At 58.7% G+C, this 57,671-nt stretch carries 40 protein-coding genes and 21 pseudogenes; 22 read left to right on the top strand and 39 right to left on the bottom strand.

The features are described from left to right. The first annotated feature begins 226 nt into the window (after positions 1-226). A complete protein-coding gene (locus NKJ77_RS27620) occupies positions 227-928 on the top strand; it encodes a class I SAM-dependent DNA methyltransferase (protein ID WP_352536050.1) in 702 nt (233 codons plus the stop codon). A gap of 244 nt (positions 929-1,172) precedes the next feature. Continuing rightward, the gene (locus NKJ77_RS27615; protein ID WP_352536049.1) at positions 1,173-1,901 is read left to right on the top strand and encodes an SDR family NAD(P)-dependent oxidoreductase; all 729 of its coding nucleotides are present in this window, start codon (positions 1,173-1,175) and stop codon (positions 1,899-1,901) included. Between the two features lie 254 nt (positions 1,902-2,155). On the opposite strand, the pseudogene NKJ77_RS27610 reads toward NKJ77_RS27615, so the two are convergent. The 6 genes and pseudogenes from NKJ77_RS27610 to NKJ77_RS27585 all read right to left on the bottom strand — a co-directional run. Beyond that, positions 2,156-2,921: pseudogene (locus NKJ77_RS27610) on the bottom strand (IS701 family transposase); the annotation flags it as partial. Positions 2,922-2,934: 13 nt separating this feature from the next. Continuing rightward, a pseudogene (locus NKJ77_RS32440) lies at positions 2,935-3,051 on the bottom strand (ATP-binding protein); the annotation flags it as partial. 111 nt (positions 3,052-3,162) lie between these two features. Further along, positions 3,163-3,379, bottom strand: a pseudogene (locus tag NKJ77_RS27600) (OmpW family outer membrane protein); the annotation flags it as partial. A gap of 37 nt (positions 3,380-3,416) precedes the next feature. Continuing rightward, a complete protein-coding gene (locus NKJ77_RS27595) occupies positions 3,417-4,994 on the bottom strand; it encodes an amidase (RefSeq protein WP_352536047.1) in 1,578 nt (525 codons plus the stop codon). Between the two features lie 55 nt (positions 4,995-5,049). Then, a pseudogene (locus tag NKJ77_RS27590) lies at positions 5,050-5,127 on the bottom strand (transposase); the annotation flags it as partial. Next, on the bottom strand, positions 5,124-5,255 hold the full coding sequence (locus NKJ77_RS27585; protein WP_352536067.1) for a hypothetical protein: 132 nt from the start codon (positions 5,253-5,255) through the stop codon (positions 5,124-5,126). The gene NKJ77_RS27585 and the pseudogene NKJ77_RS27590, both read right to left, overlap by 4 nt. Positions 5,256-5,343: 88 nt before the next feature. On the opposite strand from NKJ77_RS27585, the pseudogene NKJ77_RS27580 reads away from it, so the two are divergent. Together NKJ77_RS27580 and NKJ77_RS27575 are read left to right on the top strand one after the other, a co-directional pair. After that, positions 5,344-5,805, top strand: a pseudogene (locus NKJ77_RS27580) (Mu transposase domain-containing protein); the annotation flags it as partial. 15 nt (positions 5,806-5,820) lie between these two features. Continuing rightward, a pseudogene (locus NKJ77_RS27575) lies at positions 5,821-6,094 on the top strand (transposase); the annotation flags it as partial. Here the strand turns inward: NKJ77_RS27575 and NKJ77_RS27570 are convergent. Next, positions 6,094-6,257 (bottom strand): annotated as a pseudogene (locus NKJ77_RS27570) (transposase); the annotation flags it as partial. The pseudogenes NKJ77_RS27575 and NKJ77_RS27570 sit on opposite strands and share 1 nt — an antisense overlap. 156 nt (positions 6,258-6,413) lie before the next feature. On the opposite strand from NKJ77_RS27570, the pseudogene NKJ77_RS27565 reads away from it, so the two are divergent. The 3 pseudogenes from NKJ77_RS27565 to NKJ77_RS27555 form a co-directional block, all read left to right on the top strand. Then, a pseudogene (locus NKJ77_RS27565) lies at positions 6,414-6,522 on the top strand (AAA family ATPase); the annotation flags it as partial. Positions 6,523-6,627: 105 nt separating this feature from the next. Then, positions 6,628-7,648, top strand: a pseudogene (locus tag NKJ77_RS27560) (IS110 family RNA-guided transposase); the annotation flags it as partial. A gap of 304 nt (positions 7,649-7,952) precedes the next feature. Then, positions 7,953-8,147, top strand: a pseudogene (locus NKJ77_RS27555) (IS66 family transposase); the annotation flags it as partial. A 780-nt stretch (positions 8,148-8,927) separates the two neighbouring features. On the opposite strand, the gene NKJ77_RS27550 reads toward NKJ77_RS27555, so the two are convergent. The 16 genes from NKJ77_RS27550 to NKJ77_RS27475 form a co-directional block, all read right to left on the bottom strand. Further along, entirely contained in the window at positions 8,928-11,081 is a 2,154-nt protein-coding gene (locus NKJ77_RS27550) for a dipeptide ABC transporter ATP-binding protein (protein ID WP_352536046.1), read from the bottom strand. A 10-nt stretch (positions 11,082-11,091) separates the two neighbouring features. Next, positions 11,092-12,291, bottom strand: a complete 1,200-nt coding sequence (locus tag NKJ77_RS27545; protein WP_352536045.1) for an ABC transporter permease — start codon at positions 12,289-12,291, stop codon at positions 11,092-11,094. Positions 12,292-12,300: 9 nt separating this feature from the next. After that, complete coding sequence (locus NKJ77_RS27540; RefSeq protein ID WP_352536044.1) at positions 12,301-13,338, bottom strand: ABC transporter permease; 1,038 nt, start codon at positions 13,336-13,338, stop codon at positions 12,301-12,303. A 241-nt stretch (positions 13,339-13,579) separates the two neighbouring features. Continuing rightward, entirely contained in the window at positions 13,580-15,232 is a 1,653-nt protein-coding gene (locus NKJ77_RS27535; RefSeq protein ID WP_352536043.1) for an ABC transporter substrate-binding protein, read from the bottom strand. 105 nt (positions 15,233-15,337) lie between these two features. Beyond that, the gene (locus tag NKJ77_RS27530; RefSeq protein WP_352536042.1) at positions 15,338-15,526 is read right to left on the bottom strand and encodes a hypothetical protein; all 189 of its coding nucleotides are present in this window, start codon (positions 15,524-15,526) and stop codon (positions 15,338-15,340) included. 296 nt (positions 15,527-15,822) lie between these two features. Next, the gene (locus tag NKJ77_RS27525) at positions 15,823-16,944 is read right to left on the bottom strand and encodes a tyramine oxidase subunit B (RefSeq protein ID WP_352536041.1); all 1,122 of its coding nucleotides are present in this window, start codon (positions 16,942-16,944) and stop codon (positions 15,823-15,825) included. 20 nt (positions 16,945-16,964) lie between these two features. Beyond that, positions 16,965-18,239: a phosphopyruvate hydratase gene (gene eno, locus NKJ77_RS27520; protein WP_352536040.1), complete on the bottom strand. Its 1,275-nt coding sequence runs from the start codon at positions 18,237-18,239 to the stop codon at positions 16,965-16,967. Positions 18,240-18,244: 5 nt separating this feature from the next. Further along, entirely contained in the window at positions 18,245-19,651 is a 1,407-nt protein-coding gene (locus NKJ77_RS27515) for a glycerate kinase type-2 family protein (RefSeq protein ID WP_352536039.1), read from the bottom strand. Positions 19,652-19,756: 105 nt separating this feature from the next. Then, complete coding sequence (locus NKJ77_RS27510; protein ID WP_352536038.1) at positions 19,757-20,566, bottom strand: SDR family NAD(P)-dependent oxidoreductase; 810 nt, start codon at positions 20,564-20,566, stop codon at positions 19,757-19,759. Positions 20,567-20,578: 12 nt separating this feature from the next. Beyond that, complete coding sequence (locus tag NKJ77_RS27505; RefSeq protein ID WP_352536037.1) at positions 20,579-21,397, bottom strand: SDR family NAD(P)-dependent oxidoreductase; 819 nt, start codon at positions 21,395-21,397, stop codon at positions 20,579-20,581. Between the two features lie 16 nt (positions 21,398-21,413). Beyond that, on the bottom strand, positions 21,414-23,861 hold the full coding sequence (locus NKJ77_RS27500; RefSeq protein WP_352536036.1) for a GcvT family protein: 2,448 nt from the start codon (positions 23,859-23,861) through the stop codon (positions 21,414-21,416). Between the two features lie 11 nt (positions 23,862-23,872). Then, positions 23,873-24,883, bottom strand: coding sequence for an alcohol dehydrogenase catalytic domain-containing protein (locus tag NKJ77_RS27495; RefSeq protein WP_352536035.1), 1,011 nt, complete (start codon positions 24,881-24,883; stop codon positions 23,873-23,875). Continuing rightward, complete coding sequence (locus NKJ77_RS27490; RefSeq protein ID WP_352536034.1) at positions 24,880-26,400, bottom strand: aldehyde dehydrogenase; 1,521 nt, start codon at positions 26,398-26,400, stop codon at positions 24,880-24,882. Before NKJ77_RS27490 ends, NKJ77_RS27495 begins: the two co-directional genes overlap by 4 nt. A 144-nt stretch (positions 26,401-26,544) precedes the next feature. Next, a complete protein-coding gene (locus tag NKJ77_RS27485; protein ID WP_352536033.1) occupies positions 26,545-27,165 on the bottom strand; it encodes a class II aldolase/adducin family protein in 621 nt (206 codons plus the stop codon). 42 nt (positions 27,166-27,207) lie between these two features. Then, on the bottom strand, positions 27,208-28,092 hold the full coding sequence (locus tag NKJ77_RS27480; protein ID WP_352536032.1) for a dihydrodipicolinate synthase family protein: 885 nt from the start codon (positions 28,090-28,092) through the stop codon (positions 27,208-27,210). Between the two features lie 56 nt (positions 28,093-28,148). Continuing rightward, complete coding sequence (locus NKJ77_RS27475) at positions 28,149-29,396, bottom strand: NAD(P)/FAD-dependent oxidoreductase (RefSeq protein WP_352536031.1); 1,248 nt, start codon at positions 29,394-29,396, stop codon at positions 28,149-28,151. Positions 29,397-29,680: 284 nt separating this feature from the next. Between NKJ77_RS27475 and NKJ77_RS27470 the strand changes: the two genes are divergently transcribed. The 4 genes and pseudogenes from NKJ77_RS27470 to NKJ77_RS27455 all read left to right on the top strand — a co-directional run. Beyond that, on the top strand, positions 29,681-30,544 hold the full coding sequence (locus tag NKJ77_RS27470) for a LysR substrate-binding domain-containing protein (protein ID WP_352536030.1): 864 nt from the start codon (positions 29,681-29,683) through the stop codon (positions 30,542-30,544). 70 nt (positions 30,545-30,614) lie between these two features. Beyond that, complete coding sequence (locus tag NKJ77_RS27465; protein ID WP_352536029.1) at positions 30,615-30,836, top strand: hypothetical protein; 222 nt, start codon at positions 30,615-30,617, stop codon at positions 30,834-30,836. Further along, positions 30,823-31,665: pseudogene (locus NKJ77_RS27460) on the top strand (recombinase family protein); the annotation flags it as partial. The gene NKJ77_RS27465 and the pseudogene NKJ77_RS27460, both read left to right, overlap by 14 nt. A 52-nt stretch (positions 31,666-31,717) precedes the next feature. Beyond that, a pseudogene (locus tag NKJ77_RS27455) lies at positions 31,718-31,920 on the top strand (IS66 family transposase); the annotation flags it as partial. A gap of 9 nt (positions 31,921-31,929) precedes the next feature. On the opposite strand, the gene dddP reads toward NKJ77_RS27455, so the two are convergent. Then, positions 31,930-33,261, bottom strand: coding sequence for a dimethylsulfonioproprionate lyase DddP (dddP, locus tag NKJ77_RS27450; protein WP_352536028.1), 1,332 nt, complete (start codon positions 33,259-33,261; stop codon positions 31,930-31,932). Between the two features lie 261 nt (positions 33,262-33,522). Next, complete coding sequence (locus NKJ77_RS27445) at positions 33,523-35,175, bottom strand: ABC transporter substrate-binding protein (protein WP_352536027.1); 1,653 nt, start codon at positions 35,173-35,175, stop codon at positions 33,523-33,525. 821 nt (positions 35,176-35,996) lie between these two features. On the opposite strand from NKJ77_RS27445, the pseudogene NKJ77_RS27440 reads away from it, so the two are divergent. After that, positions 35,997-36,083: pseudogene (locus NKJ77_RS27440) on the top strand (hypothetical protein); the annotation flags it as partial. A 327-nt stretch (positions 36,084-36,410) separates the two neighbouring features. On the opposite strand, the pseudogene NKJ77_RS27435 reads toward NKJ77_RS27440, so the two are convergent. The 4 genes and pseudogenes from NKJ77_RS27435 to NKJ77_RS27420 form a co-directional block, all read right to left on the bottom strand. Then, positions 36,411-36,491, bottom strand: a pseudogene (locus NKJ77_RS27435) (transposase); the annotation flags it as partial. Positions 36,492-36,603: 112 nt separating this feature from the next. Further along, positions 36,604-37,617 (bottom strand): GlxA family transcriptional regulator, encoded by a 1,014-nt coding sequence (locus NKJ77_RS27430; RefSeq protein WP_352536026.1) that lies wholly within the window; start codon positions 37,615-37,617, stop codon positions 36,604-36,606. 33 nt (positions 37,618-37,650) lie between these two features. Continuing rightward, positions 37,651-38,349 (bottom strand): cobalamin B12-binding domain-containing protein, encoded by a 699-nt coding sequence (locus tag NKJ77_RS27425; protein WP_352536025.1) that lies wholly within the window; start codon positions 38,347-38,349, stop codon positions 37,651-37,653. Between the two features lie 500 nt (positions 38,350-38,849). Beyond that, complete coding sequence (locus tag NKJ77_RS27420; RefSeq protein WP_352536024.1) at positions 38,850-40,388, bottom strand: trimethylamine methyltransferase family protein; 1,539 nt, start codon at positions 40,386-40,388, stop codon at positions 38,850-38,852. A gap of 645 nt (positions 40,389-41,033) precedes the next feature. Between NKJ77_RS27420 and NKJ77_RS27415 the strand changes: the two genes are divergently transcribed. Next, positions 41,034-42,221 carry an IS701 family transposase gene (locus NKJ77_RS27415; RefSeq protein ID WP_352536023.1) on the top strand — a complete coding sequence of 396 codons (1,188 nt, stop codon included), beginning with the start codon at positions 41,034-41,036 and terminating at the stop codon, positions 42,219-42,221. Between the two features lie 194 nt (positions 42,222-42,415). Here the strand turns inward: NKJ77_RS27415 and NKJ77_RS27410 are convergent. After that, positions 42,416-43,359, bottom strand: a protein-coding gene (locus NKJ77_RS27410) for an IS630 family transposase (RefSeq protein ID WP_352536022.1) whose coding sequence is annotated in 2 segments (ribosomal slippage) — positions 42,416-43,023 and positions 43,023-43,359 — 945 coding nt in all. Because the reading frame shifts where the segments join, the coding sequence is not laid out codon by codon here. A 370-nt stretch (positions 43,360-43,729) separates the two neighbouring features. Here NKJ77_RS27410 and NKJ77_RS27405 point away from each other — a divergent pair. Further along, a pseudogene (locus NKJ77_RS27405) lies at positions 43,730-44,013 on the top strand (transposase); the annotation flags it as partial. A 133-nt stretch (positions 44,014-44,146) separates the two neighbouring features. Here NKJ77_RS27405 and NKJ77_RS27400 read toward each other — a convergent pair. The 3 pseudogenes from NKJ77_RS27400 to NKJ77_RS27390 all read right to left on the bottom strand — a co-directional run. Continuing rightward, a pseudogene (locus NKJ77_RS27400) lies at positions 44,147-44,332 on the bottom strand (transposase); the annotation flags it as partial. 337 nt (positions 44,333-44,669) lie between these two features. Continuing rightward, a pseudogene (locus NKJ77_RS32435) lies at positions 44,670-44,865 on the bottom strand (IS630 family transposase); the annotation flags it as partial. A 129-nt stretch (positions 44,866-44,994) separates the two neighbouring features. Further along, positions 44,995-45,458 (bottom strand): annotated as a pseudogene (locus NKJ77_RS27390) (IS91 family transposase); the annotation flags it as partial. Positions 45,459-45,683: 225 nt separating this feature from the next. On the opposite strand from NKJ77_RS27390, the gene NKJ77_RS27385 reads away from it, so the two are divergent. Continuing rightward, positions 45,684-46,217 carry an SET domain-containing protein-lysine N-methyltransferase gene (locus NKJ77_RS27385; RefSeq protein ID WP_352536020.1) on the top strand — a complete coding sequence of 178 codons (534 nt, stop codon included), beginning with the start codon at positions 45,684-45,686 and terminating at the stop codon, positions 46,215-46,217. A 24-nt stretch (positions 46,218-46,241) separates the two neighbouring features. Here NKJ77_RS27385 and NKJ77_RS27380 read toward each other — a convergent pair whose 3' ends face one another. Continuing rightward, positions 46,242-46,550 carry a transposase gene (locus NKJ77_RS27380; RefSeq protein ID WP_502902122.1) on the bottom strand — a complete coding sequence of 103 codons (309 nt, stop codon included), beginning with the start codon at positions 46,548-46,550 and terminating at the stop codon, positions 46,242-46,244. A gap of 913 nt (positions 46,551-47,463) precedes the next feature. Then, positions 47,464-48,114 (bottom strand): hypothetical protein, encoded by a 651-nt coding sequence (locus tag NKJ77_RS27375; protein ID WP_352536019.1) that lies wholly within the window; start codon positions 48,112-48,114, stop codon positions 47,464-47,466. Positions 48,115-48,576: 462 nt separating this feature from the next. On the opposite strand from NKJ77_RS27375, the gene NKJ77_RS27370 reads away from it, so the two are divergent. The 3 genes from NKJ77_RS27370 (at position 48,577) to NKJ77_RS27360 (ending at position 49,489) form a co-directional block, all read left to right on the top strand. Continuing rightward, positions 48,577-48,798, top strand: a complete 222-nt coding sequence (locus NKJ77_RS27370; protein WP_502902123.1) for a tyrosine-type recombinase/integrase — start codon at positions 48,577-48,579, stop codon at positions 48,796-48,798. A 59-nt stretch (positions 48,799-48,857) separates the two neighbouring features. Continuing rightward, complete coding sequence (locus NKJ77_RS27365; protein WP_352536017.1) at positions 48,858-49,046, top strand: hypothetical protein; 189 nt, start codon at positions 48,858-48,860, stop codon at positions 49,044-49,046. Between the two features lie 86 nt (positions 49,047-49,132). Continuing rightward, entirely contained in the window at positions 49,133-49,489 is a 357-nt protein-coding gene (locus NKJ77_RS27360; protein ID WP_352536016.1) for a tyrosine-type recombinase/integrase, read from the top strand. Here the strand turns inward: NKJ77_RS27360 and NKJ77_RS27355 are convergent. Next, entirely contained in the window at positions 49,483-49,659 is a 177-nt protein-coding gene (locus NKJ77_RS27355; RefSeq protein ID WP_352536015.1) for a hypothetical protein, read from the bottom strand. The genes NKJ77_RS27360 and NKJ77_RS27355 overlap by 7 nt on opposite strands. A gap of 104 nt (positions 49,660-49,763) precedes the next feature. On the opposite strand from NKJ77_RS27355, the gene NKJ77_RS27350 reads away from it, so the two are divergent. Beyond that, entirely contained in the window at positions 49,764-49,946 is a 183-nt protein-coding gene (locus NKJ77_RS27350) for a hypothetical protein (protein WP_352536014.1), read from the top strand. 229 nt (positions 49,947-50,175) lie between these two features. Here the strand turns inward: NKJ77_RS27350 and NKJ77_RS27345 are convergent, their stop codons facing one another. Then, the gene (locus NKJ77_RS27345) at positions 50,176-50,328 is read right to left on the bottom strand and encodes a hypothetical protein (protein WP_352536013.1); all 153 of its coding nucleotides are present in this window, start codon (positions 50,326-50,328) and stop codon (positions 50,176-50,178) included. Between the two features lie 270 nt (positions 50,329-50,598). On the opposite strand from NKJ77_RS27345, the pseudogene NKJ77_RS27340 reads away from it, so the two are divergent. Beyond that, positions 50,599-50,844: pseudogene (locus NKJ77_RS27340) on the top strand (transposase); the annotation flags it as partial. Between the two features lie 234 nt (positions 50,845-51,078). Here the strand turns inward: NKJ77_RS27340 and NKJ77_RS27335 are convergent. Together NKJ77_RS27335 and NKJ77_RS27330 are read right to left on the bottom strand one after the other, a co-directional pair. Continuing rightward, a pseudogene (locus NKJ77_RS27335) lies at positions 51,079-51,940 on the bottom strand (aspartyl/asparaginyl beta-hydroxylase domain-containing protein). Between the two features lie 52 nt (positions 51,941-51,992). Beyond that, positions 51,993-54,632 (bottom strand): AMP-binding protein, encoded by a 2,640-nt coding sequence (locus NKJ77_RS27330; protein WP_352536012.1) that lies wholly within the window; start codon positions 54,630-54,632, stop codon positions 51,993-51,995. A 1,295-nt stretch (positions 54,633-55,927) separates the two neighbouring features. On the opposite strand from NKJ77_RS27330, the gene NKJ77_RS27320 reads away from it, so the two are divergent. After that, a complete protein-coding gene (locus tag NKJ77_RS27320; protein WP_352536011.1) occupies positions 55,928-56,545 on the top strand; it encodes a hypothetical protein in 618 nt (205 codons plus the stop codon). A 147-nt stretch (positions 56,546-56,692) separates the two neighbouring features. Beyond that, positions 56,693-57,598: pseudogene (locus NKJ77_RS27315) on the top strand (transposase); the annotation flags it as partial. Positions 57,599-57,671 lie beyond the last annotated feature (73 nt).

The following is a 57,671-nucleotide window of genomic DNA, read 5'->3' as shown; positions in this document are numbered from 1 at the left end:
CGCAAGAACGCCCTCTTTGCTGGCTCTGACGTCGCGCCGCCATCGGCCATTCTGTCAGCCTTGTCGGGTCCGCGACACAAGCTTGTTTAGCCTGCCTGACGCCAAACGCGCAAAACTGTCTTCTTCGCCTCGTCCGGCCAATTGGCACGAGTTTTGATGCCCTCGTTTTCGAGGTGCCGACCGGCGCCGCGGATGACCATCTGCTCCCATAGACGGAGATACTATCATGAGCACCCTCGATCAGGAGACGGCATTGGAGCAAGCACGCGAGCGCATCAAGGATTCCCACTTCCTCGACAGTGACGCCAGTCGCTTGGCCCATTTCTATCGTCGATGGGCTACTTCGTACGATGTGGATGTCGGCCGCCAAGGATACTACGGGCCGATGGTCGTGGCGGAATTAGCGGCAACCATGCAGACGGCCTATTTGGCCGGGGAGCGGGCAGCCATCGCGATTCTGGATGCTGGCTGCGGAACAGGCCTCGTCGGGATGGAAATGGAAAGCCTCGGGTTCCGGTTGATCGACGGGTTCGACCTCTCTGAGGAGATGGCCGAAAAGGCTCGACAAACCCGCGTCTACCGCCGTGTCCAGGCCGATGTCGACCTTAACGGTCCGCTCTCCGAATATTCCAGTGCGAGCTATGACATTACCGTGTGTTGCGGTGTTTTTGCGCCAGGGCATGTACGACCGGATGTATTGCGCAAACTGGCTCGTGTCACGCGCCCGAACGGATTCGTGATCGCAAGTACGCGCAAGAGCTATGCGGAAGCCACATGCTTTGAAGACGAGGTGCGGCGTCTGCAGCATTCGGGCATCCTTGTGCTGGCACAGTGTCTAAACGACGGCAGATATACCGCGGATGAGGATGCGCACTATTGGGCTCTCCGTGTAGTCACCAACGCCAACGCACAAACGGAGCGGCTATGATTACGCTACCGCAAATCTCGCCACCGAAATCGGCAGCCGATGCAACAGAAAGGCCGGAACGCCCGCGCTTTGTGGATCATCCCCCGATTCCTAGCTTCGCGCGAAGCCTGCTTGCTTTGCAGACTGTCTCATGTGGGTTGTCCCACAGATCGGGTGCGCGCTGCCTACCAGACCGATATGGAGCGCGGCTGATTCCCACGCGATCTAACATCACCCTTGTTGAGATGGACGGAAAGGCTGTCGCATGACCCGCTTCGCCGGAAAGATCGCGTTGGTAACGGGCGCCAGCAGCGGTATTGGGGCCGCAATCGCCGACCGGCTTGCCGGCGAGGGAGCCAGAGTATTCGCTGTTCAGCTTGGGGAGGCCCGCGCCGTTGATTCGATAGTCGGAGACCTTTGCGATCCCGAGGTTCCGGCCATCGTCATTGACGATGTCATTCAACAGGCCGGCCGGCTCGATATTCTTGTCAACAACGCCGGACGCATGATTGAAGCGAAGGTGGACGAGACGGGGCTGGACGAGTGGAGACGCACAATGGCGCTCAACCTCGATGCTCCTTTCCTGCTGATCCGTCGCGCGATGCCTCATCTTCGCAGAAGCCGCGGCGCAATTGTCAATATTGGCTCGATAGAGGGATTAGCATCCAATCCCGGGCACGCTGCCTATTGTGCCTCGAAGGCAGGACTGCATGGTCTAACGCGTGCGGTGGCGATCGACGGCGGGCCAGACGGGGTGCGTTGCAATGGCGTGGCTCCTGGATGGATCGATACGGATCTGAATGTCAATTTCGTCGCCGCTTTGCCCGACCAGGCGCGGGCACGGCTGGATGCCATTCATCCGTTGGGTCGAACCGGCCGTGTGGAGGAAGTCGCGGCTATGGTCGCATGGATTGCTTCCTACGAGGCTGAATTCGTCACTGGCCAGATCTTCGTCGTGGATGGTGGCCGCACCGCCAAGCTCAGTCTTCCATAGGGCGCCTTTAAACGGCCCTGGACCGGTGGCGTGGAACACCAGTTATCCCCGGAATCATGAAGGACCAGCCATCTAGTACCACAGTTGCGGATGTCGATGCCGTTTGTAGTGACAGATGGTGGCCGCAGCCTGATGTCGTCGTCGCCATAGCGACCAGGCGATGATGAAGGGCTTTTGTGTCGGTGGGAAGATGAGGATTCGGGCGAGGAGATAGCGGATCTCGGGGACGCTCGGGACGAGCGCAGCCATCCGGATCAGGCGGCGATTGACTCCTTTGGACTCGTTTCGTTCGGTTTGCTCCATGCGCTGCGGCGAAGATCAGCCGATAGCTTGGAGAGGAACGCCAGGGCGGCCATGCACAGGCTCATGTGGCGATGCCATCCGTGCCAGGACCGAGCCTCGCAATGATCAAGTCCGAGATCATCCTTGGCGCGCTCAAAGCACTCCTCGATCGCCCAGCGCAGGCCGGCCACTGCCGCCAATTCGGCCAAGGAGGAACCGGGCGGGGCGAAGACCAGGTAGTAGGCTTTTTTTCCGGATGTCGATCGCTTGCAGCGGACGAGAAGCCAATGCTCGAAGCCGCCTTTTGACGTCCAAGGGCGGCGGATGCGTGCCCAGGCGTAGAGCCGAGGCCCTTTGGCGCCTTCACCTGCCGCATGACAGGCCCAGTCGTCGGGCTCGAACTCGCCGGCCAGTTCCTCGGGCGAGGTTTCCTCAAACAGACGATCCCCTCCACGGCGCATGAAGTGAGCGTCTCGAACCGCCAAGACATAGGGCTGCTCGCGAGCTTCCAGCATCCGGCGAAGGCTGCTGTCCGCCCCGTAGACAGCATCGCCCAGAACGTAAGCGCACGGGACGCCGGCATCGAGCGCCGCCTCGACCATGGCGCGCGCCATCTTTGGCTTGGTCGCAAACTGGGATCGACGCCCTGGCGCATCGCGCCCGATCCTTTGTCCAGCTCTCCGGCAGATAAAGGCGGCGATAGACCAGCGCTTGGCGGTAGCGGCTCGCGTAAGAGACGGGCGAGCGCCAAATCCTCGAACAGGCGCGGCACGCGCACATGGAGCACGGAAAGGTCGAGCCGTGCCGCTTGCCGGCCGAAGGCGCAGGCCGGCCACGACTTGCCGGTTCCGATCTGGCCGGTGACGATCAGGTTCTGATGCGCTTACAGCCATTCACCCTGGGCGAGCGCCATGTTGCCCCGCCGGTCGAACCCGCGCGGCTTTACATGTGGCGGCCGGCCGACAGGTTTTCCTACTGCTGGCAGCAACCAAACCTTACCAATGTCCCCCAGCTCGCCGATCGTCCCTTCACCTGCGATGTTGGCATAGGTGGTGCCAAGGATAAGTTCGGCGGCGATGTTGTCCGTCAAGAAATGCAAGAATGTCGAGTTCCGGCGTCACTGTATCGGAATACGAAATACCGGAGCCGGCCACGTAATTGACGTAGCCAGGACCCTCGGTGATGACCCCCAACGAAGCAGGCGGATCTGCGAGGGGATTAACGTTTTGTCAGTCACGGTCGACTGTCTCCTGCTCGAATCTTTGGCCGCCGTTCCTTCCACGGCCTGGCTTCCTCAAGATCGCGTGCGACGCGAACTAAAGTAGACTCATCTCCAAAGCGGCCGACGATTTGAATGCCGATCGGCAACCCTTGGCTACTTTCGCCCAAGGGCAAGGATACCGCAGGTTGACCAGTGGTATTGAAAATGGGCAGGAAACCGCCCTTGTAGCTACGGCGCACCCACTCTTCCAGGGAGAGCGTTGTATCAGTAAGAGCCCAAGTGCCGCCATGCGGCTGGGGCACGATCGAGTAAGTGGGAGTCAACAGAATGTCGAAGGCATCGATCGCCTTCCCCACCTGCAGCTTCATCTGCCTCCTGGCGTCCTGAAGCTCCCGGGACATCGACATAACACGTTCACCATCGGCCAATACACGCTTTCCACGTTCGTAATATTTTAGATTGATCGGCTCCAAGGTATCCGGGCCAATAGTGCGGCCCATGGCCCGCGCTTCAGCTTCGAGCGAACTCGCGACGCCTAGATCGTGGACGAGAAAATCGATTCTAATGAACTCATCGAAGTCAAACGGCGGCTTGATCTCAGTCACTTGGTGACCCATCTCCTCGAGGAGTGAGGCGGTTGAATCCACCACTTCTAGGATCTCCGGCTCCACAGGGATCCAGCCCCACGTAGTCCTGGCGACCCCCACCCGAAGGGCGCCTGTGTGCTGCGAAAGCTCTTCAAGGTAGGGGCGCGCTGGCTGGACAATTATGAACTCGTCGCCTGGCTGGGGACAGGAAAACGCATCCAACGCAGCGGCCATGTCACGCACTGTTCGACAGTGTACGAAGTTTCGGGTGACCGAGGTATCGCGATTATCGCCGGAAATGCGCCCTCGGGAGGGAAGGAGCCCTACATGGCCACCCCAAGCTGCAGGCCCGCGTATCGACCCGGCCCCGTCGCCGCCATGTGCAATTGGAGTGATACCGGCAGCGACTGCCGCTGCGGCCCCCCCGGATGAACCACCTGCCGAGCGATCCAAATTCCATGGATTGCGGGTGATGCCATGGAGAAAGCTTACGGCCTCTCCGCCTGCGCCAAACTCCGGTACTGCCGTTCTTCCGACGGTCCGAAGTCCCGCATTGCGGGCGAGATCAAAAAAGATACTCTCGGTTGGAGCGCGATAGCCTTGGAACAGCCGGCTCCCGCGTTCTTGGAGACGGCCGGCTTCGGTGGGCCCGTCATCCTTGCGAAGGAACGGCACGCCTTGAAAAAAACCTGTATCCGCGCCTGGAACAGTTTCAGCGTCCTCATAGAATTCAAGAACCGCGTTGACATGAGGGTTGACATCATCGTGAGCCTCACGGGCTAAGCGTATCAGTTCATCTGAAGTCACCTGCCGGGTCTTCAAAAGAGACGCCAGACCTGTAGCATCATATTTCACGTATTCACTGAGGTTCATCCCGGTACCCTTCACCATTAGGACTTGAGTAGCACATGGGTTGTAGGCCGCGACTTGCTGGCCCTTAAAGAGGGAAAAAATGATGGCGCGGTATAAGCTCAATTTATCGGAGTTGGTGCTTAGCTGCATTGTCCAGCTGCTCGGCATGACCCGCATAGAATATAAAACACGCTGCCGCATCGCGCTTCATGGCCGCGTCGTCATTGGGGAAGTGTCCACGTGTTCGAACGGCGCGGCGCAGCTTCGAGTTCAGCGCGTTCAATATCCGCTCCGACAGCGCCTTCTTCGGGTCTCCAGCAATCCGCCCTTGGCAAACACCTCGTTGGCAAACACCTCGTTCGGATCGCGGCCCGCAAGCTGCTGGTTCAGAAGTTCCTTCTCGATAGCCATGTGATGATTCTCTTCTTTCCATCATCATGACCTCGCGCACAGAATTCTTGACAGTCCCCGGGTTGGTTTGTGAACTCGCAGTTCCGGGGCATGCCGTACCTACCGGGCCAATACTAAGGGCAAGGTCGAGAGACCGTTTCGCTATATTCAGGAAGACTTCTTCCTGGCACGTTCGTTCCACAACCTCGACGACCTCAACGCTCAACTGCGGCACTGGTTGGACAGCATCGCCAATCCGCGCACGCATGCCACCATCTTACGCGTCGTCAATGAGGCCTTCGCCGAAGAACGGCCATATTTGGGACCGCTTCCATTGGCTCCTTTCCGCTCGGTTCTGAAGTTGGAGCGCCAGATCTCCCGAGAAGGCATGGTCAGCGTCGGCGGCAATGCCTACAGAGTTCCCGACGCGACCCGAAGCCGAATGGTCGAAGTCCATTCGCTCGCCGACGAGGTCCGCATGTTCGAGAACGGCACGCTGATCGCCGACCATCCTGTTCTGGAGGGACGCAGGCAACGACGCGCCCACCCGAATCATCGGCGAACGGCCTCAAAGGCTTCCCCGAGGCACGCCCAGCTCGACGAGCACCTCGAGGACGAACGCGCCGAGGGCGGCGCCAATCGACGCAACGGCCATTCGAAGAAGACGGTGCTGACCGGCACATCGAAGATGACGCTGTCGATTCCGCGCGACCGGGCGGGAACGTTCGACCCGAAGCTGATCGCCAGGTATCAGCGCCGCTTTCCCGATTTCGACGCCAAGATCGGTGTCGATGTATGCACGCGGCATGAGCGTGCGCGAGATCCGCGGCCAGTTGGAGGAGCTCTATGGCATCGACGTGCCCAGCGCGATGTAGATCGCCTTGTTGCGAACGAAGCCTTCGTCCTTGATCTTGACCCGGATCGCGTCGAAGAAGACGAGCGGATAGACCGCTTCCAGCGGCCTGTTCTGCCATTCGGCAACTTCCTCCAGGACCGCGTCGGGACGCCTGAGATCAGGTCAGGCCCTCCCAGCGTTCACGGCTGCCGTCCAATGACAGCAGCATTGTTCTCCAGGGCGCTGGCGACACAGTTCCTCATCGGTCTCTGGCCTTTTATAACGCCCTCGGCAAAGCCATGGCACGGGAGGACCGCACATGAGTTTCGCCCTCGATACCCACAATGATCGACCGCACCCGTCATGATCTCGTCGGCCTGAATGCCGCGTGCGCTCGAGGCTCTCGATCATGTTGTTCGTCGGCTGGAGCACCGCGAACTCTCCGCATTGGAGTAAGAGCGTATGTCCGCCTCTGTCGGTGAGGTGGCTCGCCCTACACTGCGCGTCCGAGGGTTGCTCGGGCGGGCCGAGCCGATCCTCATCACAGGAGGACGAGCCGTGGCAGATTATAGGGAAGCATTTGTCGGAATCGATGTCGCAAAGCTGAGGAACGCCATCGCGATTGCGGACGCTGGCCGGGAGGGAGAGGTTCGCTTCTTCGGCGAGGTCGACGCATCGGATGAGAGCATGTGCCGAGTTATCCGGCGGATCGCCACCACTTCGATCGGGTGTATTTCTGCTACGAGGCCGGCCCGACCGGCTATGTCTCTATCGGCTGATCCGATCGCTCGGCCATGAATGCATAGTGGTCGCCCCATCGCTGATCCCAAGGAAGCTTGGCGATCGAGTAAAGACGAACCGCTGGGATGCTCTTGCGTTGGCTCGACTGCTGCGCGCCGGCGAACTGACGGCAGTGTGGGTCCCCGATGAAGTCACGAAGCCATGCGGGATCTCGTCCGCGCCCGGGCGGCCGCAGTCGAGACGCTTCGCGTCCACCGGCAGCATGTGAGCGCCTTCATGCTCAAGCACGGGCGGATCTACCCTCGCAGGAAGGGCTGGTCGATGCGCTATCTGCGCTGGCTGCAAGAGCAACCGTTCGACCACCCGGCGCATCAGATCGCGCTTCAGGAAATGGTCGAAGCAGTCCGCGTCTCGAAAGAGCGGGTCGAGTGGTCCCTGGCGCCGATCGCGCGGGCGCTGCAGACCCTGAGGGGCGTAGACCTGATCGTTGCCGTGACATTCGCCACCGAGGTTGGTGACGTACAGCGGTTCGAGAGCCGCGCCAACTCATGGGTTATCTTGGCCTCGTTCCCGGCGAACGATCGACCGGCGAGACACTCAGACGGGGCGGCATCACCAAGGCGGGGAACGGCCGGGTTCGCCATATGCTGGTCGAGAGCGCATGGACGTACAGGCATCCTCGTAAGGTAGGCAAGATGAAGCTGTACCGGCGGAGCAAGCTCCACCGAAGGTGCGCGAGATCGCATGGAAGGCTCAAACACCGGGTGACCGCCCGCTATCTAATGTTGAGCGGACGAGGCAAGAGGACACAAAGGTGGTGTGCACAGCGATCGCGCGGCCGAAAATCTTGCTCGGCCGTCGCCAGTCGATCCCCTCCAGAAACAGCGAACGCTGGCGGACCTCGGTCACCGACGACCCCGCCACGCTCGCCAGGTCGACCAACGCGCGCTTCTCGGCGCAACTCCGCAGCCTCCATTGCCGCGCGCGCTCAGGCACCAGATCGCCCCTGCAACAATGTCATGGCGCGAAAGTTCCATGTTCATCGGTCCATTGCAAGGTGCCTCGGTGCATCGCTTACCGCATTGGAAGCGATCGACATCCGAGGAACTGACCCTAGGCGAGAACAGCCGCAGCAAGACGCTCCACCGGCGCTGTTCCATGCAAGACCGCGCGGCGTCATCGGGCCGAGGCTGCTGGCGACAATCCTGTTCGACGAGTTCGCATAACACGTCTCGCTGAACCCGTAGAGCCAGCGCTTCAAGTGCGGGGACATTGATCTAGGCATCTCGTCGCTGGCCGACCAGGTCGGCGCGGGGGTGTTTGCCGCGATGCCGCTCTAACGTCTGACCGAGGCCCATGTCCTGGTGGTCGCCCTCCCTATGACAGCCGCGATGGGAAGTGCGCCCCCGAGACTTTTTGCAGGCTCAATGCCGGAATGCTGGACGGTAAATAGACGGCGGGCGCCGAAGCGCATTGGACTTCATCGGCTACAAGCACAAATGCTGGTCTCCTCGCAGATTCTGCGAAGCTGCTGCATGAATTCTGCCGGTGCTGGCGGCCCCTCACCCGGCACCGTTCCACCACGATCGCAGCAACGGCCGACGGCTCGAGTTCGCTTTCAAAATGGTCCCGCAGTGAAGTTAGTGCGTCTCTACAGTAACTCCGCGATAGGGATACGATAAATCTCACCCGGAAAAGGGACCAAACCCTTCGTCATAGGGGAACGCTTGGGCAGTCATTGCAAGAGTCAACAGGGTGCTGCCGTGAAAACTCCTACTCAACACGACAACCTCGGCGCTTCGTGTGATATCGAGCGATCTTGACAGCATTCCCGATGGCCTGGGCACCTGTCGTGACCAGCTTTTCACATCCGAGAAAATCGGCGCGAACGCGTTCCGTCTTTCGGCCAAAGCGTAAAGGGGGTGCCGAGCTGGTCGGGGCCCCCCGACCACTTTTGGATGCGCATGCCCAACAGCAAGCCTCCCCATCCTCCGACGAAGTCGACGCCTCGCGGCCCTCCATCCCAAACCTCCTCATTCGAAGCATGATCCGCGAACATCGCAAACTCGCAAGTATGAACAAGGCACGCGGACTGCACTCCTCCCACGATGGTTGAGTTACGAGTTATTCCGCTTCGGGGTCTCTGACGACTGATCTCGGACCTCGAGCTTCGTATCGAAACTGATTACCGGTTCCATAGCCACGAGGACCGTATCGGGGAGATGGCACCTGATTTCGTGGCCGCCGGGCAAGTTCTTTATTGGCGGCACCTCGCGTTCGCAGAGATTTCCTGGCACCAGATTCTTGTAGCGACAGCGCGTCTGGAATGGACAGCCGGTCGGTGGGTCCATCGCCGAGGGTATGTCGGTTTCAAGCACGATGTGCTTCTTCACTACCCTGGTGTCGGGGATCGGGATCGCAGAGAGCAGCGCCTCCGTATAGGGATGGTAAGGTGGCGCGAATATCTGGTCTGTCGTGCCCTGCTCGACGACATAGCCGAGATACATCACGACCACACGGTCGGCAATGTAGCGCACCACCGACAGGTCGTGGCTGATGAACAGCATCGTCGTCTTGTTCTTTCGCTGAATGTCCATCAGGAGTTCGATGACAGCCGCCTGCACCGACACGTCAAGCGCGGAGACCGGCTCGTCGGCCACCACAACCTTTGCTTTGCCGGCGAAAGCGCGCGCGACGCCAATGCGCTGCTTCTGTCCGCCCGAGAGCTGGCGCGGCATGCGTTTCTCAAAGGAGCGCGGCAGCTTCACTAGATCGAGTAGTTCCAGCATACGCTGGCGTCGATCGGCGGCGGTCTTGCCGACGTCGAACTTTTCCAATGTGCGGATAATCTGAGAACCCACCGAGTAGCTCGGATTAAGCGTGTCGAATGGGTTCTGGAACACCATCTGGATCGATGCGATGGTCTCGACATCACGCTTTTCGATCGGCGTATGGGAGATCTGCCGTGCGCCGAGCGTCGCGCCGCCTTTGGTCGCGGTCTCAAGGCCGAGCAAGATCTTGGCGAGCGTGGATTTCCCGCAGCCGGACTCGCCCACGATAGCCACCGTCTCTGTCTCGCGGGCCATGAATGAGATGGTCTCGTTGGCCTTGACGACACGGCCCTCCCTCGAGCCGAACACCTCGCTGCCGCCAACTGTGTAGTATTTCTTGAGATGCTGGATTTTCAGCACCGGCGCGCCGGGCTCGACCTTCTCGTTGACCTTCTTGGCGCCGGGCGGCAGCGCCTCCCAGTCGATCTCGTTGAAACGAACGCAGCGCGAGAAATGTCCCTCATGGCCGTCGACCGCGATCATCGGGATTTCGGCGGCGTTGCAGACGCCCTCGACGAAATGGTGGCAGCGCGGCCCGAAATTGCAGCCCTTCGGTCGTTCGTGCGGCAGCGGCAATTGTCCCGGGATCGAGACCAGCGGCCGGGTGTTCTTATCGGCCCCGGGCAGCGGGATCGAGCGGAACAGCCCTTGCGTATAGGGGTGGCGCATCCGGTCGAACACGTCCTCGATCTTGCCGATCTCCACCGCCTCGCCCGAATACATCACCGTGATGCGGTCGCAGGTCTCTAGGATCAGGCCGAGATTGTGAGACACAAAGATCATAGTCGTGCCGAACTCCTTTCGAAGTCCCTTGACCAAATCGACGATGCCGGCCTCGATCGTGACATCGAGCGCGGTGGTGGGCTCGTCCAGCAACAGGAGCGCGGGTCTCGACAGCAGCGCCATTGCGATCACGATGCGCTGCTGCTGCCCGCCCGAAAGTTGATGCGGATAGGAATTCATCATCCGCGGCGGATCCGGCAGGCGTACCGACTTCAGCATCGCCAGCGACCGCTCGTAGGCCTCCTTCTTCGACACCTTCTCATGGGTGATTGGCACTTCCATGAGCTGCCGGCCGATTTTCATAGCTGGATTAAGCGACGCCATCGGCTCTTGGTAGATCATCGCGATCTTGTTGCCGCGGATGGCGCGCAGTTCCTCGTCGGACAGTTCTCCCATGTCCTTGCCCTGGAACTTGATCTTTCCGCCGACGATCTTTCCGATGTTGGAGAGGTCACGCATGATGCCAAGCGACACAGTCGACTTGCCACAACCGCTCTCGCCAACGATGCCCATCGCCTCCCCCCGCATCACGGTGCAGGAAAAGTCCATCACCGCAGGAATTTCGCCGCCCTTGGTGAAGAAGGAGATTGACAGGTTTTCGATGTCGAGGACGCGCTGGGCGTCTGCGACCTTGATGGCATTTGCTATTTCGGTCATAGTCGGGCTCTCAATCCTTCAACGATTGTTCGCGAAGGGCGTCGGCTAGGAGATTGAGGCCTAGGACAAAGCTCATCAACGCAATGGTCGGCGGCAGTGCTGGGTGGATGAAGGAACGCAGCAGGCGCGACGCGTCCTTGATCGCGGTTCCCCAGTCGGGACTTTCGGGCGGAACCCCTAACCCGAAATAGCCGAGCGCTCCGAGCAGAATCGTGGTGTAGCCAATGCGTAGGCAACCGTCGACCGTCAGCGGGCCACGGGCGTTTGGCAGGATTTCCCAGATCATGATGTACCATGGGCTCTCACCGCGAGTCTGGGCGGCCGCTATGTAATCGCGCGTCTTGATATCCATCACGACCCCGCGCACGATGCGAAACACGCCGGGCGCGGAGCCGAGTACTACCGCCACGAAAATGTTGAGTTCGCCTGCATCGATATGAACGACGCCGAGCGGATCGGCGTCGAACACCAGGCCGGCGTAGATCCAGCCACCGATCAGTATCGTCAGTCCAATCAGCGCGTAGTACCGGTCGGGGCGGTGCTTGAAGCGCGTGTGGAACAGTGTCAGGAAAAAGATGATAGGCAATAGAAAGAAAAAGGCCGCAAGCGATCGCGGTATCGAGACTCCGAGGCCGGTCGCTTCGCTGAACCAGTTATCGAAGGATAGCTCGCGGATTCCTGGCGTTACTAACAGGTAGAACAATACGATGACGGGGAAAGCTAACAACAGATTGGCGAGGAAGGACAGGACTGAATCTATTCTACCGCCGTAGTAGCCCGCCGGCAGGCCAAGTCCGATGCCCACGGCCAGCGCGAAGGCGGTGGCGAACGGCGCGATCACCATCACAACGCCGCTGCCGTAGACCATGCGGCTGAACACGTCCCGCGCGAGGAAGTCGCCTCCGAAGTAATATATACCGCTGCCGTCGGGCGCGGCCGTACCCGGCAATGCGTGCTTCATGACCGCCAGCTGGCTCAGGGGATCGAACGGCGCGATAATGGGCGCGAAGACGGCGGTGAACAGCCAGAACATACAGATGACGACGCCGGCGATTCCAGTGCCGGTCTTGAGCACATCCCCATAGAGCCCAAGCTTGTTGCGAAAACCGAAGCTGAGCGTGAGGTAGATCGCCATTGCGATCCAGACCGGCCAGAACCGGCCGACAACGCCCAGGACCATCTCGAACCACCCGATGGTCTCGAATAGCATCCTGGCCCCCTACTGCACGCGAATTCGCGGATTGAGATAGGCATAGCCGATATCCGAGATCAGCTGCGTAATCAGCACGACGACCACGGATATCAGCGAGCAGCCTAGCAGCAGGTCGATGTCGTTATTGCTCGCCGCCTGGTTCAACAAGAAACCGAAACCCTGGTAACGGAACATTGTCTCGACCACCACCACCCCGGTGAGCAGCCACGGGAACTGCAGCATAATCACTGTAAAGGGCACGATCAGAGCGTTGCGCAGCGCATGCCTGGTAACCACCCTAAAGAAGGACAGACCCTTCAGTCGAGCAGTGCGGATGTATTGCTGCGTCATCACTTCGACCATTGAGGCGCGCGTCATGCGAGCGATGTAGCCGATAGCGCCAATGGCCATCGTCATCACAGGCAGGGCGAAGTTGTGGAAGGTAAGGCCCTGCGCCGTCGCCGATGCTGCCGAGCCGTTCAACCATCCGAGCCCGGAGGCGAAAATGATGGTGAAGATGACCCCAGAAACGTATTCAGGCGTTGCTGTCGTCACGATCGAGACCACAGAAAGCGTCCTGTCCATCCGCGTCCCGTCACGCATACCGGCAAGGATGCCGATGAGGAGAGAGGTCGGCACCACGGTCAACAATACCCAGAACATTAGCTTACCGGTGGCTGCCAGCCCCGGGAGGATTTTTGTGGCAACTGTTGTCTTGAACATGCTCGAACAGCCGAGGTCGCCCTGCAATATGCCGCCGTAGTATGGCTTGGCAGGTTCACCGCAGTAACTGAAGCGCGGCATCGGCTCACCAGTCACGGCATCCACGCTGGGCTGCTTCCGCAAGACGCCCAGCCACTGGCCGTAGCGGACTAAGAAATTTTGGTGGTATCCGTTCCGCGTCAACCAGCTCTCGATATGTTCGTCTGACGAGCGCACGTCGAGCTCGCTAAGAGCCATCCTGCGTAGGTTTGGCTCCAGATTCACCATGTAAAAGACAATTATCGTCAAGCACAGCATGGTTAGAATCATGACACCGAGCCGACGAAACAGAAAACTCAGCATGGCATCCTGCCCAAAATGTGCATCACGCCATGATTTGCAGATTGTGTGGGAGTCGCGCGGTGCATGACGATCTCAGTGGACGGGCGCGCTTGATATTCGCTGACGGCGAGCAGCCGTCGGCTGTTCGGCCAAGGCTTTGCATCTCGTGCAGGGGTTCTCTCGTACAACGCCCCAAAAGAGCAGAAGGGTTTCGTCATCTCGATCAAAACCCTTCTATATCCACTCTAACAGGTCGCAATGCTCAGCCAGCTCGGTCGAGCCAAACCTTACCGAGGTCCATATCGTACGTCGGGTGCATGGCGTAACCCCTGACGTGCTTTGCCGAATGGCTAAACAGGCTAAGCCAATAAGGCTGAATTATGATGCCGGAATCCTGCAGAAGCGTTTCGATGTCTTGCATGAGAGCCTTGCGCTTCTCTGTATCCGGCACCATCAACGCAGCGTCCAGTTTCTTATCGAATTCCGGGTTTGACCACGATGACTCGTTCCATGCAGCGCCACTTCGATAAGCGAGCGCCAGCACCTGGACGCCGAGCGGCCGCATGTTCCAGTTCGTGGCTGAAAGCGGGTATTTCATCCAATCGTTGTAAAAAGTGTTACCGGGCAGAACTGTCCGCTTCACTTTGAACCCGGCCTCGCGCCACTGCGCGGCAATCGTATCGGCCGAGTCCTTCAGCCAATCCACGTCGGGACCAATAATTTCGTGCTCGAAGTCCATCTGACCGGCTTCGGCCATCAGGCGCTTGGCAGCCTCAACATCTCGTTTTTTCTCCGGAACCGGGTAATACTCGGGATGTATTGGTGCTACGTGGTAGTTCGCAGCAACGGTTCCGTAGCCAGTGTAGGCGATCTGCAGCACAGCACTATTGTCGACTGCCAATTGTAATGCATTGCGCACCCGTTGGTCATCGTAGGGCTTGTTTGTGAACTTTGTGCGACACACGAGCGTTGTCGCTGTCTTCGCCTCGCTTTTCACCAACCCGAGTTCGTCATATGTGGCGATATCATTTGCGGACGTCGAAGTGTTCGCATCTATTTCGCCTGACTCGAAGGCGCTCAGAACAACGGACGCATCACTGCCATAGTCAATGAATTGGACTTCGTCCAAGTATGCTTCACCGCCCCACCAGCTTCCGTCTGTCCGACGCTTTACCACAGCCTTTTGGTTTACGTCCCATGACACCAGTTCAAACGGCCCCGTGCCAACGGGATGACCAACGATATTCGAGCCGTTCTTTTCGAAGTTCCGGTGAACGATCAACGCGGGATAATCTGCAAACCCAGCGATGATTGTGATATCGGATTTCGGCAGCGTAAGTTTAACCGTGTAGTCGTCAACTTTTGTGATGGCGCCGTCCAGCGCTTTGCCTGTCTTATCATCAATGAGCGTTGCCATGCGCGCCGCCATCGAGTTTCCAGGCACGTCTTTTTCGCACCAACGTAGCAGGTTGAACATCACGTCATCTGCAGTAAAATCGTCGCCGTTGTTCCACTTGACACCCTTCCGCACGTGCAGGAGATACTGTGTGGCGTCGTCAGTCGTCTCCCAACTTTCGAGAAGCCAGGGTTCGAAAGTGTATTCACGGGTGTATTTGACCAAAGGATCTAGGAACTGACGGGATATATTACCTGTTGTTGGATCGTGCGCTAGTCGAGGATCACTCGGCGGAGTGACTCCCATGGAAATTCGCAACGCTCCGCCTTTTTTTCCTGCTTCTTCGGCATGTGCTGACGGCAAAACATCCAGCATCGAGTACGCTACGGCTGTGGACGCACCGAAGATCGATGCAAGCGCCAGGAACTCGCGCCGGTCCATCCCGCCCTTTTTTGTCTCTTCGGCGAGATTGTCGAATAGCTTAGGCATAGGCTTACCCTGCCTGTTGAAGAATCGCATCTGAACCTCCCAAAGACTATGATTGATTTGCCGACCGAACCTAGCCCTTCACGCCTTCATGGCTCCCGGTGGCGACGATGCCATCCCTTGGTGGCAGCGAAAGGGCTAGGTGAAAGCTATACTGGGATGCGGGGCATCGGAAGTGGGGAAAAAATGGGGCAGGTATAAGTGCAGCTTATGTGGATGATCTGGCGTCCCTGGTAAACCTGTCCGCTGCAGCGCGCTGGAGCGCGCCAGCCGGTCATCATCGGCGTCGAGCAGCGGGCCGAAGTGGCCGTCGAGCGTGTAGCGCATGAGTGCCGCCTTCAGCGCATTCGACTGCGCTCGATTCAGCTTAGATGGCACGCGAGCGCGTTGGAGAGAAAGGGCCGTGCTCGAACCTGTCATAGCAAGGTTCACGTGTTTGCCGAAAGCAAAGGCGAGTGGGCACACACTGGAAATCAAGAAGGCACTCGAGGCGCAGGACGAGAGCGCAATTCGATGAGCAAGGATTGACCTTCGGTATCCGAGATCGATACGAAGCCTGTCATCCAACCGAGCATCGCCACGCTTGACGCCGGCATTTGTGTACAAGCTAATCTTTTTGCTCGTTACCCCAGGTGCGGTTTGTCCCACAGGCGTAGACGTGTCCCAATGCCTCCTTGCTTCGCGTTTGCATAGATCTCGTAACCCCAGCTGATGTCGAACACGGCCATGCCGCAGGCGATAAAGACGATCCGATCGGCAGGGCTCTGCCGTCCCGGCTTCTCCTTGTTCACGACAGCGCCAAGACCGATTGAATCCTTCAGGGTTGGCAACTTGCCGGCATCAATCAACCGATAAAACGGCCCGCCAATAACGACGCTATAGTATCCATCCTTGTTGCCGGAAGCGATGGCGTCCTCGACATAGGCCTCATGCAACGACGTGTGATCATAAACGATTCGAGCATTGGTCCAAAAGCTTTCATCGGAGTGTACCGGCCCGGAAATCAGGATCGTGGCACCCTCTTTGATCCATTCATCCTTGAAATGAAGCGGTTTAAGGCGCGAGGCCGCGACGGTGATCACGTCAACGTCGCGGAAGCCCGCTTCGGCGTCGTCCACGCCCACCGCTTCAATCCCGTATTCCGTGCTCATCCAGTCGGCGAGATTCTTAGCCTTGTCTAGGAAGAGGTCGAAGCAAACGGCCTTCTCTATCGATCCGAGCTGCGTCATGATGGCTGTGACGCATGCCTTGTTGATCGGGCCGCAGCCGATCACGGAAATGCTCTTCGCGTTTTTGTTGGCAAGATGTCTCGCCGCGACTGCCGGCACGGCGCCGGTTCGCGCAGCGCTCAGCAGATTGGCGGACATCAGCGCAAGCGGCGCGCCGGTGTCCTTGTCGTTCAGCATCATGGTCAGGATTGACCGCGGCAGGCCTTTTTCCGCGTTCGCGTGATTGGAGCCGTACCATTTGTTGCCGCAGACATCGAAGCGGCCGCCCAGATATCCCGGCATAGCGGCAAACCGGCGGTCGGGACCGGCGACCGGCATGTTCGGAAATTTCGTTTCCCTCGGAAAAACAATGTTCATGCCGTGATTGTTATGGTTGGCGCCCCCCATCAAGTAGTCGCCCTTGCCGAGGAGGCTGAATGTCTCCTCGCAGACGTCAACGCAACGGGCCGCATCCAACACGCCGGCCTCAATCGTGTCCGATTCGGAAAGGTAGAGAAAGTCGATCTTAGGATACATTGGCGGCAGCCCTTTCGCGGTCAGAATTTGACGAGGTTTGAGATGTCATAGAGGCGGCAACCCGGGCTCGCCGCATTGGCCCGCATGAGGAAGTTCAGCTTTTCAATACGCTCGCCGGATCGAGGCGCGCCGTTCTTCTGCAAGGGCACTTGGAGACCGACAGAGAAATCCATGACAACGTCGTCAACGACCCCGCCCGAGCGCCCGGAGGGCACGGCAAGCATGTTATGGTCCTTGGCAAAGCGGTAGGCGTCGAACGCCTCGGTGATCGTGCCGACCTGGTTCGGCTTCAATATGAAGCCGTCCACGGCCTTGAGTTCGTAGGCGCGTTTAAGGAACTGGATGTTTGTGACCGTCAGATCGTCGCCCAGAACGATGGTGCGATCGAGCGCCTGGACCGCCTTCTGATGCCCTTCCCAATCGTTCTCGTCGAGCAGGTCTTCGATGAAGACGAGATCGAATTTTTGCGTCAGCGTCTTGGCGTAGCTGATGAGCTCGTTCGACGTGACCCTCTTGCTCTTTAGGAGATAGGTGCCAGTTGTTCTGTCATACATCTCGCTCGAGGCGCAATCGAGCGCGAAAGCGATCTTGCCAGTGTAGCCACACGCATCGATGGCGCGCTGCATGAGCGTCAGGATCAACTCAGGATCGTCCGATGGCGCGGCATAGCCGTAGGAGGAAGCCACCTGCGGCTTATGACCCAAGTGCTCGGTGAGGACGGTCGCGAGTTTCTGGAACACGGCGACCGCCATCTCGATCGCAAAATCAACGCTGTCCGTCCCATAGGGGACGATCAAGAACTCGTTGAACGATTGGGTCAGGTGTTCGTAATGGCCGCCATTGATGACGTTGAAGCAGGGGACCGGCACGGTCTGGACATCAGCCCCGGCGATGTGGGCGTAAAGCGGGATGCGCAGGGAATCCGCCGCGGCTCGGAAGGCTGCGATGGAAACCGAGTAGGTTGTGTTACCGCCTAGGACCTTCTTTTCAGGCGTCCCGTCGAGGGCGATCATGATCTCGTCGATCGAACGCTGATCGAACACGTTCATGCCCTTCAGGGCCGGCGCGATGACATCCATCGCCTTGGCGACCGCCTTATGTACGCTCAGGCCGTTGTACGTGGACGGATCGCCGTCGCGCAGCACATGCGCTTCATGCATGCCTACTGATGTGCCGGTCGGTGCCGCGCCTCGACCTACGGCCCCGCTCTGCGTGCGAACTTCGACTTCGATGGCAGGCCGACATTTACAGTCGATGATCTGCTGAGCCCGGAGTGCGACGATCCTGTCTTCCATGCCAGTCACCGCTGGTTCGCCTCGGGGACATACATGATGTTCAGGTCACACAGGTTGGTACCGGTGTTGCCAGTGAACACGACGTCACCGATCGCATCGAGCGCCTCGAAGCAGCTGTGTTCGCGCAGGGCACGAAAAAGGCTGATGCCCTTGTCGGAGGCAGACTGGAAACTGTTGCTGTCGGTAATGCCGCCCGCCACCCTGGTTGTGCCGTCGGTGCCTTCAGTGTCAATGGAAAGCAGGCATGCGCCTTGCGCTTTGGCCGCGGCGATTGCGAAGCCTGCCGCCATCTCCTGGCCCGGCCCGCCACGACCCTTGATCACGCTGTTGTCGGGGATAAAGGTCGTCACCTCCCCTGAACTCAGCAGCACACAAGGCGGTTTGATGGGGTTGCCATAGGTCTGAATTTCGCGCGCCATAGAGGCGAAGAATATGCCGGCGTCGCGACTTTCTCCTTCCAGGAAGGAGGACACGATCAGAGCGGGAATGCCCATCTCGTCACAGATCTGCTTGGCGTAGATGCAGCTGTCGGGCAGCGTATTGAGCAGGAAGTAGGTGTTATCTGGAAAGGCCTTCGGCGTTTCACCTTGGGGACCCGCATTCATCAGATAGTCGACTATCGATCGCGGCAGACGGTCGGCGAGGTCGCGATTGATGATCGTAGCGCGCGCGTCGTCCAGCGTTGTTGGGTCAGGCCCGATCGGCGTGCTCTTGTACGCCGCGTAGGGTGCGCTGATGTCGCCCGTGGCGGGTGAGCCAACTGCGTCGGAGATGCCAAAGCCGATCAGCTCAGCGCCGACGTCCTGGATGCGCTTTGCCAGCATTCCGCCGTTCATCGCAGAGATGTGGCGGCGCAAGGCATTGATCTCGTAGATGCCGGCACCGGACTTCAGCAGCACGTCTGTGGCTTCGATCTCGTCCTGCAAGGTGATGCCTTCGATCGGGCAGGACATGAGCGCCGAGCTGCCGCCGCTGATGACGACGATGAACAGATCTTCGGGCCCAGACTTGTGGACGAGATCGATCATCATCTTCGAAGCGCGGTAGCCCTCCTCGTTAGGCAGAGGGTGGCCGCCGACAAAGACCTGGGTCTTGCGGAACACGTCGGTTTCCTCGGCGATCTTCACGATCGCCACGCCCTTCGTCAGGTAGTCATCGAGGATCTCGTCCAGCGCCATCGCCATGTGGTTGCAGGCCTTGCCGGCACCGAAGAGATAGACGTTTCGTTTTTTCGACAGGTCCCAGGATCTTGTGCCGATATGGAGGACTGCGCCCTCCATGTACGCTATGCTCTTGATCCTCCTGTAGCTGTCGAGCCGCGCCAGCGTCCGGTCTGCAATCTCGAGCACGACCTTGCGCGACGCCGCATGGCCATGGGAAACGATTTGTTCGGCGTTTCTGATCTTCATCATTTTTGGACGCAACTCGACCCCCTCGTCGCCTAAGACGACGAGCTCCTATTGGTTTGACTTGATCGTTGGTCTAGCTACTTGGGCTGACGTTTGCCGCAGCTTGCGCTAGGCGGTACAATTCAGACCTCCATCCACGTAGATCTCCGAGCCCGTGATGTAGGCAGAGTCATCACTTGCCAGGAAAAGCGCGGCTTTCGCGATGTCCCACGCAGTGCCCGTCCGCTTCATCGGAATACGAGCGGCACGCGTCTTCGCCACCGCGTCAAAGTCGATCTCGGTCTCTGATTTTCCGCTGTTCTGGATGGTGGCATCGCGAGCCATCGGGGTGTCGATGATGCCGGGAAGGATGGAGTTCGCGCGTATGCCCTGCGCGGCGTATGTCGCGGCCAGGTTCCGTGTGAACGACACGACCGAGCCCTTCGAGGTGTTATAGGCGATGTATGGCGCGCCCAGATTGCGGAAACCCGAGATCGACGAGATGTTGATGATAGATCCCGCGCCTTGCTTCAGCATTTGGGGCAGCGCGTGCTTGCAGGGCAAGAAGAACGCCTTCGTGTTGATGTTCAGGATACGATCCCAATCTTCCACCGTGGTGTCTAAGGGGCTGCCGGCCTTGAGAATGCCGACGTTGTTGTGCAGCACGTCCAAGCTACCGAACGCCTCTACGCACGCTGCAACCATGTCCTTGACCGACTGCTCGTCGGTAACGTTTCCGGCGAATACTTGCACCTGTCCGCCCTCGCCACGAATGATCTCCGCGGTCTCCTCTGCTGCAGCCTTGTTCAGGTCCGCTGCTAGAACTTTGGCGCCTTCGCGAGCGAAGAGCACCGCAGCAGCCTTCCCGTTACCCCAGCCAGGCCCCATAGAGCCTGCACCGGTGACGAGTACGGCCTTACCATCAAGACGACCAGCCATATTTGCTCTCCTCTAAACGCTGTGAAGGAAGTGGCTCATGCCGCCGTCCACATACAGCAACTGGCCGTTGACGTAGGACGACGCATTCGACAGCAGGAACACAGTTGGGCCGCCCAGCTCTGACGGGTCGCCCCAGCGTTCCGCTGGTGTGCGCACCTTGATTTTGTTCGCAAAAGTCGCGTCTTGAAGTCGTTCCTTGTTGATGTCGGTCACGAAGTATCCGGGCGCGATGGCGTTGACGCGGATACCATAGGCTCCCAGTTCTGCCGATGCGGCCCTGGTGAACCCTACGATCGCCCCTTTCGCCGAGGTGTAGTTACAAATTCCGGCGCGCGGGCTGGAGAAAGCGATCGATGAAATGTTTACGATCCGGCCCCGATCCGGGCCATCCGATTTCCTCATTTCGGCGGCGGCCGCCTTGGAAAGCAGAAATGGCGCGACCATGTGGACCGCCATTATCCGTTCGTAGGTTTCGGCGGTCTCATCCCAGATGGAGTTGTGCAACAGCATACCTGCATTGTTCACCAAGCCCCATATGCTGCCATGACGCTGGACGATCGTGGGGATCGCCGCGGCAACAGCATCGTGATCAGCCATGTCGAAGGCAAGGTAGTCGGCATTCAGGCCTTGCCCCTCCAGTTCTTCCTTGCGCGCTTTTCCGGCGGCTTCCGTGCGTCCATGCAGCACCACAGTCGCACCAGCCTCGGCCGCTGCCTGAGCGGAGGCCCAACCAAGCCCGCGCGTGGAACCGGTGATCAGGACGACTTTTCCGTCAAGCGAAAATAGGTCTTTCAATGAAGTATACTCCGCGATTGGCTTGCCAAGTTGCATTGTTAGCGCCCGTCGGTCATGCGCGCATGCGCTCTGATGCCGGGTCGTAGAACGGCTTCAGGCTGGCTTTCGCGGGCTCAGCGCGCCCGTTAACCAGGATGGTAAATGCACCCTTGGCGATGAACTCAGCTGTAACGGGTTCGTCAGCGCCGACATATCCCATGCCGATGGCCGCGCCAAGATGATGAGAGTAGTTGCCGGAGGTGAGATAGCCCACCGGTTTGCCGTTCATCTGAATGGGCTCATTGTGGAAGAGGAGCGGTTCCGGGCTTTCCAAAAGGAAGGAAACCATCCGCTTCTTGCCAATGCCGGCTGCTTTCTGCTCCAGGAATGCGTCACGCCCGATGAACGGAACGTTCTTGTTTGGCTTGGCCGTGAACGACAAGCCGGAGTCGACCAAGTTGTCTTCGTAGACAATGTCGTGGCCCCAGTGCCGAAATCCCTTTTCCATGCGCATCGCATCGACCGCATGCATTCCGACGGGGCGCAGGTCGTAAGATTTTCCAGCATCAAGCAGCGCGTCGAGGAAGGCTGCGGCATCCGCTGCCGGGATATAGATTTCCCAGCCGAGTTCTCCGACATAGGAGATCCGCTGCGCCCAAAGCCGCACTTTGCCCGCGGTCATCCAGCGGCCGGTGCCGAAGCCGAAATGCTCATTGGAAAGGTCTTCTTCGGTCATCGATTGGAAGACCGCGCGTGCGTTCGGGCCCTGGAGCGCGATTACCCCGAACTGATCGGTGATATCGGTGATTTCAACATTTTCCTCTTTCGCGACATGCCTCATCACCCAAGACCAGTCCTTCACATGGCTGCCGCAGGGAGTGGCGATCATGAACTCATCTTCGCCCATCTTCACCACGGTCAGATCCGCTTCGATCCCACCGCGTTCGTTCAACCATTGCGTATAAACGAGCTTGCCAACCGGCACCGCGACGTCGGCACAGCAGAGGCGCTGCAGGAGAGTCTCGGCGTCACGGCCGGTGACTTTGAACTTGGCCAAGGAAGTCAAATCGTAGAAGCCGACGTTCTCGCGAACGTTGTTGTGCTCCTGTGCGGCATACGGGAACCAGTTCTGACGGCCGTAGCTATACTCATACTCCGGTTTGACGCCCTTCGGCGCGTACCAATTTGGACGCTCCCAGCCTGCGACCTCGCCATGTACCGCGCCCAACTCAACGAGGCGGTCGTAGAAAGGCGATTTGCGGATGCCTCGGCTTGAGCGATATTGAAAGTAGGGCCAGTGCATGGCGTAGGAACGCTCGAGCGCTTCGGCCACCCGGTTTTCCAGATAGGTCTCGTCGCCCTGGAAAGGCATGGCGCGGCGGCAATCGCTTTCCCAGACGTCCATCGGTGGATAGCCAAGGTCGATCCATTCAGCCATCACTTTGCCAATGCCGCCGGCGCCGCCGATGCCGCGGCTGTTGAAACCGCACGCGACAAAGAAGTTCTTCAAAAGGGGCGCCTCACCCATCAGGTGCTGATTGTCTGTGGTGAAGCTCTCCGGGCCGTTGAAGAAGGTCGAAATGCCGATCTTCTCCAACTCTGGATACCTGATCATGGCCCTTTCGAGATACTTCTCGAAATGGTCGATCTCGTAGGGCAATTCGCCGAAGCTGAAATCGGCGGGCACCTTGGACATCGGCAGCGGGTTAGCATTGTCCTCGAAGAAGCCGATCAGCAGCTTGCCGGCGTCTTCCTTGAAATAGACGCCGTGGTCCAGATCCCGCATGATGGGCAGCTTGCTGGGCAAACCTGGAACCGGCTCGGTCACCACATAGTAGTGCTCGCAGGCGAACAGCGGCAGCACCACTCCAACCTGCTTGGCCAGGTCACGCGACCACATACCACCTGTCAGAACTACCTTCCTGGCGCGGATCGTGCCTTGGTTGGTCTCAACGCCCGTTACCCTGCCGCCGTCTGTCAGGATCCTGGTGACGGTTACGCCTTCGCGGACGGTAGCGCCATTCATGCGCGCACCCTTGGCCAGCGCCATGGTGACATCGATCGGATTGGTCTGGCCGTCCTTCGGCAAATGGAGGCCACCGATCAGATCGCTGGTGTCGATGCTGGGATAAAGTTCTCCAAGCGTTTTTGGCCCGACGACTTCGACTTCGACTCCAAAGACGCGCGCCATGTCGGCGGTACGGGTCAATTCCTCGAGGCGCGATGATGTCTGTGCGAGCGAGATCGAACCGTTGCGCTTGTATCCGGTAGCCTGACCGGTTTCCGCTTCGAGCTCCTGATAGAGGCGGTGCGAATAGGCGCCGAGCTGGGTCATGTTCTTCGTGGGCCAAAGCGTGCCTACCAGACCTGCCGCATGCCAGGTCGTGCCGCATGTCAGCCGGTCACGCTCCAACAGGAGAACATCGGATACGCCGCGCTTGGCCAAGTGGTACGCGATCGACGCGCCGCCGATGCCGCCGCCGATGATGACTACCTGTGCTTCTTCCGGAAGAGTGGACATCTTACTCTCGTTCAAGGTTTAAGCGCGACATGAACCAACCCGCCAGAATGCTGGACGCTGTGCTTCATCGCGGCTACGATTTGATCGGTATCGAAAGTTTCAGCGCGGAAAGCCGGCAGATCGATCGTGCCCGCAGCGATTAGTGCCAGTACGTCTGCGGCCAACTCGTGAGGGAACCAGAACGAGCCCACCACACTGTTGCTGTTGCGCATCAACAGGCTTGTGTTGAAGGCCGCACGCGCGGTCAGGGCGCCGACAAACGCGACAGTCCCGAAGCGACGCAGCCGTTCTGACAGGGCCACCGATGTCGAGGCGTTTTCGCCCCCGGCGCAGTCGAGGACTAAGTCCAGCGGGGATTGATCATCCGGATCTTCCACCACGATGCGGCTGTCCAGAGCAGCCACCTCCCGAAGAACCGAAGTCCTCCGTCCCACAAGCCGCACTTGGGCCGCTCCGATGAAGGCCACGACAGCAGCGGAGGTGCCGAGCAGGCCCGCGGCACCGTTGATTGCGACGACTCTACCCGGTTGGAAGCCCCCTCGCCTGAAGCCAGCCAAAGCAGTTGCGAACCATCCCAGCCGACACAGAATTTCAGGCGGCGTGCGCACGCCATCGGGAATGGGTGAAAAGCAATGTTCCGGACCGACGAACTCCTCGGCAAAGGTGCCGTTCGGCCATTTGCCGAGATGCCGGCCTGCGGCCGGCGTCAAACCGAAGCAACCGATGAATCCGTGGTCGGCCTCGGATCCCGGACCTTCGATATACATGTCGCAATAAACCGATTGACCGCGACGCAAAGCACAGTCCGGATCGGCTGTTTCCTCGACGATCCCAATCGCGCACTGACCGGGAGTGAAGGGTCGTGGAGGCGTCTGCCAACTGCCTGAGGGCAAATGCTCGAAATAGGGCGGCAAAAACGCAGCCTGTATGCGGACACGAACTGCGCCCGCCGACAACTTTGGGCGTTCGATGTTCTGGGGGACGAACTGTGGGTTCCCCGCGACGACGCGGACCGATTTCATCGTCTTAACTCTCCGGTCCGGGCCGGCGCCGCCAAGTTCATCCAGACGGTCTTCACTTCCGTGTACTGCTCATGGGCCTCCAAGCCATTGTCGCGTCCTCCGAAGCCAGACTGTTTGAAGCCGCCGAACGGCGTCGTGATTTCGCCTTCGGAGTAGCAGTTCACAGAGACGGTGCCCGCGTTGATCCGCCGTGAAAGCTTGTGAGCCTTCCCCAGGTCCGTGGTGTAAAGCGACGCCGTTAACCCATATTCTGTATCGTTGGCCAGCTCGATCGCGTGATCTTCGTCCCGCGCTTCGGTGATGGTCAGCACGGGGCCAAAGATCTCTTCGCGGTAGATGGTCATGTCGGGCGTGACGCGGTCGAACACCGTCGCCTCGATGAAGTATCCGGGCCGATCCAACTGGTTACCGCCGCAGGCGAGTGTCGCACCCTCAGCGCGTCCCTTCTCAAGATACTTCTTGATGTTGTTGCAGTGGTTTGCGCCCACCACTGGGCCGAGCTGGGTGGACGGCTCCAGAGGATCGCCCAGTTTCCAGTTCCCGCAAGCGGCGACGATCTTTTCGGCCAATTCGTCCTTGATCGCCCTGTGCACGATCAGTCGGCTGTTCGAGGCGCAGTTCTGGCCCATATTGGTCAAAATTGAGAAGGCCTGCTGCTCGGCCACAAAGTCGAGGTTTGGCGCGTCGGCTAACACAACAGCGGGATTCTTTCCGCCCAGCTCCAGCACTATTCGCTTGAGGTTCGAGCGCCGGGAGTAATCAAGGAACATTCGCCCAACTTCGGTGGAACCAGTGAACGAAATGACCCGGACGTCCCGGTGAAGACCGAGCGCCTCTCCGACCTGACCCGATCCGGTCACGACGTTCAAGACACCCGCCGGGAGCCCTGCCTCGACCGCCAACTCCGCCATGCGCAGTGCGGTCAACGTCGTCATCTGCGATGGCTTCAGCACTACGGAGTTCCCGGTAGCCAAGGCCGGACCCAGCTTCCAGCCAGCCATGAGCATGGGGAAGTTCCAAGGCAGCACAAGGCCGACCACACCCAGCGGCTCGCGTACGATCATCCCGAGCGCATTGCTGTCGGTCGACGCGATTCTGGAGAACAGCTTGTCCTGGGCTTCAGCGTGCCAAGCGATCGTGCTGGCCGTGAACGGCACGTCGACCGTGAAACAGTCGGTGATAGGCTTGCCCGAATCCAGGCTTTCCAGTACCGCGAGCTCCTGCAGGTTCTTGTTGATCAGCTCCGCAAAACGAAGCAGCACGGCCTTGCGTTCGGATGGGTGTCTCTGCGACCACACGCCGGACTCGAACGTAGCTTTCGCGACCGCCACAGCGGCATCCACGTCGGATGGGCTGCAGCCCTCGATTTCCGCAAGAACTTCTCCGGTGGCCGGATTGACACTCTTAAATGATCTTCCGGCCGTGGGGTTGCGGTAATCGCCACCGATGAACGGGCGTGAAGGCATCCTTAGCGCAGCAGCGATCGAGAGGGCATCATTACGAGTAAAACTTGTCATGGAAATTCCAATTCTCAGGCAGCGACAGCCGGTTGCAGCCGATAACCCGGGTCTTCCTTGTCGAGTATCGAGACAAGAGCGCGAAAGTGCCCTTCGGAGAATCCCTGGTATTCTCGCCACTGCCGCGCCGTCTTAGCCGCTACTTCATGTGGCAGACGCTTGACTGGATTCCCGGTGGAATGGGCCAGCACGAGGTTCATGCAGGCGCGTTCGAGAGTGATAGAGCGTATCGAAGGCATGCGCCACGCTAGGGCCCACAACCATCACGCCGTGCCCGCCAAGGAGCATGACATCCTTGTCATCGAGGAGCTTGGCGACGCGCGCCGGCTCCTCGGAATCCGCGAACATTCCGCCGTAGTCTTTGTCGTAGGCTACGTTGCCATAGAACCGCGCCGAATTCTGGCAGATCGGCAGAATCTCCGGATCTTCCAGGCAGCTCCAGGCCGTTGCGTAGGGCATGTGGGTGTGCAGAATGCACTGCGCCCCCGGGATGTTCCGATGAAGGTATGAATGCAATTCCCACGCGGTGCGGTCTGGCGAGTCAGGACCTCTCGGCGCCTCATTCGTGGCCGAACTGAGCAGGAGCAAATCCCGCGCCTTGATTTGCGAGAAATGCACCATGTTCGAATTCATGAGAAACCGACCGCCCTCCTCATCGATTACGACCGAGAAATGGTTCGCAGTCGCCTCGTGCAAACCGAGGCGCGCGGTCCAGCGAAACGCTGCGGCAAGGTCATTGCGCAAGCGAACTTCTTGGCTATTCATGATCGGGATTCCAGGTTGACAGTGCGGTGTTGGCTCGTTCGGCTAGGCCGCCCTCGCCAACTGCAAAGGCTTAAGAGCCGCTGTTATTTTTACCTCTTCGTCCGGACCCACCTCGCAAACGGGCGCCCGCACGGTGCCACCGTCAAAGCCCATCTGGCGCGATGCCGCCTTGACGGCCGGGATGTAGTCATTCTGCCAGCAGTAAGCGACGATCGGGAACATAGATTGCCACAGCTTCAGGCCCTCGGCGTGGTTGCCGCTATCGATAAGGTTGAAGAGCTGGACAGCCTCGCGCGGAAAAATATTGGCGCAGCCCCAAATCGTACCTGCCGTACCCAACATGAAGGAGAATGGTGCATTCGGGTCGGCGCCGTTCAGGATATTGCCCCCGCATGCCAACAGCGCCTGTTGCTTGCATAGATCGCCTGAGCTGTCCTTGATGAAGTTGAAATTGTCCAGCTCCAAAAGCCGGGTGTACAGCCTGGGGGTGAGCTCGATTCCGGTGGCGCCGGGAATGTTATAGCCGATCACGTCAATGGAGACTTCCCTGCAGACCGCCTCGTAGAAGGCGAAGATGCCGTCGTCATGCTTGGGGCCTTCGAAGAACGGCGGCAGGATCATCAGCGCATCGACGCCGAGATCCTGGGCGGCCTTGGAGCGACGGATCACTTCCTGCAGATTCAGCGCCGACGTCTGAGCGGTTACCGCAGCGCGGCCGTTGACGCGCTTCACACCGGTTTCGAACAGCTTGTTGCACTCGGCCTCGGTCAGATAGGCATGCTGCCCAGTCCCCGAGCTGAGCACGAATCCATGCATGCCGGTTTCCAGATACTGGTCAAGCAGTTTATCCCAGCGGGCGAAATCGATAGACCCGTCCTTATGGAAGGGGGTCTGCATCGCAAGGTTGATTCCTCTTAGGTTGGCCATGTCCGTCACTCCTCGATCTATTTTGGCGGCGAGATATACTTTACGCTATGTTGAACTTAAACCTCGTCGCCTGCCTGCTTGAAACGCAACGCTGTTAGAAAGCGAACGCCCAATGCTGTGACAAGTTTTGGATAGGGTCTGCTCGGCACAGCCCTTTTCTGAAGAATGTCGATCACGGGCGAGCTTTGTCCGGCGGCCAACTCCGCGACCGCTTTCCCGAACGCCGCGCCCCTTGCGACGCCCGTTCCGTTGCAGAACGCTGCGCCAAAGACGTTGCTCGTCAACTCACCGAAAACCATCCCGCCGTTCTGAGCGAGAGTCAGCAGGCCGCCCCAACTGGCCTCGAAGCCAATGGAAGAAAGGGCGGGCCAGCGACGATCAAACGCAACCTGTTGCTGGATCCGAGCCCTCATCACGTCCTGCGTCGAAGTTTTGAAATTGGTCGCATAGGCGTACACGTTTCTGAGGAACAGGCGGTTGTCGGCGGTGCGTCGAACTGTCGTCCCAAAGCTGTTGGCTGGTATCAGGCCATATGTCTGCCGGTTGCCGACCTGAGCGAGTTCAGCTGGAGTGAGCTGCCTCGTCATGCTAGCGAACGTGTATAGTGGTATGGCTCGGTTCTCGAAAAACCCGAACCTGGTGAGATAGCCTGCCGTGCAGATAATGACCTTTCCGGCGGCAATCCTGCCGTTGGGCGTTTCGCAGATATGCCTGGAAGTACCGAACTGTATCGCAGTAATCGGCGTGTTCTCATGAACCATCACGTTGGCGGGTAACTGACGCGTGGCGTTCTTCAGGTATTTAGCCGGCTGTAGGAGAATCGTGCCCGGATGATGGAGCGCTTTGATATAGTGCTTGCTGCCGGTCATTGCTTGCATCTCCGGCTTCTCAACCCAGCTGTAGTTCTGCCCTAACCTGTCGAGCGCGGACGCGAAATTCTGCAGGTCCTTGACCCCAAGATCCGTGGCTGCGGAATGAAATTTCCCTTGAGGGTCCCAGTCGCAATCGACTCCATACTCTTCGACCGCGCTTCGAATATACTCAATTCCCTCTCGGTTGACGAAGAGCTCTTCATTATTGCCTTTGATGTCTTCTAGGAAATCGCGTTTGCGTGGATTGTGCGCTAGGTCGATCACAAAGCCCATGCAGCGACCGGATGCGTTGTTCCCGATGCGTCCGGCATCGACCAGCACCACAGAGGATTGGGAGTTGAGTTCAGCATATCGGCGAGCAGCGTGCAGACCCATCCACCCCGCGCCAATTACAAGGCAGTCGCACGAATTTTCGCCTTGCTGCTGCACCATCTCCAGCTCAGGACCCGAAGTAGCATACCAGCCGGAAGTAGTCGGGTCCGGATTCGGGCCCTCTACAACGATCCGTTTGTTCGTGAGATTCTTCGATGAAGTCACAGCGGTCCCGCCTTTCAAGGCGGGTCGTGCTGTGTCGCGCCGAGGTTCCGCCATAAGTCACTACGGGCGAATAGAGCACGCTGTGCAACGCGATCGGTAGACCGAAAAGAAAATGTCTGGTATAGGCATGACTTATGTCAAAGCTCCGTGCATTGGTCCCATCAACGCATTCCCTTTTCGTGTTCGAAGCTGCCGCTCGCAACCTCAGCTTCAAGCGCGCGGCCATGGAGTTGAATGTAACTCAGCCGAGTGTGTCGCTATCCATAAAGACCCTTGAAAAGCACTGCGGAGTTGTGCTTTTCGCGCGAGACAATCGCGGTGTAAGACTGACCGAAGCCGGGTCAGAGCTTTACGACGAAGTGCGGGCTGGCTTCCGCAGAATCGAGCAAGCTTTTGAGAAAATTTCCGATCGAGGAACGAAGTATCTAAGTTTTGCGGCGTCGATGTCGCTTGCCGCGCATTGGTTGGCACCGCAGCTTTATCACTTCCAGCAGGAGCATCCTGATATAAGGATTAAGGTTGTGGCGACGGATCGGGATGTGGAGCCCGACGATGAGATTGACGTAACGGTATGGGTGCGTCGGCGAGATTTCAATCGCAGCAACTCCTGGTTCATATCGAACGAAATTATCTTTCCCGTGTGCTCCTCGACGTACTTGGCTTCACATCCGCAATTGCGCTGCGTCGACGATCTCATTCATCATCAGCTAATCCACTGTTCTGACGCATATCGTAAACGCATGAGTTGGTCTGAATGGATCGATCTGGCGGGGGGAGACCCGAGTCGGGTCCGAGCCGACATAGTTTTCAATGATTATCAGCTGGCATTTCAGGCGGCCCTGTCAGGTGAAGGCATAGCGCTCGGCTGGTCCTTCACCAACCAATATCACCTTAAGAACAGAAATCTTATCCGTCCGCTCCCGGATGAAATCAGAACGGATCGGGCTTTTTTCCTTGTCGCGAATGACAGGCTTGGCCAGAGCGAAAAAACGAAAAAGCTCGTTGACTGGGTTTTATCTCAGTCTGAGGAACTCCGACCATAGGTCGGAGCGCTATCTCGTGTGAACGGCCTGCAAATGGCTGGGCGCGAGCCCATGAATTTCCCTGAAGCACTTGGAGAATGCGACGCTAGTCGGATGTGCGCCGGACGGGCAGTTCCTGGAGGTCGGCGCGCTCGATGTCGATGCGCTTGGAATTGCGGGCGTTCACGACTCGCAGAAGCTGAACGGGCTGAGTTCAGCGCAACAGACCATAGTGATCGCCCGGCTCGCCAACGTACTGATGGCCGCCGCCGGCGTGGCAACGGAGGAGGAGAGCTGCGATGACGAGCGGTAATCTGATTCCGACTGCCGTCCTCAAGCGCAAGGCCGTCGTCTATGTGCGTCAGTCCACTCAGGCGCAGGTCCAGCTCAACCTCGAGAGCCAGCGTCGGCAATATGAGCTTGTCGAAGTCGCGCGGCGCTGGGGATTCCGCAAAGTAGAGGTGATCGACGAGGATCTGGGATGAACCGCAAGCGGGGCCGTCGAGCGGCCCGGTTTCGAGCGCCTGGTCGACGATCTGTGCACCGGCCAGGTCGGCGCCGTGCTTTGCCTGGAAGCTTCCCGTCTGTCGCGCAACGGGCCGGACTGGCATCGGCTGCTCGAGTTGTGCGGCGAAGTCGATGCACGCGTGATCGATCTGGACGGGATTTACGATCCAGGATTGCCGAACGATCGACTGCTGCTCGGCATGAAGGGCAGCATCAGCGAGTTCGAGCTCGGCGTGCTGCGTGCCCGCATGTACGAGGCCGCCCGCGCCAAGGCACAGCGCGGGGAACTGCGCATCTCCGTGCCCTTCGGCTATGTCTGGCACCGCGATTACGGTCTCGGGTTCGATCCCGACATGCGCCTGCAGGAGACCATTCACCTGATCTTCGCGCGTTTCCGCGAACTCGGCAGTGCGCGCCAGGTCCTGATCTCGATGATCGACGATGGCGTGCATTTCCCCAGACCCTCCGACGGCAAGAAGATGGTGTCCTTCGACTGGGTTCCGATCCGTTACCGCAACGTGATCTCGATCCTGAAGAACCCATTCTACGCCGGCGCCTATGTCTATGGTAAAAGCGAGAAGCGCACTGAGATCGTCGATGGCCGCGTTCGCAAGAGCTATGGCCATTACAAGCCGGCCGTTCGACGGTGTAGACGTGATGCACCTTATTGCTGTCGCCAGGGACCTCGATGAGGTCAGTGGCAAGGATGCAGATAGCCGCGCTGCGCTGCGTCACGGAAAGTCCGCGGCCGTCGTCGCGAGCCTCTTCGAGCAGTGGGAAAAGGAACTGGGCAAGGTCTCCTGAAAATCCAAAACTGCTCCGATGCGATCCGCTACGCGCTCACCCGGCGCGAAACGCTGGAACGCTGTCTCACGAGGTGTAATCTGGAAACCCCTCGCCTACACCATCAAGGCACTGTCAAACGGACACTTGGTCAGATTTTCGGTCCCTTTTTCCGTTATTAGAACCTGTTCTTCGAGCTTCACACCATCACGCCCCCCAACCGCGCCGACATACGCCTCCACGCATAAGGTCATGCCGGGCTCAAGGACGTAGTCGAACGCCCCCGGTACGAAGTCCTCGGGATATGCGATTGCAGGATATTCATCGCAAAGCCCAATGCCGTGAATCATCACGCCATACCGCTGCGCTATAAATTCAGCGGGCAGCCTGTGGCTGCGCTCTGTTAGTTCCGTAAACGACACGCCAGGCTTCAGCATGGCCATGTTTGTCATGATATGTTCGTAGGCAATCGCGTGGAGGCGCCGTTGTTCGTCGCTCGGGCGGCCATCCCCACAAAACCAGGTTCGAGAGATGTCGGCACACATGCCGTAAGGCCCGACCATGTCGGTATCGAACGCAAGCAGATCACCTGAAACGATCCGCCGTGGGCCGGCTTCCTGCATCCAGGGGTTGGTTCGAGGTCCTGACGTCAGGATTCGAGTCTCGATCCACTCGCCGCCGCGAGCAATGTTCTCCGCATGGAGAACCGACCACAGTTCTGTCTCGGCTATTCCGGGCTGCAGCTGGTCGCGCATCTTGGCGACTGCGATCTCGCAAGTAGCTAGCGAGCAGCGCATCGCATTGATCTCGTCGATACCTTTAATCGCTCGAGCGTGCTCCATGAGCTGCATGCCATTGCAGACCTCGATGCCAACGGCATCCAGTGCGCGTAGCCCTGGAATTTCAATTCTGTCGACAGCCAATCGCCGGTTCCTACCGCCGAAGCGGCGCACAAGCTCGTCCACCTGGTCAGCAAATTGCTTGGCTGCCGCCTCCTCCTCATCGCCTGCCGAAAAGTAGAAGAATCCTGCGCCGCCCTCTCGGGTCTCGTTGATCAATGGTAGATAGCTCGACAGGTGGCCGCAGCGGTGAAAATCCCAAAGCACGACATATCCGTCCGCGGAAATGAACGCCGCCCGGGAGGGGTTGTGCATAATCCAGATTTGCATGTTCGAGGAATCGGTTGCATACCGGATGTTGATCGGATCAAAGCACAACACTCCGGCGTAATCCCGCTGACGGAGTTGCTGCACAATCCTGTCGAGCCGGGTCTTTCGCATCCGTTCGAGGTTAGGCGCTGTGAGACCCTGATCGGCCCACTCGGCAAATGCGAGATCAGTTGGCCCGATCTCCACGCGATCATTATCATAGATGCTGCCATCCGGCTTAACAGCACCAGCTCCTTTCGTAGGATCGATTTTGCGCTTGACGAGGGAGAACGATGACATGGCGAAGGATCCGAACTTGTTGGTAGACATTGATTTACGGCAAGATCGGCGCGCAGTTGAAGAGGGAAAAAACACCCATCAGGTATAAGTACAGCTTACTTGATTGCCTTATATGTCAGTCGGACTGCGGTTACCTGGACCTCTTCGCCGTCTGGCAGCATGCCCGGTGCACAGCATGTGCTCGGTTTTCAAGTTTCGCGGCATCCTCGCCCGATCAAGTGGCCTGCGACAGGCCACTTGATCGCTTTGTCAGCCGCTATTTCAGGCACCGTCGGCGAGCCAGGCCTTCCCTAACTCGATGTCGAATGTCGGGTGCATTCCGAAGCCCTTAACGTTCTTCGTGGAATGGCGAAACACCGACAGCCAGTAAGGTTGGATGAGTATACCGGAATCTTGCAAAAGCGTTTCCAAGTCCTTCATGATTGCCTTGCGCTTAACCGGATCTGGCACAGCCAAGGCCGCGTCCAATTTCTCGTCGAACTGCGGGTTGGACCATGACGTCTCGTTCCATGCGGCACCGCTTCGATAAGCAAGTTCCAACACCTGAACTCCCAACGGTCGGTGGTTCCAGTTGGTTGCCGACATCGGGTACTTCGACCAATCGTTGTAGAAGGTGCTGGCGGGCAGAACGGTTCGCTTCACCTTGAAGCCCGCCTCGCGGAGCTGTGCGGCAATCGCATCGCCCGTGTCCTTGATCCAGTCGGCATCGGGGCTGATGATGTCGTGCTCAAAATCCATCTGACCGGCTTCGGCCATCAGGCGCTTGGCAGCGTCAACATCACGTTTCTTTTCTGGCAGCGGATAGTACTCCGGATGCAGGGGCGCGACGTGATAGTTTGCCCCAAGAGTACCGAGCCCGTTGTATGCAAGCTGCAGCACCGAATTGTTATCGACCGCGAGTTGCAACGCATTACGCACTCGCTGATCATCGTAGGGTTTATTTGTAACCTTCGTGCGGCATATAACGGTCGTCGCCGTCTTGGCTTCAGACGTCACCAAACCCAACGACTCGTACTCTTTGATTTGACCGGGATAGGTTTGATAGTTGGCATCGACCTCCCCTGAGTCGAAAGCGCTGGAAAGAGCCGAGGGGTCGGTGCCGTAGTCGATGAAGTGAACTTCGTCCAAGAAGACTTCACCGCCCCACCAACTTCCGTCGGTCCGACGCTTGAAGCTGGCTTGCTGGCCGACGTCCCACGATACCAATTCGAAGGGCCCCGTGCCGACGGAATGGGTCTGTATCTCAGACCCATTCTTCTCAAAATCGCGGTGAACGATCAAACCAGGATAGTCCACGAATCCGGGAATGATTGTTATGTCGGGCTTCGGGAGGGTGAGTTTAACTGTATAATTGTCGACCTTGCCGATCGAGCCTTCCCTCGCATTCCCGGTCTTTTCATCGATAAGCCGCGCCATTCGCCCGGCCATAGAATTTCCCGGCACGTCCTTTTCGCACCAGCGCTGCAGATTGAACACTACGTCATCAGCGGTAAAATCGTCACCGTTTTGCCATTTGACGCCCTTGCGGACATGCAGAACGTATTCCGTCGCGGCGTCATTGACGTCCCAACTCTCCAAGAGAGCCGGCTCGAAGGTGTATTCTTTCGTATATCTGACCAACGGCTCCAAGAACTGGCGAAGGACGTTGCCGAGCTCGGGAGTGTCACTGACGCGAGGATCCTTCGCTCCGTAGACAAGCATTGCTACTCTCAACTTCCCGCCCTTTTTCCCCGCCTCATCTGCGTGTGCCGGCGGCACGGCACAGAGCATCGAATACGCTACTGCTGTCGACGCGCCGAAGATTGAAGCGAGCGCCAGGAACTCACGCCGATCCATTTTCCCCTGTTTTGTCTCTTCAGCTAAACCTTCCAGCGACTTGGGCAGGGCTTTGCCCTTTCTATTGAAGAATTTCATCCGAACTCCGAGTGACATGGTTGCTTGTTGAACGACCTTGGACCGTCATAGTCGGAACGCGGACTTTTCGGGTCTCAATGAGATGGCTCTGCGAGTACAGCGCCGCCGCTACGCACGGACTCCTTAGCGAACCTTAAAGTTTGATCTCATGCTGCTGTAGGCGGAAAAGGATGCGGTCTGGTATAAGGAGTCTTTATACCAGCACTTGTTAGGGACCAAAGCACCGCTTGTACCTGATTATCCTTAATAGGCGTTTGGAGGCATAACCCGCCGTGAGTCGATCGAGCCAGGAACTCGCACCCAGGAACTATGATAGACCCCAGCCCGGTTGATAATGTCAAAGCTGCGACCACTCGTTCCATCTACTCATTCGCTGTTTGTTTTTGAGGCTGCAGCCCGCACTCTCAGCTTCAAGCGCGTGGCCAAAGTTACCCAGCCGAGCGTCTCCTTGACTGCGTGTTTCGGCAATTCCCGGACCCCCTGTCCGGCTTTTGCGAAATGCGCACCTTGACAATAAAGACGATGGAAAGCGCTGTAGGGTTGTGCTCTTAAAAGAGACAACCGAGGCGTCCGGCTACGGAAGCAGGGGCTGAACTTTACGACGAAGTGCGTGCTGGCTTCCGACGTATCGCGCAAACCCTGGAGAGTATTTCGCTGAAACGGTCATGCGGCTATTCAAAAGCTATCGCCTCGGATCTTGGCAGCGACGATGGTGGATGGTCTCTGGAGATCGATAGCAACGATCCTCAGGCCGTCAACTTTCAGAAACCACCGGTCTGTCGGAGGGAGAGTACAAGGGCATCGCTTACATCACACCTCGGGTGAAGTTGGAATTCGGCGCTCGGTGCGATCCATGGCCGACTGGGGAGCGGACGATTCGACCATATGCGGCCGACGACTTGCCGGATTTCTTGGAGGATACCGACTGCGCCGTCACCGTGCTGTCCGCACGACGCACATTCTGGGAAAATAGTGATGACGAAACAGTGGATCAGCATGCCGTAAGCCCATGCAAAAAAGCGGGGTTCGTACCCGAACCATTATTGGGAACGGCGGGCGCGGATCTCATCATGGCCTGGCTGCAACCGCAGGCCACTCGCGAGAGGCCGGGACATTTATGCAACTGGAATCGTCATTTGCGATGTCGCGAACCTTTGCACGACGGAGCGGCCCATAAATTTTTTGACGGAAGCTCACGCAGCGCCAAGGCTTCGGCTTCGGGCATCTGGTCGGCGAAGCAGCTTCTTCAGCTTGGCGTTCTCGTCTTCCAGAGCCTTCAGCCGCTTGGCGTCAGAGACGTCCATCCCGCCATGCTTAGTGGGATGGTCCGCCCCATCACCGCCGCGCTAATATGGCCGACGCAGCAAAATGGAGGATAAGGGAGCTTCGATCGTAGGCGTGGGCACCAGCGCCTCATGGAAGACGACCTCATCGGCAATCGCTAGGGGCGGCCCCATGCATTGCCCTGAAGCACTTGGAGAAATGCGAAGGCGACTGGAAGCCACACGCAATTGCTACTTCCGTGAGGCTCAAATTCGTCCCGTCTATCAGTCGTCGAGCGTGTTCGAGCCTAATGCGTCTGTAGTGCCTCGATGGCGAAGTTCCAACCTGCTCCAGGAATAGACGTTCGAGTTGTCGCCTGGAAATCTTGCAAAGCATTGCCAGCTTCGTGAGATTGAGCGGGTGCTCAACGTTGTCCTCCATAAGGTGGAGCGCCGCAGCCAGTTTCCTGCTCCTCCCAGCAAACGCGAGACCGGCCGGGCTGGTCTGACGGTCGCAACCAGAGCGGCGGCTTACCGCCGTGGCATAACGGCACACCTCCCGACAGATGCTCGCATTGGTATGCCGGGCGACCAGATCCAGGGCAAGGTCAAATGCGGCGAGTTCACCGGCACATGTGGAAAATTGCCCGTCCGTCACGAACAAGGCATTGCAAACGTTCGATTCCTTGAAGGTTTCCGAGAACGCAGCCAACCGTGACCAGTGGATAGTGCATCGGGTGTCTGCCAGCAGTCCCGCCTGTGCGAGTAGCCAGGTTGCTGCACCCATAGCGGTTATTTTGACGTTCCTGCGAGCAATGTTGCGAAGAAAGTGATTGACCTGCGGCAATTTACGGGGATCTAGAGAATGGCCTGCAACAATGACCACGTGGTCATATCTTTGACCATCGGTGACGAAATCAGCAGCGTCGGCCGCGGCTGCAACTTGGAGTCCTATCGAACTTGGGACTGACTTGCCATCGAGGCTTATCACTCTCCAGCAAAAGACCTCCCTCCCCGCCAGAGAATTTGCGACACGCAGCGGCTCAATATAGGCCCCGAGCGCCAGATGCGAGAAACCTGGCAGGATTAGAATAGCTAGACTGAGTGGCTCTTGCTGACCGACACTATCGGCGGCGAGAACGCCGGCGTCCACAATTGCAAGGTGGGAGTGCACATTCATTTGGTGTTCAATATTGGTTAGGAGTCAAAGCGTTTACTGCCCGCTGCGAACGTTGTGCTTGCGTTTCATGAAATCCTTGGCGGTCTCGACCGCCACCGCAGCGTCACGGCAATAGGCATCGGCGCCGACGGCCTTGCCGAATTCCTCGTTGAGCGGTGCGCCGCCGACCAGCACGACATAGTCGTCGCGAATGCCCTTTTCCTTCATGGTGTCGATGACCACCTTCATGTAGGGCATAGTGGTGGTGAGTAGCGCCGACATGCCGATGATGTCGGGCTTATGTTCCTCAATCGCTGCCATATATTTCTCGACCGCATTGTTGATGCCGAGATCGATGACGTCGAAGCCGGCGCCTTCCATCATCATGCCCACGAGATTCTTGCCGATGTCATGGATGTCCCCTTTGACGGTGCCGATCACCATCTTGCCCTGCTTCGGCGCGCCGGTAGCGATAAGCAGCGGTCGCAAGATGAACATGCCGGCCTTCATGGCGTTGGCTGACAGAAGCACTTCGGGAACGAACAGGATGCCGTCGCGAAAATCCTCGCCGACGATGCGCATGCCTTCAACCAGCGCTTCGGTGAGCACGGCGTAGGGCTGCCAGCCGCGCTCCAGAAGGATGTTGGTGCCTTTCTCGATCTCTTCCTTCAACCCGTCATAAAGGTCGTCGTGCATCTGCTGCACGAGCTCTTCGTCGGAAAGCTCGGAAAGGATGATCTCGTCCTCGGACATTCTCTAGCCTCGCTAAGATAAGCTGTGTTTTATTACCCTGCCGGCACCCGTGCCGCGGGTGCCGGCAGGCATACGCCTGAAAGCTTGGGAGATGGAAATCAGGCGACGAGCCAGATTTTTTTCAGGCCATCTGGTTGATCTGATGCATGCCGTAGTTTTTCACCTTGCTGTTCGCCGCCAGAGGTAAGGCTGGGGAGCGTTTTGAGGCCTGATCGATAACTGGTTCAGCATTCCGGGCTCTTCGGCCAAAGCCTCTGTCGGCGCGGCAGTCCCGATCATGTCATAGGCGAAAAACGGTGAACGCACCGAAGACGCTTGCCAAAATTGCAAACTCGCATCGGTCCACCCGTCCCGCGCGCGCTTCCTCCGCCATCGCCTCGACACGCGATCGGTATTGCTTCTAGGCAGGTGATACCGCCTCGCAAAAGTTCTCATGTGCGTTCCTCAGGCAACCCCCTCAGGCAACCCCCTCCTCCGGACACCTCTCGCTTTCGCCCAGCTCAGGCTAGGCTGGGCGAAATCTCCTGCTGGCGCTTCGCAACGAACGCATCCAATTCTTCGCGGACTGCAGCATCCATCGGCGGCGGTTCATAGCCTTCGATGATCGCCTTTGCCTTTTCGCGGCAGCGCTGGGCCATGTCCCTTGATCCTTTTGCTTTCCACTGCTCGTAGCTCAAGTAATCGAGGAGCTCTGGCGCGATGAACGCGTCCTTGAAGTGCTTAAGAGTGAATGAATCGCCTAGATAGTGCCCCCCCGGCCCGACCCGACGGACCGCTTCCAAGGCCTCATCGAAATAGTCGAACGATATCCCTTGCGCGTATTTCGCAATCAGGAGATTTTGCTCGGCGTCCGCCACGAACTTGGCGAAGCAGCAAACCATACCGGCTTCATCCCACCCACCGGCATGAAGAAGGAGGTTCGACGTTGCCGTAGCACCCGACATGTACGCGATGGCGGATTCGTATCCTGACTGGGCATCGAACGTTTTCGACGAGGACTGCGAGGCGGTGGTTCTCCACGGGATGCCGTATCGCCTCGCTAGTTGGCCAATCACTACGTTCAGGAGTGTTACCTCGGGCATACCCGACATGGGAGCTCCACTCCGCATCGAAACGGACACTGAGTACTGTCCGTAGATCATCTTGGCGCCGGGGGCCGTGAGTTGCGTATAGGCGAGCCCCGCGAGCGCCTCGGCATTTACCTGGGCGGCAGTCGCAGCAACATCCGCCGGTGTGTTAGCGGCCCCCAGGACGAAGGGAGAGAGCAGGACAACTTGGTTGGCCTCAGCATAGACGCGTAACCCTTCGAGCATGGTCGCGTCCCAGACGAGGGGAGAGTTGCCTGATATCTGGCCGATTATGACGGCGTTGGACTTCATGAATTCAGCGCCGTGAGCGATGCGTGCCATGGCGATAGAGTCTTCAGAGCGCTCCTGCCCCGTGGTCAAACCGAAGTACGGCAGATTCGTCTCGACAAGGCTGGAACGGTTGATGTGAAGATGCCGCCATGGAACAGCGATGTCCGTTGGTTCGCACGTAAAGCCGCCGGCCACTTGGAAGCCCGGCAACATCTGCGTTAGCCGATTTACATCCTTGAGGTCTTCCATCGTTGAAGACCGTCTCACGCCGTTGATATCCCGTACGTTGGGTGCACCCTGCATTGTGCCGAACGTCAACGTGTCTGGTGAGATTGTAACTCGCCGGTCGATGTCACGGGATCGCAGCTCGAAGCTGCGAGGTGCCTTGGCAATGAGGCCCATTACCATTTCTGGCTCGAGGTGGACCCGCTGACCCTGGACATCAGCTCCCGCTTCCCGCCACTGGCGTAGCGCGGTTTCATCCCGGAAATCAATTCCAATTTCCCGAAGGATCGCGAGCGATGCCTGATGAACGCGCTCAAGCTGGTCGGGACTGAGTGCCTCAACCGGCTTAATCCCGTAGCGAATGGTCGACAGACGCGGCGTCTTTTCTTCCGCTCGGGAAGCCACGAGCGATGCACGCCCACCGCGGCGCGTTGCAGGGAACTTGATTTGCGACATGATGCAATCCTGCTTTGCCACAGACTCCCCTCGTCGTTCCGACGCAGGCTCAGACTGGGCCTTGATATTCCTTGATAATACTTAATCGAAATCATGGAGAAAATCCGCAAAAGACGCAGTCAGAGATAAGTGACACTTATATCAGGAGACGCTTCGCGCGAATGGGCGAGGCTTGCGGCTGCGGGATAAACCAAAGGGTGTTGCCTGCCTGTTTTGAAGCGGAAGCGCGGGCGTTAAGTCTCGGAAAATATTTTGATTTGCTCGGGCGGCATCTGCACATAGTCACTAAACAACGAGCTAATTAACGGCTGTTCTCCGGGCAAGGTGACGGCAGTGCGTAATGGCGTCAAGCACGGGCCTGCCCCGCAAGCGCAGGCCCATTCTTCTGGCGGGGAAGATGCCGCAGCATCGTTAAGCGCGTCGTGCCCTCGACCAGAGTGCCAATAGCCAAGCCGCCGGGGCCTAGAATGAGATCTCCCTCCCAGAGCCGAAACGGCAGCGCTCTCCTGAGGTCCCGACGCCGGGACGAGGGCTTGGCAAGGTCGTCTGTAGTGCTGTGAATGCTGCGGCAAACCACGCTTCCTAGTACTACAGTTGCGGATCATTTGATTTTCTGATTCACTTCGACAGGTTATGGAGGAAGCCATGTCTGTCGCTTCGTGGTCAGGGTCTTTGTTGGCTTGGGAGCAGGAGCTCACAGCGCTGAAGGCGCGGGTTAGGCGGGTGTTTCCTCGTCGTGAACTGCGGGAGACGGGCGCAGATTTCCTTGACGGCCTTCTTTCCGGCATTGAGCGCAAGACAGGTTGGCTGATGGCTGAGCAGTCCGGAGCGGAGCGGCCCTATCGAATGCAGTCGCTGTTGGGGCGCAGCCACTGGGACGCGGATCGGCTCCGAGACGAGGTTCGCGATTATGTGGTGGAGGCGTTGGGCGATGAGGATGGCGTCCTGATCGTCGACGAGACGGGATTTGTGAAGAAGGGCGATCGTTCCGTTGGTGTCGCGCGTCAGTACTCTGGAACGGCGGGGCGGATCGAGAACAGCCAGATCGGTGTGTTCTTGGCTTACGCGAGTCGCTACGGCCAAGCGCTGGTCGATCGTCGCCTTTACCTGCCGGAGAGCTGGACGAAGGATCGGGCGCGATGTGCCAAGGCGTCGATCCCGGAGACGGTCGAATTTGCGACCAAGCCGAAGATGGCGCGCGCCATGGTCGAGGCGGCGCTCGATGCCGGCGTTCCGTGCGCTTACGTTCTGGGCGACGCTGTCTACGGGGCGGACAGCAGCCTTCGCCGGATGCTGGAAGCTCGCGAGCAGCCCTATGTCTTGGCGGTTCGAGGCGCTCACTTCATGCGCCGTGGAGGGGATCGTCGGTTTGAGGGAACCTCGCCCGAGGAACTGGCCGGCGAGTTCGCGCCCGAGGACTGGGTCTGTCATGCGGCAGGTGAAGGCGCCAAAGGGCCTCGGCTCTACGACTGGGCACGCATCCGCCGCCCTTGGACGTCAAAAGGCGGCTTCGAGCATTGGCTTCTGGTCCGCCGCAAGCGATCGACATCCGGAGAAAAAGCCTACTACCTGGTCTTCGCCCCGCCCGGTTCCTCCTTGGCCGAATTGGCGGCAGTGGCCGGCCTACGCTGGGCGATCGAGGAGTGCTTTGAGCGCGCCAAGGATGATCTCGGACTTGATCATTGCGAGGCTCGGTCCTGGCACGGATGGCATCGCCACGTGAGCCTGTGCATGGCCGCCCTGGCGTTCCTCTCCAAGCTATCGGCTGATCTTCGCCGCAGCGCATGGAGCAAACCGAACGAAACGAGTCCAAAGGAGTCAATCGCCGCCTGATTCGGATGACTGCACTCGTCCCGAGCGTCCCCGAGATCCGCTATCTCCTCGCCCGGATCCTCATCTTCCCACCGACACAAAAGCCCTTCATCATCGCCTGGTCGCTATAGCGACGACGACATCAGGCCGCGGCCATGATCGCTCACTACAAACGGCGCGGATATCCGCAACTGTAGTACTAGAGCACGTCCTGTTTAATCCGGTTCATATCCTGCGGCCTTAAAGTAGTTTGCGCATTCGGCTGGCGTGAACAGGTCGAGAAGCGGACCGACGGCGTCCCACAAAGCCTTGATGGTTCTCTCGGCCTTTGCTCGCAACAACGCCTTGAGCTTGGAGAAGGCGTTCTCGATGGGGTTGAAGTCGGGACTGTAGGGCGGCAGGTAGAGCAGGCTTGCCCCTGCGGCCTCAATCGCGTCGCGCACGCCGGCGGCCTTGTGGGCGGGCAGGTTGTCCATGACGACTACGTCGCCCTCCGACAATGTCGGGACCAGCACCTGCTCGACATAGGCCACGAATATGTTGCCGTTCATAGCGCCGTCGTAGACGAAGGGCGCTGTCATGCCCGTCAGCCGCAGCGCTCCGGTGAAGGTCGTGGTCTTCCAGTGGCCATGCGGCACGCCGGCCCGGCAGCGCTCGCCGCGCGGCGCTCTTCCACGCAGGCGGGCCATCTTTGTGGAGAGGCCGGTCTCGTCGATGAACACGAGCTTCGCCGGATCGAGATCGAGCTGGCCGTCGAACCAGTCCCGGCGCCGCTTCAGGACGTCGGGGCGATCCTGCTCCAGTGCGTGCGCGGACTTTTTTTGAATGTCCAGCCGTGGCCGCGAAGCCAGGCGCTCAAGGCGCTGCGGCTGATCCGCACCGAATGCTCGGCGCTGAGCCGCTCCACCATCTCGTTCAGCGTGATGTCCTTGCGCTCCTCGATCAGCCCGACGATGAAGGCTTCATGCGCATCGAGGCTGGAGGCGCGGCGGCGACCCTGCGGGCGTGGCGCCAGTTCGCCGATCTTCGCCCGCGCAATCCAGCGGATCGCGCTGGACACTCCCACGCCGAACCGCGCCGCCGCTTGCCGCGCCGACATGCCCTCGTCCGAAGCCTTCAAGACCCGCGACCGAAGATCCCCGCTCAATGCTCTTCCCATCGTCCACCTCCATCGAGGTGGATGTTGAATCAGCACAAAACGCACCCGTCACATCACAATCGATTCATCGATCACAGGACGTGCTCTAGATTGACCTGTCAGCTCTGGATCTGATGGCATGGTGTGGCGGCCTTCGCGCTGACCACGGACAGAAGCATGATCCTGGCGATGAGATGTCGTTCAGTCGTTCAGAGGGGACTTGACGATCGAAGGCCCATTACAGAAGCACTACTTTGGCAGGTTTTTAGCCGCGGGCGAGTTTTTGTTCCCGAAAGAGAGTGTGCGTATTTCATAGGAGGGTCGGCTTGTGGAGGGCCGACCAATGGATGTGGACTGGCAAGCCGATCTTGAGCACTGACTTCAACCGTTTTTGGCAGGTCTTTCACATCCAGCTTGGCGCCGGATGTGTCCGCTGTACATTGCTGGTCTGATCGGGCCGGGCGACCGTAAGAGCGTACACCGATGGCCGCGCGAGCGGGCGATGTCGGCGACGATGAGCTTCATCATTTTGTCGCGGCATGGGTTTTGGACAGCACTCCGGTTGAGGCCGCCCTGCTGAAGGAGGCAGATCGCCTGGTCGGCGACGAGGCGGGTTTTCTGGTCATCGACGACACAGCGTTATCGAAAAAGGGACAGCATTCCGTCGATGTCGCGCTCAATACGAGGTGGGTCTGTGAGCAGCCCATCAGCAATTGAGGGAGGAACTCGGCCTCGACAACTTCGAAGGCCGATCCTGGACTGGATTACATGGGAATGTCAGGAATCTTGTGCGTGAGGCCGGTTGTCGTCATTGGCTAACGAACCTTTCGCCGAAGACGACGGCGAATTGTGTCCTGGCCGCGAACCATTCGCGCGGGGCGCGTTTCCATTCCTCGGCGGCGTGGTTGAGAATCAGATATAGCAGCTTCATCGCGGCGTCGTCATTGGAAAAGTGACCGCGCGTTCGCACGGCCCGCCGCAGCTTTGTTCGGAGCTTTGCGACCACCGCTTCGGCCGTGACTGTCTCTATCGCTATTATACCGAGAGCCCGTTGCCCTGCACGGACCGCCTGTCATGGCGTCCAGAATGAAGGCTGCATGCCTCGTCCTGACTATGGTGCGAATCGGCTTGCCGCGGGTGGGCGCCGACTCGTGCTCAATCTGCAAAACCGCCCAAATCAATGGCAGGCTGGAACTAACGTCGCTTCAGCGGTTGCGCGATCAAAGCTTGGCTCCACGTCCCCGGCCTCCGAGTCGACGACGGCGGTCTCGATCAGGGTCATTCGACATCTTGTATCGCCTTTGTCGGTTTCCGGACCCAGGATTGTCGTACTAGAGCGGCGGACTTTCATGTGAGTCCATAGCCTGCGGCAGTGAGTAGTTTCTGCATTCTGTTGGAGAGAAGAGATTGCAGATATCGCCAATGGCCTGCCACAGGCGTCGATGGTTCTGATGGCCTTTGCGCGCAGATGCGCCTTGAGTTTGGCGAAAGCCATTTCGATCGGTTGAGATCGGGGCTGTAGGGCGGCAGGAAGAGCAGCAATAGCCTCTGGCCCGGATGGCTGCTTTGCGACTTTATGCGGTGGGACAAAGGTCTGGGTGCCGGCGGGCATGGCGACGGGTGCCGAACCAGATGATGTGGACACACCGGGCGTGATCATGAGGTATCATTCCAGAAGGGGTTCGGCGGCGCCTGTCCGCACCGCCAGGTGACGAGCGTGACCATCGCCCCTCCGCAGCATGGGCAGCGATGCGTCAACGCCAGGCGCTCGGCGGCGACAGCGGCGCTTTCGGCACTCGGTTCGAGATTGTTCTGCTGCTGGCTGATCAGCAGTCGGCGGCACAGGCCGAGCTTGGGGGGCGCGATAACCATTGGCGAGGAAGCCGTAGTGGCGGATGCGTGGAAGCCGTCGGGCAGCGTGTGCAGGAGGAAGCGGCGGATGAACTCATGGGCATCGAGCGCCATGACCTTCGTCCTGGCGCCATGACGATAATCCCGCCACGGAACGCGACGCGATCGTCGGCCATGTTGATCAGCCGGGAGTTGGCGGTGGCGACGCGGTGGGTGTAGCGGCCGAGATAGGCCAGCACCTGTTGCGGCCCACCTCTAGCCATTTTTGCCTCGAGCTAACAGCTGAAAGCGATGACATTTTTTTGGCTCGATCAGCCAGATTGGCACGAGTTTTGATTGCGTTTGGGTGTGAGACGGCGAGAGCGTCCAATGGTGGAACGAAGGAAGGAAAGCTACATGTCAGGTCGGCAAGAAAGCAACGGAAGATCCACTACATCGAAAATACGATTAACTTAGTCCGTATATAATTTTATTCTCAAAGGGAACGAATGGCTATGTCGACTTACAGCGAAAACAATCGTCTATCTATTTTGACGGACGACCTCGCGTGTGCAAGGCAAATTAATGCCCGCAACGTTACAGTGCTCAACACCGGTGGCGATCGGGGGCGCGGCGTATTCGCCGCGCGAGATTTCCTGCCGGGGGAGATTGTTATCATTGGGCTAGTTGACGGAACGGAAAAGATACGCACAACGAACTCGTTTCAATTGGACTGGAATGTCCATGCTCTTTTTCAGAAGCCCGCTGTAATTGTGAACCATTCATGTGCCCCAAATTTAGCGATTGTAGCTAATCGCTTCGGAGCCTATGACTTCGTGGCGATTGAGCAGATCTCTTCTGGTGTCGAAGTAACCTGGGACTACGCTACATCTGAATCCGAGTGCATCGGCATATCAGTATGTCTTTGTTCATCGGGAAATTGCCGAGGTTCAGCCGGGGGTTTCTCCGAGTTGCCCCGCGATCATCCGATGGTCATGTCAGGATATTACGCGCCATACCTCAACAAAACCCCGCGCAGCTCCCGATAAAGATATGGTCTCTTCCAAAGTTTGTCAGTTCTTAGAACCTGACTCGAAACTGTTGGAGGTGGAGTTGCGGCGGCGGAGCATGAGGCGGATAGAGGCGATGAAGACCCACGCTTCGGCGCTTGCGATAGTCGCCTCGAAATCCTTGGGGAGCCGGCGACAACACCCGAGCCAGGCGAAGGTTCGCTCGATGACCCATCGTCGCGGCAGCACCTCGAAGCCTTTGGCCGTGTCGGAGCGCTTGACGATTCGATGGTCCACGTGCCCAGGTCGGCGAGAGCCTGCGTCAGTTTTTTCTCCGCATTGCCGCCGTCGGCGAAGAGATGGCGCAACCACGGGTAAAGCTGTCGAATGGAGGCGATGACGCCGACTGCCCCATCCCTGTCCTGGATGTCGGCCTTATGCACCGTCAGCCTGACCAGGTGCCCCCTCGGGGTCGGTGATGATATGGCGCTTGCGGCCGACAATCTGTAGAATCGAGGCAGGGCGCGGTTGCGTTCCAGGGCGGAAGCGCTCCGTTTCCCTCCCCGCTCATCAAACCGGACGTGCGGAGCTACCGCATCCGGTTTCCGACTGGCGTTGTAGGGCCCACGGGGCGGCGCTCCCTGCCCGCGACGAAGACGCAGCACGCCCAGTTTCTCGGAGATGTTCTCTCAGGAGACCTGGCTCGTGCCACGTCCTTGCAGCTTGTGCCGTTTGCGCAGGAAGTTGCTGACGGGGTCATAGACATGTCGGTCAACGGCTTCGTAGCCGGCGCTCGGGTGCCGTGGCAGAAGTACGTCGACCGACCGAGCAGAACCCGGTTTAGTTGAGCTCGCACTCCGGCCACGCACCTTTGTTTCCCGGCCTTAGGAGTTCGCTGACTTTTGTCTTGACCCGTTGCACGCTATTGTTGGACGGGCTTGCGCCTAGATACCACCGGCCACCGCCGGGGAGGTAGTGTGGTCCCAACGAGTAGCCAGGGAGCGCTCCTGTCGGGCATCCTTCACCAAGGTCTTGGCCTCGTTGAGTGTCAGCCCGAGTTTCGTCATCACCGTCCGTGTCCACGCCAGCGCCTCGGCTGCATGACCGCGGCTGAGGATGACGAAGTCATCGGCATAGGAGATGACGTGAGCACGGAACGCTTGGCCGAGTCCGAATGTTTCAGGAAGCAGTTAGATGACCGAGAGCAGCGGGCTTGCGACCCCGCCCTGCGGCGTGCCGCACTTGGCTCGCCTGCCCCCCGCTCATGTGTTGTTTCCCGTCACCGTCACGCTCTTCGACCGGCGCCTTCAGCCACAGCTTGATCAGCCGCAGCACGTGCCGGTCGACAATGCGTCGGCCACCGATTTGAGGAGGTCCGAATGCGAGATCGTGTCGAAGTATTTCGACAAATCGGCGTCTCCCACGTCGGTATGGCCCGGCAGATTAGCCGGTGCATTTCCTTGACCGCCTCGCGTGCGCTGCGACGTGGTCGGTAGCGATAAGCGCTGTCCTCGAAGTCCGCCTCGAATATCGGTTCCGGCACCAGCTTGGCGGCGCTCTGAACCACCCAATCCCGAATGGTCGGGGTGCCAAGCGGGCGTTGGCCGCCGCCTGGGGTGCCAAGCGGGCGTTGGCCGCCGCCTGGCTTCGGGAGCATCACCCGCCGCAAAGGCTGTGGCCGGTAGGTCTTCGAGACAAGTTCCTCGCGCAGGCCTGCCAGCCACTTCCCCACGCCTTCCGCTTCGATCTGTGCGAACGCCAGACCGTTCACGCCCGGCGAGCCCGCATTGGCGCGGGCCAGCGCATGGGCATGGCGCAGTATGTCGTTGCGGCAGATCTTTTCGTAGAGCACATAGAAGCGGAAAGCGGACTCCGCCTCGCCTACAATGGAGCTTTCCCTGCTGATCTTATCGGGTGTTTCGAGGCTCTTCGCCAATCACCCCCTCCTCACCGACTTCGAAGCACACCAGAAGGCAGGGTCCTCCCCTCCGCCGGAATTAACCGGCCTCAACAGTCGTATGACCCTGGCCGACTCCCGCCCGGTCCACCGCCAGAAGCGATGTCGAAGCCGCGACCTCCGACCGGACGCGGGTCTCCCCCGATTACCCCGTATCTCCAACGTGCCGTGCGCAATACCCGGCAGACCGGATAGGTTCCCGTCCCGCCTGCGGGCTTATGCGATAGTGCGGTGTCTGATCGATCTCGGTCTGCGATCCAGCGAAGTCGTCAAGCTGCAGCTTGACGACAACAATTGTGCCGATTGACGACATCAACTGGGCCGACGGTACGATCAAGCTTGTCTGCACCAAGAGCCGATGCGCGGATGCTCTGCCGCTACCGTCCGAGACGGGAGCGGCGATTGCAGCCTTAGGAGCGGCCCGCGACGTCAAACTGGGCCATATTTGTTCGCCATGTTGCCCCTACGACGAGCCGATCACGACGAAGAGCGTCAGTGCTGGCCGGCTACCGACGATGTGGATGGACGCGGACCGGTGTCCACATTCTCCGCCACAGCATGGCGAGCCGACTTCTGCGCGCCGGCGCGCCGATGAAGGAGATTGCGGACATCCTGCGGCATCGAAGCCTCGACACGTCCGCCTTTACGCAAAGGTCGATCTGACCAATCTTGCAGCTGTGGCCCTACCCTAGCCGGGGAGCGCGCAATGACCGGCGCGCACCATGCTCTCGCTGGCAAAGGACTATTTGTCCGAACGCCGCACCCTTGGTTTCGCCCTCAGGATGCAGGGCCGTCAAATCACCGCCTTCGCCTTGTTTGCCGACGAGCGCGGTCACAGTGGCCCGCTCACCAACGATATCATCCTGAACTGGGTGCAAGGCCAGGCCAAACGGGCCAGTCCTTTCTCATAGGCCCGGCGCGTCGAGGCCCTTCGCCCGTTCGCGAGGTATCTTGCCCGGCTCGATCCCGGCACCGAGTTCCCACAGACAGCGACCTTGTGTCGTGCACATCGCCGCCTTGCACCGCACGTCTATTCGGAGCAGGAGATCTGCGACCTTGTGACGCTTCGTGCCTTGCTCCTGGGGGCGGGTTGCGGCCGGCAACCTACGCGACGATCTTTCGGCTGATCGCCGCTACGGGTCTGCGCCGGTCAGAAGCACTTCACCTGCGCTGCAGCCCTGTCAATCTCGATGGAGTATTCCTTACGGTTCGGAACACGAAGTTACGCAAATCTAGGCATGTGCCCATACCCGCCACCGTCGTAGCCAAGCTACGGCGCTATCTGGCGGTTCGCGCGCGTCCTGGTGCACTCACCGATGACTCACCCTGTTGTCGCGAAGCGGAGGATCAATAAAGTTTTCCAGAAGCTTCGCACCAACCTTGCTTGGCGCGCGGGGCGGCCATGGCAAGGTGCGTATTCACGACCTGCGCCACACCTTCATTTGCCGCCGTATCCAGCTCTGGTACGGACATGGCGCCGATATCGACAACGCCATGGCGGCGCTCTCGATCTACGTCGGCCACGCCAACTCTCCGATGCTTATTGGTATTTGACCGGCGTCCCGGAACTCATGGCGGTCACTGGCAAATGGTTCGAGCTGTTCGCTCTACGGTTGGAGGGGGTTATCATGACTGACCCCAAGCTGGCATCGTTCTTCCCCATCCTGCTGCAACGGTTTTTCGTCGAGCATCTGGGCAATGAGCGCATGGTGAGTACAACGTGCCCCCGGTCCAGCATCACGGATCGCCCAAGCACGGCGACGCTCTGCTCGCCGGCCTTTTCCGCTGCCGGCGCTGGGGACGCAAGCTGACGGTCCGCTACACAGGGACCAGATATAACATTCCGCGCTATTGCTGTTGGCGGGGTTTGCTCGACAATGGCGAGCCGCGCTGCATCGCATTCGGAGGACAGCGCGACGACGACGCCATCGAGGAAGCTCTTCTGCAATTGTCGAGCCGGGAGCGATTACCCTCGGCCGTCGAGGCCGAAGCACAAGCGGCCAGTCTCCTCGATCAGGTTCGTGGTGCGCTGGTGCGCGATCACGCGAGGCGGTACGCTACAGCGCCGATCGGGCATTCCGGCAGTATGACGCCATCGATCCGCAGAACCGGCTGGTCGCGGCGGAACTGGAGTTGGGATGGAACCGGGCGCTCGCGCGTGTCGGCGAGATAGAGAGCAGGATTGCAGCGCATGATGGCTCGACATTGCAACGGCACTTCTATTGCCAACACACGTCGCCGCGCTCGCCGCCGATCTCAAGGCTGGCTGGTCGGCGCCGACGACCGACGCAAGAAGCGCATATTGCGCACCGTCGTCCACGAGGTGGTCGCCGATATCGATGAAGAAGCCTCAGAGATCGTTCTCTTGATCCGTTGGATTGGCGGCGTCCACACCGAACTGCGCCTGCCGAAGCGGCGGCGAGGACGTAGGGCTGTTCCGGCGGCACCTTTCGCGCGTGGCCGCCGGAGGACAAGGCCCGGATAGTGCCGGAGAGCTACGAGGCGGGCGAGACGGTTTGTGCTGTGGCACGCCGGTATGAACTTTCCCCGCGGCAATTGTTCACCTGGCGTCGGCTGCTCGCCGGCCGATGGGGGAGGCAGCGATATCGGAATCCAAGACTGGGCAAACGTGTTGGTTTCATGTTGAAAACCAGCGATAGCTACGCGGGGGCGGCCCGATTTAGAGCTGGCGCAGGTTGTCGACGTTGAATGAACCATCTCTTGACCTTTGAACTTCAGTTGCTGTCTTCCGAACGAGCGTCCCTCGAGGGACGTCATGATCCCCAAATTGTTGTGTTTCAGGTCGTGTCGAGCAAGAGCCAGACATCACATCTCGACCGTTCAGGTTCAAAGAGGCCATTGCTTTTGAGAAGCGCACAACATCGACGAACAGAAGTGCATCTTTGCAGGTCGCGGGAAAGCGAACTATTGGCCTATGATGGACTACTTAATCACACCCGAACAATATTTCATGACCTCGCGAGCAGCACGATCAATGAGATAAAATCGCTCGAGCGAGTTGGCTTTTTCTATGAGCGTCGGGTCGCCACGACGCCGGCAGATTTCCTTCAACCAGCCATACATATCCTCGCAGTGGACCTTGTGGAAAAAGTGAAGCTTCGCAAGAATCGCGACGATCTCTCGATAATTGGCCTCACTGATAATCTCAGATAATCCCAGAATGGATGCGAGCGCTTCATTGGTCCACTCCTTGCGGATGTCGACCCTGGCATTTCTTGCCAATGGCTCTTCGACATTTCTTGCAACCTCGTCCAGAGGGCAAGTCCCCTCGATGTCGACCACAAGATGTAATCGTGGTGTTGGTGAGAAACATCCCGCGCTGTGCGAAAGGCTTGCATCACGGAACCAGATCTCACCTAGTCTCATGTGGAATATATTATTCTCCTCAGTATTTGCACACCCTCTCATTAGTGTCTATAACTAAGTGCGATCTAATAAACTTCCCGTCTAGTTCTAAGTAATCACGGTGATGAATTATACAAGCATTTTCTGATATGCGGATGGTCCGCGCGTAACGTATAGAGTCCCTATCAAAGTGATTTTCTAACAATTCATTGAGATAGGGCAAGGATTGGCCCAGAGGTGTTGCCACTGCTGGGCTCTCGTGGACGACCACTCTCTCCTCCTCCTGCTTCCCCGACCGATTGCGGAGCATGCAGAATTCCCACCGCCCGCACGCGAAATCCGAATATTCGGTCGAGAACTTGGACTTCGCCAAGACGGCCAAATCATCCGCCAGTCGCCTTTGGTCAAGCTGGACCACACCCAATAGCTGCGTTGTCATTATCTTGCCTCCGAATTTGCTCACTTCGAAAATCAGGCAGCCTCTGTGCGACTTATCCTATGGGATATGCGCGTTGTGCCTCGTTCCTGGCCTCTTCCTTAAGGAAGCCATATGGCTCATTCTGCATGGCGCGAACCAATATGGACTCTATGTCTTTCACGCTGACGAGCCTTGCGTAGGTTCCACCCAGCTCGAAGTCACGCCTGACGTCCTTCAATTCATGATCGTCGCGAGCGACGTCACGCGCAAGAAACCTATACTCGGGCCTTCCCACAACATCGCGAACATAGATCGATGATGAGACGTTCAGCGGCCCGGTCCCGAAATCAACGATACCGTCGATGTCGGTCGTCTTCATGTACGGCACATGCGCCAACAATTCGCAGCGGTGCACATGGGTAGCGACCGGGGTACCTAGGCCCATGACAAAGCCTCCAAGCTGGCTGATCAATCCAAAAATCGAGTCGTCACCGAACGGACTACATTTCCACCAGTCGGCTTCACACAATTCCTGCGTTCTCGGGCCGGTCACGACCATTGAATAAGCGGGATGTTTGGTGCGCCCAGCAGGAAGTTCTCGCATCAGGAGATCTGCCAACACCCCTGCTTCTGATTTGGTTTGCTTCCAATGAAAACGCTGCGTAGTGCAGTAGCTCAAAGTGAACGCTGGGAGAATAACGGTAGACGATGCGGAGATGCGCTCTATCCCTTCAAGAAGGATGGTCGCCGCCTCCTTGGCAGTCACATTTCTTAAAGCTGCAAGCGATGAATGCAGTACGACCACGCTCGGGTCCTGATTTTCAATGTATTCGACTATTTGTTCCAACTCGTCCTTAAGTTCGGCCTGCTGTCCGCCCTTGCCTGTAGTGCTCGCATGAGATTCGCTGCGATCTACGGATTGAATTCGCGTTGCCCACTCCCTGAGCGACAGATCTTGCTCTTGATAGACGTCCTCGCCAAACATGAGGTTTGCCTCGGCCAACTCGAGTTGGATGTCGAGGAAGTTCAATGAATCTATCTCGCACTCTCGAGCCATTATGTCGGGAAAGACCCATATTCCCTTGGCGGCGTGTACCGCTCGCAGCAAGTGATCCAACGGTGATCCAGCCGACTGTTCAGTCTGCGGTGTGGTAGGTTTGATGTTACGCCGGAGCGCCTCCTTGGCAATTTTCTGAAGAGCGCGCTGGTTGAGTTTTCCATTGGCGGTAAAAGGGAACCCGGCTAGAGGCACGACAAGCCTCGGAATACGATCATCCGGCAGGACATCCGTCAGTCGCCGATGAACTTTCATCACGTCGGCGTCCGCAGGCGTCACCATGCAGACCAGATCCTGGCCCTGATCGTCGCCTTTATCCACTACGACCACCGCTGAGTCGATGCATAGGCCTGTCCCGTCGATAGCGCTGGTAATCTCCCCTTTTTCCAGCCGGGTTCCTCGATACTTGATCTGATCGTCGTTTCTTCCAATAAATCGCAATCCGCTATCTACCGACGCTACGACATAGTCTCCCGTGCGGTACAGAATTTCTTTGCCGTTAGCAGTCGAGAATGGCACGAAGCTAAGTTTCGACTGCGCTTCATCCGCAACGTAGCGTTGGGACGCCTGCACGCCTCCCACCCAGAGCTCGCCCTCAACGTCAAAACCAACGTTGGCTTTGTTTTCGTCAAGAACATAGAAATCAACGTTGAGCGCTGGTTTTCCGATAAACATCGGCAGGTCTGCATCACCACGACGGCAATAGTGATAGCTCACGGCAACACAGCACTCGGTTGGGCCGTAGCTGTTTATTAGCGTCGCGCTGGGAAGCACCTTGTAAAATCGCCGCCGAACAGAATCGGGCAGGGATTCGCCATTGCAAACAATGAACTTTAGATCGATTAACCGTTGCGCTAAATAAGGGAGCCGTTCGAGAGTTCCAAGGAAGCGTCGCAGCAACGTTGGAACCATCTGAATGACGTTCGTACGGCTTTGAACTAGGAATTCGATTGTTTGAACGATCTGCGCATTTAGTTGCGTGGTAGGTAAAACGATTGTGCCGCCGGTCGCGAATGGTACGAAGAACTCCGGAATCGAGACATCGAATGCTGGCCGTGTAAGCTGCGAGATGCTGGTGCACTCCGAGAAGTCGACCATGTCGATGTACCAGTCGACCAAATTTAGAAGAGCTGCGTGGGAAACCGGCACCCCTTTCGGGATTCCAGTGCTCCCGGAGGTGTGCATGATGTATGCTATGTCTGAGAAGCCCGAGTTGATGCCCTCGCCCATCGGAATGCCTTCAACGCGCATCAAACCACTTGGATCCGAACTAACGGTCGCTTTGGCGTTCGTATTGCGGATTATGTGGTCCAACCGGGCGTTGGAATCCGATGGATCAACAGGCACGTAGGCAACACCCAGCATTTGGGTAGCAAGAATGACGGTGACAAGATCAACCGATCGCGGGAGTTTGACTACTACCGCATCGCCAGGGCGGATGCCGATGGCTTCGAACCGCCCAATAAGACTTGACGCGCACGTCCCCAACTCCCGATAGCTTACGTCGCCGCGCTCATTCGTACGCACGGCAATGTTCGATGGAAATTTGTCCAAAGTCCTAGCGATAATATCTGGCAATTTGTCGTGACCAAAGCGTGACGACCGGCTCGGACCGGATAGGGTCGGCATCAGGCTTTGCATCGTGTGCGTCTCCATTACAATTTCCGTTCAGCCCTGAGGCTTTCAGGTATCAACTTGGGAGCTTTGCTCGGTGACGAGGTCTGGTCGAAGTCAAGGCCGCGAGAGGGCGGCCAATCTCATTTTTCGCTCAGCATCGCGACATGGGACCTTCAACTATCGTGCCAAATAAGCCTGAGAGAGCCGAAAAAATGTATCCGCCTAGTTCAATGGTTTACGGCGGGAACAGCCCGAACGCTATCGTGTCGTGGCCGATAGATCCGACAGCAGTTGTCGGTTACCCGACGTCTTCCGACAATGGGATACTTCGCGATGTATCTGGAGATCGCTTTATCAGATTCGCTATGCGAACCCACGCAGCCAGCAGCCGTCTCAGGAGAAGTCACGCCTATGCCGGCGGATCACGGACTGGACCGCCTGATGGCATTACAATTCAGGAGGCTGCCTGCGGGAGCGCGCGGGAGTTTGGCTCTGGTTCCCGAGCCTCCGTGCGAATTTGCAAAAGAAAGAGCCGAAGATGTTTCGCACCGCCAATAAGTCGTCGAGCTCGAAATTCGTGGCTTACGAAGTCCCCGCATCCTAGATAAGATGGCCCTTTCGCCAGCTTGCTGCGCGGCACGAAAAACCGCGTTGATCGTATTTCGGCTCGGCCTCTGCACGGACCTTATGATTCTTTAGCCGTTGGCTTTGGGTACGCGTTTGCCAATTTGAGGCGCGCGCCTGTTCGGTTGAGAACATCCACTTGAAGCGACGCCACTGGTGTTCCGCAGGTGCTCCCAGGCAGCAGTCTCTGGAACGAGGCGATCGTAGCTTTCAAATCCGACGATCGAGGCACCGGCCGCCCAGAACGCCGATTTCGATCTCGACCATGTTGAGGCAGTTGGCGTGCGGGTCGACAGATTGTCGAGCACCATCCTGACGCGTTCGGCTTGGGGGTAATGTCGACGAGGTCGCGCATGCAGCGGGCGGAGTCGTCGGCCGCGCGCCGGTAATCTTCACCTTGCGCGAAGCCGCTCGCGAGCGCGCCGTTAATAGCGCTGTAGCTGCTACGCGGGAGCGGCGAGGGTGTGGCATCCTTTGGCGCTGTCGAACCAACCAAAGGAGCGCCCCCATGTCGCAAGCATTTGACGCGACCCGGTCCCTCGCCCCTTCGACCAAGGTACGACGTTGGTTGTTGTGGTCGAGATGAGCCAATCGAAGTATCGAAGTGGCTGGTCGCAGCGATTGTTCCAGGACTTGAGCTCTCTGCGCACCGTGGAAGGCACTTTGGTGCCAGAGAACACGCGCGCCGAACTGAGCCGCAACTATACCGAATGCGGCTGCTACACGAACAGATCCGCGAGATCGAACGCGAGCGCTTGCGCCCCGCTTCCACGGTACCTGCGGCGGAGCAAGGGGCGCATGCGATGGTTCGTCTCCTCGCGCGGGTCATCGGGATTGGCGTCGAGACGACAGACATGCTGGTCCATGAGATTTTGTCGCGCGACTTACGCGATCGAAGAGCGATCGCCCGGGACGCGGGTCTCATCGGGCGCGGCAAACGCCGGCGCGAGAAAGGGCTCGCACGGGCCGGCAAAGCGCGCGTTCGCCACGGCATGGTCCTGCTGGGGTGGCGCTTTCTACAATACCAAAAGGACAGCGCCCTTGCCCAATGGTTTACGGCGCGCACCGCCGATGGTCGCGGCGGCACGCGCAAGACAATGATCGTGGCACTGGGGCGCAAACTGTTGATAGCACTATGGCGACTGGTCACGACTGGTGAAATCCCGACAGGCGTCGTTTTGGCGCTGCATGATGCCAGAGGAGGGAGACAGCCGATCCGGCGGACCGGAAGAGGTCTGCTGGCAAGGATTTTCCGAGGTGGCGGTGCCATCGCGGGCTCACGTGAACTTGTCGTATCGGTCATTTTCTTTGAAGCCAGAGTATACTAGTTTAGCTAGTGTCCGTCCATAAACGGCAAGTTCTTGAAATTACTTGAGGAATCGTAATTTTCCACAGGAAAGCTCCGGCGGTTTCAGATACACTTTGGCATCATACCACTGATTCCAAAGCGTTTTCTGCCACCCCCGGAGCCGACAATGCGCCAAGAACGCACCGTCCAAGCCAGTGTATTCGATCTTTTCGCCGGACACGAGATCGGCCGTGAGCTGAAGGGCATGTCCGATTGGCTGGACGAGCAGCGTCACTTGACCGGGCTGGTGGCCGCCGACCTGCGCCGGCACGGGGTCAAGGAGACCGGCCGCGAGGGCCTGCCGGCGGAGGCGGTGCTGCGCTGCGCGCTGCTCAAGCAGCATCGCCAGCTCAGCTACCAGGAACTGGCTTTCCACCTGGAGGACTCCGCCTCGTTCCGGGCGTTTGCCCGGCTGCCATGGGGATGGAGCCCGAAGAAGTCGGTCCTGCACAAGATGATCAGCGCGATCCGGGCCTCGACCTGGGAAGACATCAACGAGGTGCTGCTTTCGAGCGCCCGCCACGAGAAGCTGGAAAGCGGCAGGGTGATACGTGTGGACAGCACCGTCACCGCAGCCCTCATCCACGAGCCGAGCGATAGCAGCCTGTTGTGGGACGCCGTACGGGTGATGGTTCGCCTGCTGCGGCAGGCGGATAAATTGGGCAACGGCGCGCTTTCCTGGCACGATCACTGCCGCGCGGCCAAGAAGCGGGCGCGGGCGATCCAATACACCCGCGGCCGCCCGAAACGGGTTCAACTCTATCGCGAATTGCTCGGGATCACCCGCACGACGCTGGGCTGTCTCCGACAGGCGGCGGAGTGGCTGACCCCGGCGGCTGACCTGGACGTTATCGTCTGGCAGGAGCAACTGCGCCACTATCGACCGCTGATCGAGCAGATCATCGCCCAGACCGAGCGGCGGGTGCTGGCCGGCGAGGCGGTGCCGGCCGCCGAGAAGCTGGTCAGCCTGTTCGAACCGCATGCCGACATCATCGTCAAGGGCGGCCGCGATGTCCATTATGGCCACAAGATCCTATGAGGAGGGTGGATAGCGACCTGCGCTGTGGCAAAGGTGAGGTTGCTAAACCCTAGACACCCTACCTTGG

It is taken from the genome of Mesorhizobium sp. M0052, from assembly GCF_040323255.1.
Lineage (GTDB): Bacteria > Pseudomonadota > Alphaproteobacteria > Rhizobiales > Rhizobiaceae > Mesorhizobium.
The sequence above is the reverse complement of the archived record's forward strand: the minus strand, read 5'-3'. Positions and strand labels throughout refer to the sequence as shown.

Coding starts and splice junctions, on each gene's coding strand:
- NKJ77_RS27510 (WP_352536038.1), bottom strand. CDS start 20,566: ATGGCTGGTCGTCTTGATGGTAAGGCCGTACTCGTCACCGGTGCAGGC.
- NKJ77_RS27445 (WP_352536027.1), bottom strand. CDS start 35,175: ATGAAATTCTTCAATAGAAAGGGCAAAGCCCTGCCCAAGTCGCTGGAA.
- NKJ77_RS27485 (WP_352536033.1), bottom strand. CDS start 27,165: ATGAATAGCCAAGAAGTTCGCTTGCGCAATGACCTTGCCGCAGCGTTT.
- NKJ77_RS27505 (WP_352536037.1), bottom strand. CDS start 21,397: ATGCAACTTGGCAAGCCAATCGCGGAGTATACTTCATTGAAAGACCTA.
- NKJ77_RS27500 (WP_352536036.1), bottom strand. CDS start 23,861: ATGTCCACTCTTCCGGAAGAAGCACAGGTAGTCATCATCGGCGGCGGC.
- NKJ77_RS27385 (WP_352536020.1), top strand. CDS start 45,684: ATGTCGACTTACAGCGAAAACAATCGTCTATCTATTTTGACGGACGAC.
- NKJ77_RS27540 (WP_352536044.1), bottom strand. CDS start 13,338: ATGCTGAGTTTTCTGTTTCGTCGGCTCGGTGTCATGATTCTAACCATG.
- NKJ77_RS27585 (WP_352536067.1), bottom strand. CDS start 5,255: ATGGCTATCGAGAAGGAACTTCTGAACCAGCAGCTTGCGGGCCGCGAT.
- NKJ77_RS27525 (WP_352536041.1), bottom strand. CDS start 16,944: ATGTATCCTAAGATCGACTTTCTCTACCTTTCCGAATCGGACACGATT.
- NKJ77_RS27490 (WP_352536034.1), bottom strand. CDS start 26,400: ATGACAAGTTTTACTCGTAATGATGCCCTCTCGATCGCTGCTGCGCTA.
- NKJ77_RS27350 (WP_352536014.1), top strand. CDS start 49,764: ATGACTGACCCCAAGCTGGCATCGTTCTTCCCCATCCTGCTGCAACGG.
- NKJ77_RS27420 (WP_352536024.1), bottom strand. CDS start 40,388: ATGTCGCAAATCAAGTTCCCTGCAACGCGCCGCGGTGGGCGTGCATCG.
- NKJ77_RS27550 (WP_352536046.1), bottom strand. CDS start 11,081: ATGACCGAAATAGCAAATGCCATCAAGGTCGCAGACGCCCAGCGCGTC.
- NKJ77_RS27620 (WP_352536050.1), top strand. CDS start 227: ATGAGCACCCTCGATCAGGAGACGGCATTGGAGCAAGCACGCGAGCGC.
- dddP (WP_352536028.1), bottom strand. CDS start 33,261: ATGTCATCGTTCTCCCTCGTCAAGCGCAAAATCGATCCTACGAAAGGA.
- NKJ77_RS27515 (WP_352536039.1), bottom strand. CDS start 19,651: ATGATGAAGATCAGAAACGCCGAACAAATCGTTTCCCATGGCCATGCG.
- NKJ77_RS27430 (WP_352536026.1), bottom strand. CDS start 37,617: ATGAATGTGCACTCCCACCTTGCAATTGTGGACGCCGGCGTTCTCGCC.
- NKJ77_RS27415 (WP_352536023.1), top strand. CDS start 41,034: ATGTCTGTCGCTTCGTGGTCAGGGTCTTTGTTGGCTTGGGAGCAGGAG.
- NKJ77_RS27615 (WP_352536049.1), top strand. CDS start 1,173: ATGACCCGCTTCGCCGGAAAGATCGCGTTGGTAACGGGCGCCAGCAGC.
- NKJ77_RS27535 (WP_352536043.1), bottom strand. CDS start 15,232: ATGCGATTCTTCAACAGGCAGGGTAAGCCTATGCCTAAGCTATTCGAC.
- NKJ77_RS27545 (WP_352536045.1), bottom strand. CDS start 12,291: ATGCTATTCGAGACCATCGGGTGGTTCGAGATGGTCCTGGGCGTTGTC.
- NKJ77_RS27595 (WP_352536047.1), bottom strand. CDS start 4,994: ATGCAGCTAAGCACCAACTCCGATAAATTGAGCTTATACCGCGCCATC.
- NKJ77_RS27475 (WP_352536031.1), bottom strand. CDS start 29,396: ATGGTGCAGCAGCAAGGCGAAAATTCGTGCGACTGCCTTGTAATTGGC.
- NKJ77_RS27345 (WP_352536013.1), bottom strand. CDS start 50,328: ATGCGCTGCAATCCTGCTCTCTATCTCGCCGACACGCGCGAGCGCCCG.
- NKJ77_RS27425 (WP_352536025.1), bottom strand. CDS start 38,349: ATGTCCGAGGACGAGATCATCCTTTCCGAGCTTTCCGACGAAGAGCTC.
- NKJ77_RS27365 (WP_352536017.1), top strand. CDS start 48,858: ATGCTCTCGCTGGCAAAGGACTATTTGTCCGAACGCCGCACCCTTGGT.
- NKJ77_RS27480 (WP_352536032.1), bottom strand. CDS start 28,092: ATGGCCAACCTAAGAGGAATCAACCTTGCGATGCAGACCCCCTTCCAT.
- NKJ77_RS27530 (WP_352536042.1), bottom strand. CDS start 15,526: ATGCGCTACACGCTCGACGGCCACTTCGGCCCGCTGCTCGACGCCGAT.
- NKJ77_RS27320 (WP_352536011.1), top strand. CDS start 55,928: ATGCGGCTGCTACACGAACAGATCCGCGAGATCGAACGCGAGCGCTTG.
- NKJ77_RS27495 (WP_352536035.1), bottom strand. CDS start 24,883: ATGAAATCGGTCCGCGTCGTCGCGGGGAACCCACAGTTCGTCCCCCAG.
- eno (WP_352536040.1), bottom strand. CDS start 18,239: ATGGAAGACAGGATCGTCGCACTCCGGGCTCAGCAGATCATCGACTGT.
- NKJ77_RS27330 (WP_352536012.1), bottom strand. CDS start 54,632: ATGGAGACGCACACGATGCAAAGCCTGATGCCGACCCTATCCGGTCCG.